Consider the following 57,113-nt stretch of genomic DNA (forward strand, 5'->3'; position numbering starts at 1 on the left):
AGCCCAACGCCGAGAGCGTGCACGCTCAGTTCGAGCGGATCATCGACGCCCTGGCCGGCAAGCTGCCGACCGTGGCCGAGCACCTCGAGACCGCCCGCGAGGACATCTTGGCGTTCACCGCCTTCCCCAAAGAGCTCTGGCGCCAGATCTGGTCCAACAACCCCAACGAACGCCTCAACCGCGAGATTCGCCGCCGCACCGACGTTGTCGGCATCTTCCCCAACCGCGAGGCCACCATCCGCCTGGTCGGCGCCGTCCTGGCCGAACAGCACGACGAATGGGCCGAACAACGCCGCTAGATCGGACTCGAGGCCCTGGCCCGATCACGAGACGTCCTAACCGCCGACACCGACCCCAAGGAGGACACCCACACCCTCATCGGCGCCCTCAGCGCCTGACCCGATCACAGGATCACCGACGTACACCACGCCCCGGGACTTGACCGGGTGTGCTCGAAAGACGACGTCTGGCGTCGAGTATCCGTGGCGATTTCGCGGCGAAGTTCGCCGGTGAGCCACGAAGCCGCAGGTGGACGAACGGCATACGGCGGTCTGTAAATCCATCGCGAAAGCTTCGAAGGTTCGAATCCTTCACCTGCCACCCAGTGCACAGGAGGGCCCCTGACCAGCGGAAATGCTGGCCAGGGGCCCTTTGCCTGCCCCCGACGATGTCCGGCTGCAACTGGCCGGTGCAGCTGCTGAGCTGCCCTGGCCGCCCCGACCCGGTTAGGGGCGGATGGGTGTCACCTTGACGTCGACCGCCTTGGCAGTCCCGCCCACCGCGTAGGCAGCGACACCCGTCGCCGAGGCGGGCGGGTAGATGAGGTCGGTGACCGATGCCTGACCGCCTTCGGCCAGCACCTCCACCGAGCTGCGGTCGAGGTATGCCGTGAAGGTCACCTCACCGTCGCGCACCGTCACGGGCGCCTCCTCGACGCTCGCGAAGAGGGGGTTGAACCCGACGTCGCCGCTGCGTGTCCGGTCGACGACCAGGGTGCCGTCGCGACGGACCCCGACCCTGGTGCCCACGGCGCCGTCGGCGCTGAGCCTCAGCACGACACCAGCCTCGGACGCCGAGCCCAGGGCGACGCGGACCTCGACCCGTGCCACGGTCGCGACGAGCCCGGTCGGCGTCACACCGGCCGCGACCGAACGCTCCTTGGCCTGCTGCTTGTCGCGGTTCACGGTCACCGCATCGACTCCGGGGACCGGTGTCTGGCGAAGGCGCGGTCCCGCCTCGGTCGTGACGAGGGACAGCCTGCGGGGCATCGTCATCTGGCCGCGCCACGGGTCGGTGGGCACGTCACCGGCGTACTGCCAGTTGTTCATCCAGCTGATGGTGGTGCGCTGGTTGTCGGGCAGCCCGTTGAAGGTCACGCCGGCGTAGTTGTCGCGGCCGTAGTCGACCCAGCTGGCCCGGTCGGTCCCGCTCTTGGCAGGCGCCGATGCGAGCATGAACTGGTCGGCGAGGATGTGGCCCCACCCACCGGAGTTGTGGTCGACGACCGTGATCTGCGCGGTCCTGCCCTGCAGGTTGCTGAGGTCCCACGCGGCCCAGTCGAGGGCTTCGCTGTCCGACCCCGTGCTGGACCGCACGACCTCGCCGCCGACGACGAGGTTGACGGTGGTCTGGGTGTCGCGCGGGCCGGCTGCCGTGTCGGAGACCCGGATGTCGTCCACCATGAGGTGTCCCCAGTCGCCGCCGCTGTGGTCGTCCCGGATCACGATCCGGGCCTGCTGGCCCACCGCTGCCCGGGCGTCGATGTGGCGCCAGTCCATCTCACCGGAGTTGTTGCCGGTCACCGACCCGACGACGCTCCCACCCGAGACGAGCTCGACGACGGTCGGGCCACTGGTCCCGAGCGGGTGCGTGCCGCCTGCGATGAGGAGGTTGACGTAGCCCTTGGTCACGGTGAACTCGGGCGACACGAAGGTGCCTACAGCAAGGTCGCATTTGTCGGGCACGACGCAGGTGTCGAGCACCTTGTCACCCTGGTGGTTGGGCAGGCTCGAGCTGGTCGCGCCGTAGCCGACGAAGTCTCCTGTGGCACTCCACCCGGCGGGCAGGTGTGTCGCGGGGTCGAGGTCCTCGAAGTTGGTGAAGACCTCGCCGCCCGGGTCGCCCTGGGTCGCGCCGGCGACGGCCTCGTGGTGGCCACCGCCGATGAGGAAGTTGAGGTACCTCTGGTTGATCGTGAACTGCGGGGAGGTCAGCTCGCCCTGCGCGCCGTCGAAGTCGATGAAGCTGTTGACGAGGTGCTGGCCCACGTAGCCGGTGACCTGCTGCTGGCCCGGCAGCGAACCGGATGCCGGCTCAGATCCGAAGGCGGTCCCGGTCGGGGTCCATCCGGCATACCCGTTCTCGAACCCCTGCAGGAGCGTTCCGGAGGGAGGCTCGTAGCTCGCGGGGCCGCCGGGTGTGAACGTCGTACCGTCGAAGTCACCGACGAAGTACTGGGTGCCGGAGCCGCCGGCGATCCCACCCGGGTTGAGGCTGACGGTCATCACCCACTTGACGTTCCCCGGGTCGCCGTCGACCGCCAGCGGGAACAGGTCGGGGCATTCCCAGGCGCCGCCGATGGCGTTGCGCGGGCCGAACTCGGAGAGCCGGGTCCAGTGCTTGAGGTCGGCGGAGCGCCAGATCAGGACCTTGTGCTCGTTGGCGATCACCGACACCATCCGCCACTCCTTGGCGGGCGCGTACCAGAAGACTTTGGGGTCGCGGAACTCGCGCGAGCCGATGTCGATGACCGGGTTGCCCGAGTACTTGGTCCACGTCTGACCGTCGTCGGTCGAGTACGCCAGCGACTGGGCCTGGATGCCGTCGCGCCCGCTGGCGGCCGTGTAGGCGCTGGTGTACATCGCCACGAGCGGGGGGTTGGTCAGCGTGCCGAAGCCCGAACTGTTGGTCTTGTCGATGACCACCGAGCCGGAGAACACTCCCTCGTTGGCATCGAACGGGATGGCGACCGGTTGCTCCTTCCAGTGGACGAGGTCGGTGCTGGTCGCGTGCCCCCAGGACATGTTGCCCCAGACACTGCCGAGCGGGTTGTGCTGGAAGAAGAGGTGGTAGACGCCCTTGTAGAAGACCAGCCCATTGGGGTCGTTGAGCCAGTTCTTCGCGGGGCTGAAGTGGTATGCCGGGCGGTGCTGCGGCGTGTCGGCCGCCGCGGGCACAATTCCGAGTGCCGCGACGAACGCGACGACCATCAGGACGACGGCAAGCGGGCGGCCCATAGGTGGACGAGTGCTGACGGACATGGACGAACCTCCGGTATGACAACGTTGTCATCGGCGAGTGTGACGGTGACCGTGGGGTAGGTCAAGAAGTGGGTGCCGCATCGTGGGACGCCTGCAGGGGCGTCCTGTGGTTTGCGTGTCCAGGCCCCTACCAGTTGACTCGCGCGCGCTGCACGCGGACGGCTACCGCGGCAAAGCCCGGATGACCATCGACTCGCCCCCGAAACGTCCTCATCGGCTTCACCGCTGTCGGGCCGGACGTCGCCGAGCTGCTGCACGCAGCCACGATCGCCATCACCGCAGAGGTCCCCTTGACCGCCTCTGGCACGCGGTACCCGCGAGCCATCCGGCTCATGGGCTGACGCGCCACCGCCCGGTCGCGTGGTCCAGCTCTGCCAGGCCGCGGGTCGCAAACTCGGCAAGCCATGCCTCCATGGGAAACCATCCCCACCTGTCATGAAAGATGTTGGCATTGCGCACGATCGCCCTCAGGTGGTGAACGGGCGGAACATCCGTGGGGTGGTGTTGGTGGTATGCCGCCGCGCCGCCGACCCAGAGCAGCTCGCCGTTGGCGGCGGTGAGCCGCTGACCGAAGTCGGTGTCCTCGGCGCCGTAGCCGACGTAGGCCTCGTCGAAGCCGCCCAAGGCCAGCCAGTCGTCAGCTGTCACCGCGAAGGACAACGACCAGAAGAGCCGTGTGTCCTCGGCGACGAGCACGGCAACGGGCCTCGGAACCGGGCGTGCGGGATGCGGCCGGGCGCGGTCGGCCAGGCCTGGAGCGCGGTACTCGGCCGGGTGGCCAACGGGTGGCAGGTAGCTCACCTCCCCGCAGGCGACCACCGGCCGCCTACTGACCGCCGTCGTCAGGACGTCGGCGTAGCGCGCGACGGTTGTCGTGTCGGGGATGCAGTCCACGTCGAGGAACACCAGCACGTCTGCGCCGGCCCGGATCGCCGCACCGGCTCCGGCGTTCCGGGCTTCGGCCAGAGGCAGGTCCGAACCGACCGGAGCGACCTCGAGCGCGACGACTTCAGGATGCTGCTCACGGGCGACTGCGGCGACCTCGGGGTCGCCCATCGCCACGACGACGTAGAGGTCGGCGGGCCGGGTCTGCTGACGCAGTCCCCACGCCTGGCCGCGCAGGTGCTCGTGCCGCCCGTGCGCGATCGTCACGACGGCAGTCTTCGCCGGTCTCACGAACGGTCGCCTGCGGCGAGTCCCACGCTCAGCAGGTGGGCGGCCGCGTCCTCTGCAGCGTGTCCCGTGGACCAGCGCTTCCAGCCGTCTCCGCCCCGTAGCAGCGCGAGCTCGAGCGTGGCCGGCCACTGCTCCCCGCTCGGCCAGACGTCGCGGCCGACCGCGATCCCCCAGTCATCGATCTGACGTGCCGTCGCCACTTGCTCGTCGAAGGGGCGCGGCTGTGCCACGACCACTGCCGGCCGACGTGCCGCGGCCACCTCGGCCACAGCGTTCTGCCCGGCATGGGTCACCACGACGTCGGCGCGCTGCAGGTCATCCCAGAGCTGCGTCGTCGACGGAACCCCCGGCGCCCGCTCGACCCACGTCCAGGAGGGTGTCGCGGCTCGGGCCGCATCGAGCTCGGCTTCGGTGGTGGTGCGGCCTCCGGCCCCCCAGAGAACGAGGACGGTGCCGCCTCCGTCTCGCGCCGGTGGGGCGGCGGTTGACGCAGCGGCGAGGTGGTCGAACCGGGAGATGCCGCCGACGAAGCATGCCTTGTCGGTCCATTCGCGCGGCCAGTCGTGGTCGTGAGCCCCCTGGGGCCAGGGCGCCAGGAGGGCATCGGCAGTGTCGTAGGCGAGCCGATGCGCTCGGTCGTGTCGCTGACCCGGCATGGCCACGACCACGGTTGGCACGCCGCAGAGCCGCGCGAGCAGGGCAACCTCCACCGAGACGTCGACCACGAGGGCCCGCGGCCGTTCGTGGGCTGCCCACGCAGTGATCTGCGCCGAGCGCTGGGCCAGGCCGTGGTGTCCGCGAGGCACCCAGTGCAGGGCACCATTCGCCGTCGGGTCGCAGTCACGGGCGAGCCGATGCGCGTCGGGGTCGTCGTCACGAGCCAGCTGGGTCCACCCCGAGTCCCATCCGGCCGGCGCGGGGGAGGAGCTCAGGCCCCAGACCGACTCGTCCATCGCGGCAGCGATGCTCTGCATCCGGGTGAGGTGTCCCGCGCCCTGGTGGTGCGCGTAGTACCCGATCATGCCGCCCTCCCCAGCCCCGTCGTGAGGTCAAGGTACTGAGCCAGGTAGGCGTCCACCATGACGTCGAGGGAGCAGTGCGACTCGGCGTGCTCGCGGCAACGCTGCCGATCCATGGCGCAGACCCGGTCGACCTCGGCGGCTGCGGCCAAGACATCACCGGGCGCCACGAGGGCACCGCAGTCCCCGGCCACGAACTCCGGCAGCCCGCCCCGGCGGAACCCCACGACCGGGGTGCCGCACGCGAGGGACTCGGCCGCGACGAGGCCGTAGGGCTCGTCCCACTCCGGCGTGACGACCATGGCGGCGCTCGACCCCACCAGGTCCCGCAGCGCGATCGCATCCAGGTGCCCCAGGTACTCAGCCCGAGGACCGAGAAGCGGCTCCACCTGCGAGCGGAAGTACTCGGCGTCGCCGACCGGTCCAGCGAGTCGAATCCTGCGGCCGCTCGCGGCAGCGATGCGGATCGCCTGGTGCGGCGCCTTCTCAGGGACCACCCGACCGACCCAGACGAGATCGGACCCACCGCGGCCTGGAGTCCACGCGGCAGTGTCCACGCCGTTGTGGAGGACGCCCGCGTTCGTCACGTGCTCCCACTGGTGCGCGGTATGGGCGCTGACCGCGACGAAGACGCTCCGCCTCTGGTCCATCAGGGCGATGGTCGGCTCGAGCCACGGCGTCGGGGGTGTGTGCAACGTCGTCAGCATCGGCGCACGGCAGGACTGCGCGAGGGCCAGCGGAAGGAAGTGGAGGCTGTTGTTGTGGATGACATCCACGTCGCGACGGTCCTTGAGCTCGAGCATGACCTGGAGGTAGGCGTGGTGCTCACGGAGCCAGGGCTCGGGCGGCATCGACGCGTCGCTCCGAGCCGCCTCACTGAGCTCAAGAGGAGCCACCGTCAACTCTCGAGCTCCCAGCGCCGGGTCGCTTCCAGACCCAGCGAACAGCGTCACGTCGACGTTGCGCTCGCGCAGTCCCCGGACGAGCGCCCAGGTGAGCGACTCGAGGCCGCCCGCGAAGGGCTGCCGCAGGGGGTGCCGTGCCGCAGCGAGGATCACGACGTGCATGCGAGCCTGCGTTCCAAGACCTCTGCGTACAGCTCCGTGTGGGAGCGGGCGAGGGACGTTCGTTCGGTATGCCGGTCGGCCAGGTCAGCGCGCGGGGCGACCTCCCCGGCCAACCAGCGGGTGTGTGCGGTGCGCACCGCCTCGACGAGGGACGAGGCGCGCTCGGGCCCGGTCGCGGCATACGTCAGGCATGGGCGCTGCTCGGCGTAGAAGCCGCAGTCCGGCGCCGCGACCCACGTGCCAAGGTCGTGGCACGCCTCGAGCCAGCCCGAGTGGGTGCCGAACTGGTAGGGCAGTACCGACACGTCGAGATCGTGGAGGTAGTTCCACAGCTCGTCGTCCGAAAAGAAGTCGTGCACCCGCAGCTCGATCAGGTGGTGGTTGGCCAGGTCGTTGAGGTGGTCGGCGAATTCGATGTCGTGGCGCGGGAATCCAGCCGTCATGACGTCGGTGTGCGCGTCAACGCGCAGCCGGGCACCCGGCATATCGGGAAGGGCGGCGGTGAGGGCGTCCACGAGCGGCAAAGGGTCCATGTTGGCGCGCAGGCTCTTCGCGTGCAGCCCGACAACGAACCCGTCGCGCTCGGGACGGGGCCGACCCAGCCACTCGTCAGGGACCACGTGCGGGTGGGGGAGGACGATCGCGTCCCGACCCCAACGAGTGCGGATCACCGAGGCAGCCCCGGGTGTGAGCGTGACGATGGCGTCGGCCGACGCCATCAGCACGTCGAGCTGGGAATCGTGCGTCGCTGCGGCGTCGTGGTGCGGGTTGCGCAGGTCGTGCACCGTCAGCACAAGGGGCTTGGCGTGCCGCCGCAGTGCTGCGGCGACGTCACGCAAGTGGTCGGGGGAGAGGGCGTCGAACCCGAAATGGATGTGCATGAGGTCGAAGTCGGCGGCGTGTTCGGCGATCCAGTCGGTCGTGAGCATCCGCGGCGGCCACCACGGCGAGTCCGGCGACGCGCCCGACGGGGGGTCGGGCAGGCGGACGACCGTGTCGCCTCCCGAGCCAGCGGAGGGCGAGAGGTGTCTGACGTAGACGTGGCCGGAAGGGATCGAGGCGACAACGATGCTCAAGGCTGACCTTTGACAGGGGCGTCGAGCGCGCCTGACGCAACCCGACTGGGGCAGCTGGCGCGTGGCTTGACCGGCTCTGGTTCAAGCCCAACATAGCCGTTGTGACCGACAAGAGCGAGCCTGCATCGTGAACTCGCAACCCGTTGACCTGCCCGTTTGTCCATGTGTCCATGTGTCCGGGGTCAGAGTCCCCTCAGGTGGCCCACGCAGTGCGCCCGCGCCCCGACGGTTCAGCGCCGCAGGTCGTAGAGCTGACCCATCAGTCCATCGGGATCCAGCCTGGTCAGCAGGGCGTCGCAGATCTGCTGCAGCTGCGTGACCTGAGCGGGGTTCAGCACGTCGAGGACGTGGCTGCGCACCGCTTCGACGTGCCCGGGTGCAGCAGCAACGACCTCGTCCCACCCGGCCGGCGTCAGCCGGGCGTTGGTGGCCCGCCCGTCCTCGGGGCAGGGGAAGCGCTCAATCAGGTCGCGCCCCTCGAGTCGGCGTACCACGTGCGACAGACGGGGCAGCGTCGCGTTGGTGCGCAGGGCGAGCGCTGTCATCCGCAGGGTGCGGTCCGGCGCCTCGGACAGCATGGCCAGGACGAAGTAGTCGTAGTGCGTGAGGTGGGCATCGCGGCGCAGCTGGGTGTCCAGTACTCCAGGGAGGAGCTCCACCACCGCGATCAGGCGCAGCCATGCCGCGCGTTCGCCTTCGTCCAGCCACCGTGTGTCCATGAGAGGAGCGTAGCGAATACTTGAAGGAACAACTAAATGGTGTAGGGTGTTACTTGAAGCATCAACCAATCACCCTCGACACAGGAGCTCCTCATGGCACACCTCTCCATCATCGGCACCGGCAACATGGGCCAGGCCATCGCGGCCGTGGCCGGGCGCGGCGGTCACACCGTCCAGCTGCTCGGTCAGGACGACGTAGCGACCCAGGTCACCGGCGACATCGTCGTCCTCGCCGTCCCGTACCCGGCCATCAGCGCTGTGCTCGCCCAGCGCGGCGAGAGCCTTGCCGGCAAGGTCGTCGTCGACATCACGAACCCGTTGAACTTCGAGACCTTCGACTCGCTCACGGTCCCGACAGGCAGCTCCGCGACCGCCGAGATCGCGGCCGCGCTCCCGCAGTCACGGGTCCTCAAGGCCTTCAACACCACGTTCGCCTCGACCCTGGCGAAGGGAACGGTCGGCGAGCTCACCACCACCGTCCTGATCGCCGGCGACGACGCGGACGCCAAGTCCGTCCTGGCTGGTGTCATCACCTCGGGCGGTCTCGAGGCCATCGACGCCGGGTCGCTGGCGCGGGCCCACGAGCTCGAGGCGATCGGCTTCCTCCAGATCACCCTCGCGGCCAACGAGAAGATCGCCTGGACCGGCGGCTTCGGCATCGTCGCGGCCTGACAGAGCCTCCCTGGAAGCGACACCCGACCAGACAGCTCAGAAAGAAGTCTCATGACCATCCAGGCTGTTCGCCTGAACCACGCGGTGCTGTTCGTCGCCGACCTCGAGCGCAGCATCGCCTTCTACGAGGCAGCGTTCGGAACCGAGATCGTGGCTCGCGAACCCCGCGCCAACGCAGCATTCCTGCGTATGCCGCGCTCTGGCAACCACCACGACCTGGGCCTGTTCGGTGTCGGCGCCCAGCCCCCCCGGGGCCGGGGAGCCATCGGCCTGTACCACCTCGCGTGGCAGGTCGACACGATCGACGACCTCGAGCAGGCCAGGGCGACGCTGTCCGATCTGGATGCCTACACGGGCGAGTCCAGCCACGGTGCGACCAAGAGCGTGTACGGCCAAGACCCCGACGGCAACGAGTTCGAGGTCATGTGGATGGTCCCGAAGCAGAGCTGGGGCGAGTTCGCCAACGCAGCCCCGGTCGACCGGCTCGACCTGGCCGCCGAGGTCGACCAGTGGCGCGGCGTTCGCACCGCAGCCGAACTCGTCCCCCTGGACGCACGATGACCGCCTTCGCGCCGCCAACCGTGGCTTTCCACGGCAGCACCGACCCGAACGCGCCGTTGGTCGTGCTGCTGCACGGACGGGGATCTCACGAGCGGGAGATCATCTCGCTCGCGCCCCACCTTCCCGAAGGTGTCACCTATGCGGCTGTCCGCGCGCCCATCGCCGAAGGTGGCGGGTTCGCGTGGTTCGCCAACCGTGGCATCGGCCGCCCTGTCGCAGCGTCCCTGAGCGAGACGATGGCCTGGTTCCGTGAGTGGCTCGAGGGCGTTGCACCGGCAGGTCGACCCGTCGTCGTGGTCGGCTTCAGCGGCGGTGCGGCCGTTGCTGGCGGGCTCGTCCTCTCGGACCCGGCAAGGTATGCCGGCGCGGCGATCCTGTACGGAACGTTGCCCTTCGACGCTGGTGCCCCCGTCACTCCCTCGCGGCTTGCTCACACCCCGGTGTTCGTTGCTCAGGGTGACGCCGACCAGGTCATCCCCCGTGAGCTGCTCGACCGCACGTGGACGTACTTGCTGACCGAGTCCGGTGCCCCGGTCGAGGCCCACCGCGACCCCGGTGGTCACGGGATCACTGCCGGGACTTTGCACCGGTTCGCCGGCTGGCTGCACGCCCGCCTGAACTTCCTTGCTGACAACCCGACCGTGACGGTCCTCGAGCAGGAGCCACGACGGCTCGCTGCACCTGGCCCCACCCCGGCAGCTGGCGGCTGATCACCACGCGTCGCTGTGGGCATCCACCCTGCCAGACAGCGCAAGAAGGGCCCTCGAGCAGCAACCGCTGACGAGGGCCCTTCGCCATTCACGCGTTGACGCCGAGGGAGAAGTTGAACCCCAGGCCGGCCCGGGCCAGGCCCATCTCCAGCAGGCCGGCGCCCTCGAGCCAGTGCGCCATGCTCAAGTCACCGGCGTCCCGGGGGCGATGTCCGAGGCTCTCGACGAACGCTGCGACGCGTGCCTTGGCGTGCGGGTCGTCGCCGGCCATGAAGACATCCACCGGGTCGCCCGCGCCCAGGACGTGGCTGAACAGGGTGTTGAACGCCTTGACGACATGCGTGCTTGCGGGGGCTGCCTCGGCAACCATCTGCGCGACCGAGGTGTCGTGGCCGACGGCCAGCCCGGTGGCGTCGGCGTTGAACGGGTTCGTGATGTCGACGACGATCTTGTCGGCAAGCGCCTCCCCGTACTCGCTGACAACCGGTACGGCTCCGGCGAACAGCACGGCGAGGATGACGATCTCCCCGGTCGGCGCGGCGCCCCACGTTCCTGTGGTGGCGCCGTCACCCAGCGCCCGGGCCAGCGCCCGGGCCTTGTCCGCATCCCGACCGATGACTTCGACGGTGTTGCCGCCCTTGAGGGCCAGGGCGCCGATGGCGCTGGCCATGTTTCCCGATCCGATGATGCTGATGCTGCTCATGATGTGCTCCTTCGTGGTGTCTGTCTCGGTTGGCCGTGAGGTCGAGGGGTGGTCGATCTGACCTCTAAGGTGAGGCACCCCTCCGGTCGTGAGGTTGAACCGGAGGAGTGCCTCAGGTATTCCGCGACGGCGTCGTGGACCGATTCCTGAGTGGTCTCGTCGCTGGCGTTGGTCCGGCCTTCCTGGGTCGGAACCGGAGGGGACCCTCAGCTCTCGAGGTAGATTGGCTACGTGACCATCGGCGAGGTTGAGCGGACGCGGGCGCCACTGCGCCGAGACGCCCAGGAGCGCCACGACAGGCTCCTCGCCGCGGCGCGGCGGGAGTTCGCCGCCCAAGGCGTGGCTGCCTCCTTGGAGAGGATCGCGCGCGACGCCGGTGTCGCCATCGGAACCCTGTACCGCCATTTCCCGACCCGCTTGGACCTGCTCATGGCGGCCCTCGAGCCTCGACTTCGGGAGTTCACCGACGGGTCCGAGAAGGCCATGGAGATCGACGACCCGTGGGAAGGGTTCGTCTCCTACCTGGAGAACCTGTTTCGCGTGCAGGCGGGAGACCGAGGATTCAACGACTTCCTCTCCCGCCGCTTCCCCGGCAGCCCTGAGACCGAGCGCATCCACGACCAGATGTGCCGACAGATCGAAGAGGTGCTCACCCGGGCGCAAGAAGCCGGCGAGGCACGCCCGGACATCACCCAGGCCGACATCGTCAACCTGATCTGGTCCAACGGCCGGATGATGGACGCCACCAGCACCACTGCGCCCACGGCATGGCGGCGTCCCCTCTACCTCATGCTCGACGCCTACCGGGCCGAGCGGGCACACCCGATCCCCGAGCCGCCAATGACCGACAAGCAGCTCTACGACGCCATGGTCCATCTCAGCACGGCGGGCTGAATGGAGACCGCTCGGGAGATCACACCAACAGGGCGTGCTGAAGGGTCTCGCTGAGCCGGGTCAGCTTGCTGCGCGATGGTCGGGCCGGTGCTGCCAACCGCAACCGCGTCCCGCGCGTCACAGAGGGTGGCGGGCAACCGCCCACCGCAACCGACCAGGGGGTCACTCCCATGACGAAGAAACTGATCCTCACCATGACGTCCGCTGCCGCACTGACGGTCGCCACGCTCGTCCTGGCGCCATCGTCGGCACAGGCCGCCACCCCCCGCTGCACCAACGCCAAGCTGGCGGCGAGCCTCGTCAACGTCCAGGGCGCCGCCGGCAGCCGGATCGGCGACCTGCGCCTGACGAACATCAGCCGGGGCCAGTGCTGGACGCGGGGCTACCCGGGTGTCTCGTATGTCGGCTTGGGCAACGGCACCCAGATCGGACGCGCGGCTACCTGGGACGCCGGCGCGGTCACGACGATCACCTTGGCACCCAGGCAGCACGCCGACGCGCCGATCCGCCTGGTCAACGTGCACAACTATGCCGCCTCCGTATGCCGTCCCACGCCAGTGGACGGACTGCGCGTCTACGTGCCCGGCTCCACGCTCGCGAAGTTCATCCCCTACCGGACGACGGGCTGCCGGTCCACGAGTATCACGACGCTCTTCGTCAAGCCGCTGGCCCGCTAGAGGCCCGCTGTACCGGCGCGATCGAAGGCTGCCGCGCCGGTGACCGGCCTGGCGACGTCTCCACGAGTCAGCCGTTGGCTGAGCGAGAGCCTCGCTTGGTGGCCGACTTGGTGGCTCGCTTGCCCGCGGCTTCGGCGGACTTGGCGGCCGCCTTGGTGGCCCGCTTCTTCGGTGGTTTGAGTGGCGGAAGGCCTGGGATGGGGAACTGCGGACGGTGCTCGTGCCCGCCCATCTGGTGGTGTGAGCCGACGATGATCTTGGGTGGGGCGAGCGGGAGCCGGTCGAGGTGGACCCACAGGGCGACAGAAGGGATGTCGCAGTCATCGACGACGAAGAGCAGGTACCACCCGGGTGGCGCGAGGTTGGGGTTGTCGGTGACCTCGACGGTGAGGCTGCAGGCGTCGCGGCACACGATGGGCAGGTCGACGAGGCGCTGGCTGGTGTCGGCGGAGTGGGTGGTGGCCATGGGGCGCACCAGATGGGCCCACTTCACGGTCATGGACGACGGGGTGCTCACCTCGACCGTGGTGCCATACCGCCACTCGGTCGGCGCGGAGTCCAGCACCGGCCGCGGTCCCCGGAACAGGTAGGGCGGGTGGTAGAGCTCGAGCCGCAGCTCGTCGTCGCCGCGGTCCGGGTTGGACCCAGCCGTGACCACGCGGCCGTCGGGGAGCAGCAGGGCGATGGAGTGGTAGAGCCGGGACACGGTCGCCTCGGCAACGGACCGCATGGTGTTGGTGGCCGGGTCGTAGATCTCGGCGAGTTGTACGGCGTCGGCCCTGGTCTCACCGTGCAGACCACCTCCGGTGACCAGGACGGTCCGGTCGGGAAGGATCACCGAGTTGCAGAGCCCACGCGCCTTGGCCAGGTCGGGGCCGGGGTGGAAGGCCGCCCCGCCCGGTCCGGAGGACAGGTCGATGATGTCGGTGCGCTTGGTGGACGAGGGGGCGCCGCCTCCGCCGATGACCATGACCCGCTGGGCCTGGGCGGGTGGCAGCAGGATGCTGCTGCCCTGGTCCCTCTTGGCCTTGTCGCGCAGCCCGGACACGGTCTGCTCGGCTCCCGTGAACGGGTTGATGGCGCGACCTTCGACGGTGGCGTTGCCCAGCTGACCGCCGGTGTAGAACAGGTGGCCGTCCTTCAGGAGCAGCAGGTGCGGGTAGAGCGGGAGGCTGGTGGTGTTCGGCAGCGGGCGCCACCCGATGGCAGGGTCGAAGACCTCGTTGGGCGCCTGGATGCCGGAGCTGACGACGGCTCGGCCGTCGCCCATGGTCACGAGGGTGGGGTACCAGCGGTGGGCGTCCATGTCGTCCACGCGGATCCATTGCCGCAGCTGCGGGTCGAACAGGTAGGTGGCCTGTGAGCCGACGAAGTCGTCGTACTTGTCCGTGCCGCCGGCCACGAGCACCTTGCCGTCGGAGAGCACGGTCTGACTGGAGCAGAACACGTCGAAGGGGCAGCCAGGGTCGTAGAAGGTGCCCTCCTGGTAGTCCCACACGACGCTCCTGACGAGGTGCGCGTTGAAGTTGGGGACGTTGTTGCCGGAGCCGGCAAAGAAGAGCACCTGTCCGGTGTGCATGAGGACGGCGTGGACCGCCAGGACGTGGGAGTCGACGGGCAGCAGCTCCCAGTAGCCGGTGTCGGCCAGGTCGCACACGTCGATCGGCCGCGCGTCCGGCATACCGGGCATGGTCATGACTGGCATGGCGGGCACTCCCGGCGTACCCGCGGTGGGCGTCACCGGACCGTGCAGAGGCAGGTGCATCGCGTCCGTGAGTGCGTCCCGGGCGAGGCCTGTCGTGCTGGCGCGGGCCGCGCTCCGTGCGGGATGCAGATGCCCCGGACCGGTCTGGTGTCCGTCGTCCGTGGCGTCGCCGGGGCCATGGTCGTCGGCTCCGTCGTCGCCGGCGCCGTGGCCGTGGCGGCCCCCGTGGGTGTGGTGCCCGCCGACGCGTTCGCACACCTCGCACGGCTCCGCCGCATCGTGGCCGCAGCAGCGTCCGGTGCCGTGGTCGTGTCCGCAGCACCGCCCGCCGGGCTTGCCCGGCGGGTGGGCATGGTCGTGCGGGCACTGCTTGGGGTCACAGTCGGTGCCGTCATGGGCGGTGACCCCGTGGTGGCGGGCCGGGTGGCCGGGGTGGTCATCGTCGTCCTCGGGTATGCCGCAGCACGGGTTGTGCGGCTTGGTGTGCGTGTGCGGGTGGTCGTGGTCGCCGGTGGCACAGTCGCCGCACCGGACCAGGTCGACCCAGTCGAGGTCGTTGCGCCCGTCGTCCAGTGGCAGCCTCAGGTCCGACGACCAAGCTGTCTTGGGATCGACCCAGACCCAGTCGCGGGCGCGAACCAGGCCGGCGAGGCCGGCCATCATGTGCTCCTCGAGGTGGCAATGGAACAGGAAGTCGCCCTTCACCCGCACCCGGCAGGCGTCGTCCGGGGGGTCGCACTGCAGGTCCTGGAGCTCGCACGGCAGGCGCAGGGCAGCAGGCACGATGGTGTCGGCGGTGAACCCCTCGGCCGGGCTCAGGCCGTGCACGTCGGCCGCGCCGGCCGGGGGTGCGGGGAGCGCCCACCGGGCTGAGTGCGGGTGGAAGTTGTGCCACACGGATCCGAGGTCGAGGTTGACGACGTGCCACCGCAACCGCTGCCCGCTGTGTGCCTCGATGGTGGGAGTGTTGCCGACGAACGCGCGACCGTTGAGGCAGTAGGTCAGCGCGCCACCGCCGGGAGCGAGCACGATGTGGTCGAAGTTCTGCGCCAGCGTCCAGATGACTTTCTTGCCCGGGCGGACGGACACGGCCTGCGGGACGAAGCTGTTGTCGTGGATGTCGACGGTGCGGTCCCCAGCAGGGGCTCCGGGGTCGACAGTGACCGTCCCGGACATCGTGGGCCCGTGGATCTTGCAGTGGTAGGCCACCACCCCGGCAGTCGTGAACGTGTGCTCGAAGGTCTGCATCGGCGTTGCCTTGTGCAGCACCGGGCTCTCGAAGGAGTCAGCTATGCTGGGCGCCTGCATGGCGTGCAGGAACATCGGGACGTCCAGCGCACGCGGCGCTGCGGGGTTGCGCACGACCAGGGCGCCGAACAACCCGCGGTTGACGTTGGCCTGCACCATGTGGGTGTGGTCGTGGAAGGCCCACACCCCGACGGTCTCCTCGGTGACGTCGAAGCTGTAGGTCCAGCTCTGCCCCGGGAGGATCTCGTCGCTGCGCAGGCCACGGCGAGTGCCGACCCCGAACGGCCACGCGCCGTCTGAGTCGATGCCGTACTTCACCCCGTGGACGTGCAGGCTGTGGCAGTCGTTGTCGGCGTTGAGCACGTGGATGTACAGCTGCTCGCCCGGTTCGGCATACAGGACAGCGCCGGGGACCCTGCGGTACCACGGCGGCTCGTTGACGTCGGCCTCGACGAGCTTGGCGGTGTTCGGCGTCGTGTAGTGGTCGTCGAGGTACTCCCGGTAGACGAGGGCGTTGACCGTGGTGGCGGCGATCTCGGTGGGCTGGACGCGGCCTGTCTCGTGACCCATGCCGTACATGGCGTCGCGCCCGTACCTTCGGCTGCCGGCCACCGGAGCCAGCGGGCTGTACCCGCCCAGGGGTTCGATCTTCAGAAAGATGTCCCGTCGACGCAGACCTTCGGACATGGCGCCCTCCTGTTCCATCGGCCGCCCACTGCGCAACAACGGCTGCGTTTAGGCGAAATTCACCCTATTGGCGCCGAGTTGCAGCTGGGATCCACCGTTTGCAGTAGATGACTGCGGACCCACGGGAATGGCGCCCGGGCCCCTTGTGGAGCGCCCGAAAGGGCCCTGACCAGCGCAAACGCGGTCGGGGCCCTTCGTCATCTCGGCGCGACAGGGGTAGGTTGAACCCGAAGTGCGGCGCCGTCGGTGTCCTCACCCCGAGCCATGGGAGCCATTGGTGCGAGTCGTCGTCATGGGCGCTGGAGGCTACGTCGGCAGCCGCTTGGTGCCCGCCCTCCTCGCGGCGGGTCACGAGGTCACCGCTACCTTCACCGACGCCACGACCGCGGGCCGCTTCTGGTGGGCAGGCCAGGCCGATGTCGTGGAGATGGACGTCCGCGAGCGGGCGTCGGTGCGTGCCGCCACGGACGGGGCCAGCGCCCTGTACTACCTCGTCCACGGGCTCGGCGGGGTGGACTTCGCGACGAGTGACCGGCAGGGCGCCTACAACGCGGCGCACGCCGCCGTCCGCGCCGGGGTGGAGCGCATCATCTACCTCGGCGGGCTCGTCCCTGACATCGCCGACACCGACCTGTCACCGCACCTGAGGTCGCGGCTCGAGGTCGAGGAGGTGCTCACCGACTCCGGGGTGCCGACGCTGGCGCTGCGTGCGGCGATGGTCATCGGCAGTGGCTCGACCTCGTTCGAGATCATGCGCCAGATGAGCGAGCGGATGCCGGTCCAGGTGCTGCCCACGTGGATGGACAGCCAGGTCGAGCCGGTGGCGGTCACCGACGTGATCACCGCTCTCGTCGGTGCGCTGACGGCACCCCTGCTCAGCCGCGCCTTCGACGTGGGCAGCGGGGAGCGGATGGCGTATGCAGCGTTGCTGCGGCTCTACGCGGACCGGGCCGGGCTTCGACGCGTCCAGGTGAGCGTGCCCGGACTGCCGACCGCCCTGGTGTCGAGGCTCGCGCCGATCCTCACGCAGGCCCCGGCAGCGACGGTCCAGACGCTGGTCGAGAGCCTGCGCCACGACATGATCTGTGGCCGCCAGGACTTCATGGTCCAGCTGATGCCACGACGGCACGTGCTCACGCCGGTGGCCGAGGCCCTGGACCGCGCCCTGGCGCTGCCGGACGAGACGGTGCCGGACTCACAGCGCGACGTCATCGGACCGCTGACGTCCGACGTGCCCTGGGCGGGGGGACAGGTCAGTCGCCGGAACGGGATGCCCGTGCACCGCGGCGACGGGTGGCGTGGCCTGCTGCTCGGCCCGGCTCCGGACCCGGGGGCACCTGCCGCGCTCTGACTCAGCCGCGTCGGGTCTTGAGCTGTCGTTCGAGGTTGCGTGCGAAGCCGACCCCCATCGCGGCGATGACTGCCTGCATCGATGCCTGCACGGCAGGCTTGGCGATCTTCGGGAAGGGCAGGTCGACGTCGACGCCCAGCTCGATGGCCAACCGGGTCCCCTCGCCGCTGTCGGTCAGCGCGTAGATGCCCTCGACGCCCGCGCGCTCGTCGCCCTTCGGCGCATGGGTGTAGACGATCCGCTCGTTGGGCGTGAACTCCATCCGCTCCGTGAAGGACAGCCCGATGCTCTTGCCCAGCACCTCGATGGGAGACAGCTTCCACAGCCAGGTGTCGCCGTGGTCCTCGATCGAGCGGACCATCGGTGTCAGCTTGGCCACCTGCTTCGCGTCGCTCAGCACCGCCCACACGGCGTCACGGGGGTAGGGCACGACCGCGGTGGACCGCTTGGAGGCTGAGAAGACCGACATACCCGCGAGTCTGGCTCATGGGCGTCGGGGCTGCCCCACAGGGATGTGGAGGCAGCACCGGCGGCACCGCGCCAGACTGGTGCCATGGTCGAGCGGAACTGGGCAGGCAACCACACCTACCGGGCGCAGCGGGTCGTCCGGCCGACCAGCACCGAGGAGCTGCAGGAGCTGGTCGCCGGTGCGGGCCGGGCCCGGGCCCTCGGCTCGCGACACTCGTTCACCGACCTGACCGACACCGACGGCCTGCTCGTGTCCCTCGCCGACCTCCCGTCCGAACCGCTCATCGACGAGTCGGCGCGCACGGTAACCGTCGGAGCCGGCCAGGACTACGGAACGGTGACCCCCGCGCTCGAGGAGCGTGGCTGGGCCTTGGCGAACCTCGCCTCCCTACCGCACATCAGCGTCGGCGGGGCGGTCGCAACCAGCACCCACGGGTCGGGCGACCGGCTCGGGTCCTTGGCCTCCGCAGTCGCCGCCATCGAGCTCGTGGGGCCGACCGGCGAGCTGCGCACGGTGGTGCGCGGTGATGCTGACTTCGAGGGCAGCGTGGTGGCGATGGGTGCGCTCGGCGTCGTCACCCGACTGACGCTGGACGTCGAACCCAGCTACCTGATGCGGCAGGACGTCTACACCGGAATGCCTTGGCACGTGGTCGAATCCGAGTTCGACGCGATCACCGGAGCGGCTGACAGCGTCAGCCTGTTCACCCGGCTCGACGACCGCGGTGTGCTCCAAGTCTGGTGCAAGAGCCGGTCGGCGGACGCGCCCGGGGACCTGTTCGGGTCACCACGCGCGAGCGGGCCGCTGCACATGCTGGACGGCGCCTCGGCCGACTCGGTCACCGACCAGAGCGGAGCGCCCGGACCCTGGCTCGAACGCCTCCCGCACTTCCGTCGTGAGTTCACCCCGAGCCGAGGGGAGGAGCTGCAGAGCGAGTACCTCGTCGAACGGTCCGTGGCGCTCGATGCCCTTGCGGCCCTGCGGTCCCTCGAGCCGCGGTTGCGCTCGGTCCTCCAGAGCGTCGAGATCCGCACCGTCTCTGGGGACAACCTCTGGCTCAGCAGCTCCTACCGGCGGCCGACGGTGGGCTTCCACTTCACCTGGCTCCTCGACGAGCCGGCCGTGTATGCAGTGCTGCCCGAGATCGAGGCCGCCCTCCTGCCGCTGGGCGCGCGACCGCACTGGGGCAAGTGCTTCGTGGCCACCGCCGAGGAGCTGGCGCCGTGGTACCCGCGGTGGGCGGACTTCCGGGCACTCCGGTCGAGTGTCGACCCGGACGGAAAGTTCGCAAATGCCTTCCTCGATCGAGTGCTGGGCTGAGCCGCTGCCGTGAGAGTCTGGCCATCGTGAGCGAACCAGCGTCGGCCGCCCCGCGCAGGGGACGTCCCGGCTACGACCAGGAGACGGTGCTGCGTCGCGCGATCGAGCTGTTCAACGAACAGGGCTACGACGGCACGAGCATGGGAGACCTGGCCCGCGAGCTCGGCTTCACCAAGTCCGCCATCTACCACCACGTCCCGAGCAAGACCCACCTGCTGTCCCTCGCCCTCGACGAGGCCCTCGACGGGCTGACCCAGGTCATCGAGGAGGCGAGCAGCGGCGCGCCCGGCCGCACGGCATACGAACGGCTCCGTCAGGCAGTGCACAGGAGCGTCGAGGTGCTGGTCGAGCACCAGCCGGCCGTCACCCTGCTCTTGCGGGTGCGTGGCAACAGCGAGGTGGAGCTCGCGGCGCTGCGCCGCAGACGCGAGATCGACGCGCGCCTCGCCGCGCTGGTCAAGGAGGCGATCGACGAGGGTTCGCTGCGCACCGACGTCGCGCCCGCGCTGGTGAGCCGGTTGCTGTTCGGCATGGTCAACTCACTGGTGGAGTGGCACCGCGCCGGCGGTGGGGTGGACGGGGTTCAGCTGTCCGAGGCGATCACGACGATCGCGTTCGACGGGCTGGCGATCAGGCCGCTTCACCAGTCGTAGAAGCCCCGTCCGCTCTTGCGCCCCAGCTCGCCCGCGGCCACCTTGTCGCGCAGCAGCTGCGGCGGCTCGAACCGTGGTCCCAGCTCGCGGGCCAGGTGCTCGGCGATGGCCAGCCGGACGTCGAGGCCGACGATGTCGGTGGTCTTGAGCGGTCCCACGGGGTGCCGATAGCCCAGGGTCATCGCCGTGTCGATGTCCTCCGCCGACGCCACGCCCTCCTGAACCATCCGCATCGCCTCGAGGGCGATCGCGACACCGAGCCGGCTGCTGGCAAAGCCGGGTGAGTCCTTGACCGTGATCGCGGTCTTGCCCAGCGCCGCCACCCAGCCACGCGCCTGCTCCACGAGCGGGTATGCCGTGTGCTCGCCGACCACGACCTCGACCAGGTCGCTGGCGGGGACCGGGTTGAAGAAGTGCAGGCCGATGAAGCGCTCGGGTGCGGTCAGGCCCGCAGCGATGGCGTCGATCGACAGCGAGCTGGTGTTGGTGGCGAGCACCGCGTCGGGCACGACCTGCTCGACCCGCTGGAAGACGGCCAGCTTGAGAGCGGCGTCCTCGGGCACGGCCTCGATGACCAGCTCGACCTGCGCGAGGTCGTTCGTGTCCGTGGTGGTGGTGAGCCGGGCGGCGGCTTCGTCGGCGGTGCCGCTCAGGGCGCCGCGCTCGGCCGCCTTGCCCAGGCTGCTGACGACGCGCTCGCGAGCTGCCAGTGCCGACTGGTCGTCGCCCTCCACGACCACGACCCGGCAGCCAGCCGCGAGGAAGGTGTGGGCGATGCCGGCGCCCATCCGGCCACCGCCGTAGACGCCGATGAGGGTGGGCAGGACGGCGGGCGAGTCGGGCATGGTGGCTCCGTTCGGGCGGGCGTGTGGAGAGGGGTCAGGGGCGTTCGAGGAGCAGGGCGCTGCCCTGGCCGACGCCGACGCACATGGTGGCCAGGCCTCGCTTGGCGTTCGCGCGTTCGAGCCGGCCGAGCAGCGTCACGACGATGCGGGTGCCGGAGCAGCCGAGCGGGTGGCCGAGGGCGATCGCTCCGCCGTCGGCGTTGACGAGCTCATAGTCGAGGCCGAGGTCGCGGATACACGCGATCGACTGCGAGGCGAACGCCTCGTTGAGCTCGACGGCATCGAGGTCGTCGACCGTCCACCCGGCCCGCGTCAGCGCCTTGCGCGTCGCGGGGACGGGCCCGATGCCCATGATCTCCGGAGCCACACCGGCGCTCGCGGCCGCGACGACGCGCGCCCGGGGCGTCAGGCCGTGCTCGGCGATGAACCGCTCACTGGCGACCACCACTGCGGCGGCACCGTCGTTGAGGGCACTGGAGTTGCCGGCCGTGACCAGCCCGTCGGGCCCGTGGATCGGGCGCAGCGCGGCCAACCGCTCGAGGCTGGTGTCGGCGCGTGGCCCCTCGTCGACCGCGAACTCACCGTCACGCAGCGGTACCGCGATCGTCTCAGCCTCGAAGCGGCCGTTCTTGATGGCGTCGAGCGCCCGCTCGTGCGATCGGAGGGCAAAGGCGTCGAGCTCGTCACGGGTCAGGTTCCATTGCTGCGCAACGCGTTCCGCCGTCTGCGGCATCGTCAGGGTGGTGTCGGCGTCGAAGCGCGGGTTCGCGAACCGCCAGCCGATCGAGGTGTCGAAGGTTGCCCCCGGCCGGGCGAACGCCTTGGTCGGCTTCTCGGTCACCCAGGGTGCGCGGGTCATCGACTCGACCCCGCCGGCGACGACGACGTCGGCATCACCGGCGGCGATCATCTGCCGCGCGGTGGCGATGGCCGTGAGGCCCGAGGCGCAGAGCCGGTTGACGGTGAACCCCGGCACCGACTGGGGGAGCCCGGCAAGCAGGACCGCCATCCGCGCGACGTTGCGGTTGTCCTCTCCTGCCTGGTTGGCCGCACCGAAGACGACCTCGTCGATCAGCTCGGGGTCGATACCGGAGCGCGCGACGGCCTCGCGGACCACGAGCGCCGCAAGGTCGTCGGGGCGCACCGAGGCCAGCCCACCGGCATACCGGCCGATCGGCGTGCGGACGCCGTCGACGATGAAGGCCTCGGTCACGGTGTGCTCCTTGGGGTGTCGCGGAGGTCAGGCGTCGAAGTCGACGGTCACGGCGTCGCTGACGGGATAGGACTGGCAGGTGAGGACGAAGCCTTCGGCGACCTCGGCCTTCTCGAGCGCGTAGTTGCGCCGCATGTCGACCTCACCGCCGCGGACCAGCGCCCGACAGGTGCCGCAGACACCGCCTTTGCAGGCGAACGGCAGGTCGGTGCGCGACGCCTGGGCCGCGTCGAGGATCGACTGCCCGCGCGGCATCGGGGTGGTCGAGCTCAGCCCGTCGAGCACCACGGTCACGTCACTGGTCTCTCCCTCGACGACGGCATCGGCACGGTGCAGCTCGGGCGGCGGCTCGTCGACGTAGAACAGCTCGAAGTGGACACGGTCCTCGGCCACACCCACCTCGGCCAGCACCTCACGGGCGGCGCCGATCATGGTGAACGGGCCGCAGAGCCAGACGTCGTCGACGTCGTCGATGGGCACCAGCACGGCGAGCAGGCGGCGCAGCCGGTCGGCGTCGATCCGGCCGGAGAAGAGCTCCACGTCGCGGGGTTCGCGCGACAGGACGTGGATGAGCTGGAGCCTTGCGCCGTAACGGTTCTTGAGGTCGGCGAGCTCCTCGGCGAACATCACCGAACCGGTGGTGCGGTTGCCGTAGATGAGGGTCACCTCGGCGTCGGGGTTGCTGAGCATGGTGCTGGCGATGGACAGCATCGGCGTGATGCCGGAGCCCGCCGCGATGCACAGGTGGCGCCCTCCCGTCGCGGGGTCGGCCCGGAAGCTGCCCGACGGCGTCTGCACCTCGATCTCGGTGCCCGCCTCCACCTCGTGGACCAGCCAGTGCGAGAAGAGCCCGTCGGGGATCTCGCGGACGCCGATCCGTGGCCGTTCGCCGACGGCCGCGCAGATCGAGTAGGTGCGGCGGTGCTCCTGACCGTCGATCGTGCGCCGCAGCGTCAACGACTGTCCCGCAGCGAAGTCGTAGGCCGCGGCGAGCTCGACCGGGACGTCGAAGCTCACCGCGACGGCGTCGTCCGTGAGCTGCTCGACCGAGTGGACGGTCAGCATGTGGAAGACGGGGGCGGTGCGCCCCGGTCGCTTGAGCAGCAGCGAACCCGTGGTGGCGGTCACGACCTAGATCTCCTTCACGTGCTCGAACGGCTCGAGACAGCTCGTGCAGCGGTAGAGCGCCTTGCAGGCGGTCGGCCCGAACTCGGAGGTCAGCTCGACGGCGCCGGATCCGCACTGCGGGCAGTGCAGCTCGCGCCGGGTCGGCATCAGCGAGAGGGCGACGGGGCCCGAGCGCACCGGAACCCTGCCGGGAGCCGACAGGCCGTGGTCGGTGAGCGCCTGTCGGCCGCGCGCGGTGATCCAGTCGCTCGACCAGGCGGGGGACAGCGACACCCGGATGGTGGCGTCGGCGAAGCCGGCCACGCCGAGCACCCGGACCAGGTCGTCACGCATGGTGGCCATCGCCGGGCAGCCGGTGTAGGTCGGCGTGATCGCCACCGTGACGGCGCCGGACCCGGACACCTCGACGGACCGCAGGATCCCGAGGTCGTCGAGGGTCAGCATCGGCATCTCGGGGTCGGTGACGCTGCGCGCTGCGGCCAGGGCGCGCTCGCGGATGCGCGTGGCGTCGTCGGTCGCAGTCGCAGTCGCAGTCGCAGTCGCAGTCGTCGTCGTCATGGTCACCACTGACCCATCGGGTGGGCGCGGGCGACGACCTGCATCTCCCCGACGATCCGGCTCAGCGCCTCGGTGTGCATGCCGTCGCGGCCCTGTCGGCCCTGGACGGCCGCCAACGGCGCCTTGGTCGGCTGGTCGACACCGCTGAGCGCGAACACCTGCGCGAGGACGACGGCGACGGCGTCGGCGACCGTGGCGGGGTCGACCCCGACGCCGGCGGCGGCGACTCGTGCCTCGACGGCGTGGGTCGCGAACATCTCGGCCTGCAGCGGCGAGACCTGCCCCAGGGCGGCGTCGATGCGGCGACGGGACTCCTCGGTTCCTCGCGCCAGGGTGAGGAACCAGCGCCCGGCGTAGTCGCGGTGGTAGGTCAGCTCCTTGATCCCCTTCGCCGCCACGGCGGACAACACGTGGTCGCGGCTGTCGACGAGCTGTTCGAAGATCGCGATCCGCGCGCTCGAGTGAAGCAGCAGCTTGACGATGGTCACGGCGAAGTCGCCGTTGTCCAGCTCGACGAGGCGCACATTGCGGAACTCGCCGGCGTCGCGGAAGAAGGCCAGGGCGTCCTCGGCCGGGACGGGCGATCCCTCGGGGAGAGCCGGCACGAGCGAGGGGTCGGCTGCCGCAGCACGGGCGAGCAGCAGCCGGGCCTGGCCAAGCAGGTCGAGTGCGATGTTGGACAGCGCGATGTCGTCCTCGAGGTCCGGCGCGCGGCTGCACCACTCCGAGAGCCGCTGCGACGCGATCAGTGCGTCGTCGGCGAGCATCAGGCAGTAGGTGCCCAGGTCCGCGGCGTCCACCCCCTCCGGCATGGTCGTGTCGACCCCGGCCAGCGGGTCCTCGAAGTCGGTCCCGAACGCCCAGTGCGACGGGTCGCCACCGAGCAGCCCGTCGTAGACCGACCCGTGTGCGTCGTTCGGGTCGGGCGCGGGGTGCGACGGCTGGTGGACGACGTCGTCGGCCACCGACTGGATGGCGTCGAGCTCGTCGGGCATTGCTGTCTCGTCAGGCATGGGTCAGCAGCTCACATGTGGGGGACGTTGTCGGGGATCTCGTAGAACGTCGGGTGCCGGTAGACCTTGTCGCCGCTGGGGGCGAACATCGGGTCCTTCTCGTCAGGGCTCGACGCCGCGATGTCCTTGGACTGCACCACCCAGATGCTGACGCCCTCGTTGCGGCGGGTGTAGACGTCGCGGGCGTGGCGCAGCGCCATGTCGTCGTCGGCGGCGTGCAGCGAACCGACGTGCACGTGGTTGAGCCCGCGCTTGCCGCGGACGAAGACCTCATAGAGGGGCCACTCGGCGCGGACCCGCTCCTCGGGGGATGTGGACTCAGTCATGCGGTACCTCCTCCGGCCACCTCGGAAGGTGCCGCCTCGAACGCTGCGCCCTCCAACGAGACCTGGTGCGCGGCATACGCGGTCGCTGCCTCACGCACCCACGCACCGTCCTCGTGGGCGGCGCGGCGGTGGGCGATGCGCTGGGTGTTGCACGGGCCGTTGCCCTTGACGACCTGCATGAACTCGTCCCAGTCGGGCTGGCCGAAGTCGTGCGCCTGTCGCTCTTCGTTCCAGCGCAGGTCGGGGTCGGGGAAGGTCACGCCGAGCGCCTCGGCCTGCGGCATGGACATGTCGACGAAGCGCTGGCGCAGGTCGTCGTTGGTGTTGCGCTTGATGCCCCACGCCATCGACTGGGCCGAGTTGGGCGACTCGTCGTCGGGCGGCCCGAACATCATCAGCGCCGGCCACCAGAACCGGTTGACCGACTCCTGCACCATGGCCCGCTGCTCGTCGGTCCCGCGCATCATCGTCATGAGCAGCTCGTAGCCCTGCCGCTGGTGGAAGGACTCCTCCTTGCAGATCCGGATCATCGCGCGGCCGTAGGGCCCGAACGACGTCCGGCACAGCGGCACCTGGTTGCAGATCGCAGCGCCGTCGACCAGCCAGCCGATCGTGCCGACGTCGGCGTACGACAGCGTCGGGTAGTTGAAGATCGAGGAGTACTTCTGGCGGCCCTCGATGAGCATCTCGGTGAGCTGGCCGCGGCTGACGCCGAGCGTCTCGCAGGCGGAGTAGAGGTAGAGCCCGTGGCCGGCCTCGTCCTGGACCTTGGCCAGCAGGATCGCCTTTCGGCGCAGCGAGGGGGCGCGACCGATCCAGTTGCCCTCGGGCTGCATGCCGATGATCTCGGAGTGCGCGTGCTGGGCGACCTGGCGGACCAGCGTCTTGCGGTAGCCGTCCGGCATCCAGTCGCGGGGCTCGATCCGGTCGTTGCGGCTGATCGTCGCCTCGAACTCGGCGAGCAGCTCCGCCTCGCCGTCGGTCCCGGTCGGCGCAGTGGTGGTGTCCGTCATGCAACCCTCCGCAGTGAGGCGATTAACTGACCGAGCGGTCTGTAATAGTGTCGCAGGCGCCGTCGGGTGTTGGCAAGCAAGCAGGTGGCAACCACGGTATGCCGCCCGGCTGGCAGTGCCTACGCGCGCGGCGAGGTGGGCATTACTCGCGAGTCACCCGTGATCGGTGGCAGGCTCGGGGCCGGTGCCCCGAGCCACCGCCTGAACCGCACCTCCGAACCACCCACGGCTCCGGCCACCTGACCGCTGTTCGTCGTCGCTGGGAGGCCCATCCGTGTTCTCGCGCATCGCCATCGTCAACCGCGGCGAGGCCGCCATGCGGCTCATCCACGCGGTGCGCGACCTCAACGCGCAGGCGGGTGCCGATGGACACCGCATCGAGACGGTCGCGCTGCACACCGAGGGCGAGAAGCGGGCCATGTTCGTCCGCGAGGCCGACCACGCCTTCAACCTTGGCCCGGCGGCCAACCGCCCCTACCTCGACTACGCGGTTCTCGAGAACGCCCTGACGGCCACCGGCTCCGACGCGGCCTGGGTGGGCTGGGGCTTCGTCGCCGAGGACCCGAACTTCGCCGAGGTGTGCGCCAAGATCGGTGTCACCTTCATCGGCCCCAGCCCTGAGGCCATGCGCAGGCTCGGCGACAAGATCGGGTCCAAGATCATCGCCGAGGAGGTGGGCGTCCCGGTGGCCCCGTGGAGTGGTGGCGGGGTCGACACCCTCGAGGACGCCAAGGCCGCAGCGGCCAGGATCGGCTACCCGCTCATGCTCAAGGCGACCGCGGGTGGTGGTGGTCGTGGCATCCGGATGGTGGCCTCCGATGCCGACCTCACCGATGCCTACGAGCGCACCCGTGACGAGGCGCAGCGCGCGTTCGGCTCCGGTGTGGTCTTCCTCGAACGCCTCGTCACCGGAGCCCGCCACGTCGAGGTCCAGGTCATCGCCGACGGGCAGGGCACCGCATGGGCCATCGGTGTCCGCGACTGCTCGATCCAGCGCCGCAACCAGAAGGTCATCGAGGAGTCCGCCTCACCGGTCCTCGAGCCCGACCAGGTGGCTGAGGTCAAGGCCAGTGCCGAGCGCCTCGCCGTCGCGGTCGGGTATGCCGGTGCCGGCACCGTCGAGTTCCTCTACCACCCGGGCGAGCGGTTCTTCGCGTTCCTCGAGGTCAACACCCGCCTGCAGGTCGAGCACCCCATCACCGAGGTCACCACCGACACCGACCTGGTCAAGCTGCAGATCCACGTGGCCGGAGGCGGCCGCCTCGAGGGGGAGCGTCCCCGGGAGGAGGGGCACGCCGTGGAGGCCCGGCTCAACGCCGAGGACCCGGACCGCGACTTCGCCCCGTCACCGGGCCGGATCGCCCTGCTCAACCTCCCCTCGGGCCCCGGCATCCGGGTGGACACCGGTGTGGGAGAAGGGGACTCGATCCCCGCGGACTTCGACTCGATGATCGCCAAGATCATCGCCGTCGGGCGGGACCGCGACGAGGCACTGGCTCGGCTGCGTCGCGCCATGGGCGAGACCACCGTCGTCATCGAGGGTGGCTCGACCAACAAGAGCTTCATCCTCGACCTGCTCGACCAGCCCGAGGTCATCGACGGCAGCGCCGACACCGGGTGGATCGACCGGGTGCGCGCCGAGGGTCGTCTGGTGTCGCACCGCCACTCCGGCGTCGCGCTGGTCGCGGCCGGTATCGAGGGCTACGAGGACGAGGAGGAGGTCGAGCGCACCCGGCTGCTCGAGACCTCCCGCGGTGGGCGGCCCCAGGTGCAGCACCGCACCGGCCGCGCCATCGACCTCAAGCTGCGCGGCACGGCATACAAGGTGACGGTCTGGCGGATCGGGCCGCACAAGTTCCGCGTGGCGATCGCCGCTGGCACGACGGAGCAGACCGTCGACGCCGACCTCGACCGCCTCGACGAGTACACCAGCCGGCTCACGATCTCGGGTCGCACCCACCGGCTCATCACCGCCACCCACGGCCCGGTCCAGCTCGTCGAGGTCGACGGTGTCACCCACCGGGTCAGCCGCGACGAGGGCGGCGTGCTGCGTTCGCCGGCGCCTGCGCTCGTGGTGGCCACACCCGTGGCCGTCGGCGCCGAGGTCGCGGCCGGGGCCCCGGTCCTCGTGCTCGAGTCGATGAAGATGGAGACGGTCCTGCCCGCGCCGTTCGCCGGTCGGGTCAAGGAGCTGCTGGTCTCGGCCGGCAGCCAGGTCGAGACGGGCACCCCGCTCGTCCGGCTCGAACCCGTCGGCGACGACGCCGCCGCGGCGGATGCCACTGCCGACGACGCGGCGGTCGACCTCGACCTGCCCGACGGCGCCACGACCGGTGCCGGCGCAGCGGCCTCGGCCGACCACGCCCGAGCCGCGCTCGCCGCCATGCTGCTCGGCTACGACCTCGACCAGCGCGACGAGGGCAGCACCCTCACCAGCTACCTCACCGCGCGGGACGAGCTGACCGCGCAGGGCGTCTCCCAGATCGGTGCCGAGATCGACGTGCTCGAGGTCTTCGCCGACTTCGCCGAGCTGAGCCGCAACCGGCCGGCCGGGGAGGAGGCCCACGTCGAGCACCGGGTGCACAGCCCGCGCGAGCACTTCCACACCTACCTGCAGAGCCTCGACCCCGACCGTGGCGCGCTCCCCGAGCAGTTCCGCACCAAGCTCTCCAGTGTCGTGCGGCACTACGGCATCGACAGCCTGGACCGCACGCCGGAGCTCGAGCAGGCGGTCTTCCGGGTCTTCCTGTCCCAGCAGCGCTCTGCCCCCGATGTGGCCCTCGCGACGTCGCTGCTCCAGCGCTGGATGGCCGAACCCTGCCCCGAGGCCCCCCTCGACGCTGCCGCCCGCGAGGTCCTCGACCGGCTCGTGGTCGCCACCCAGCTGCGCTTCCCCGTCGTGGGCGACCTCGCCCGCAGCGTCCGGTTCCGCTGGTTCGACCAGCCCCTCGTCGACGCCGACCGGGCCAGCATCCTCGGTGGCGTCAGCGACGAGCTGACCGCCCTGGAGGCGATGCCCGAGGGCGCCGAACGGGCCCGCCGGATCGACGCGCTCGCCGCCATCCCGGAGCAGATCGTGCAGTTCCTCGCCGAGCGGCTCGAGCGCGACGTCCCGCAGCGCGAACCCATGCTCGCCGTCCTCATCAAGCGGCACTACCGCGACCACGACCTCACCGGACTGCGCGAGCTCGCCGTCGGGGAACGGCCGTTCGCCGTCGCTGACTACACCCTCGACGGTCGCCCGACCCACCTGGTGACCAGTGTCGGCCGCGTCGACGAGCTCACTCCCGACGGCGAGCTCGAGGGCGCCGTGTCGGCCCAGCTGGACGAGGCTGCTCCCGGTGCCGAGGGCGTGGTCGACCTCTACCTGTCCTGGCCCGACGAGCCGGCTTCCCCCGAGGACGCCTCTGAGCGTCTCGGCCAGCTCCTCGCGGGTATGCCGTCCGCCCAGCGGGTGCGTCGCGTCGCCGTCGCGGTCTGTCCCGGCGCGGGCCGCGCCGTGGCCTACTTCACCTTCCGCCCGGATGGTGAGGGCGCCATGGTCGAGGACCGGCTGGTCCGTGGGGTCCACCCCATGGTCGGGCGCCGCCTGAACCTGTGGCGGCTGCGGGACTTCGAGGTGACCCGTCTCGAGGCCCCCGACGACGTCCTGCTCTACCTCTGCACCGCCCCCGGCAACGAAGCCGACCAGCGCCTCGTCGCGCTGGCCCAGGTGCGCCAGCTCGTCGTCGTCCGCGACGAGCAGGGCCAGGTGACTGCTCTGCCACATGCCGAGCGCGCCATCGCCAACTGCCTCGAGGCGATCCGCCGCGCGCGGTCGGCTCGCGGGGCTGCCGGCGCCCGGCTCGACATGAACCACGTGTGGGTGCACATCTGGCCGCCGGTCGAGGCCGACCTCAACCAGCTCACCGCCCTCCAGGCCAGGATCGCGCCGCTGACGGCCGGAGCCGGCATCGAGGAGGTCCTGGTGCAGGGCCGGATCGCGACGCCGGACGGTGCCAGCGCACCTCTCGCAGCGCGGTTCCACTACCAGCCCGGTTCGGGTGTCGTGACCTCCGTCGAGGAACCGCCGACCGAGCGGCTGAAGCCGCTGGACGACTACGCCCAGAAGGTCGTCCGAGCCCGGCGTCGTGGGGTGGTCTACCCCTACGAGCTGCAGGCGATGATCGCCGGACCCGGCGGCACGGCGACCGAGTACGACCTCGACGACACCGGCGTGCTGGTCCCGGTCGACCGCCCCTACGGTCTCAACAAGGCGGGGATCATCGCCGGCGTCATCACGACGCCCACCGAGCGCTATCCCGAGGGCATGACGCGGGTGCTGCTCTGCGGCGACCCGCTCAAGGCCCTCGGTGCCGTCTCCGAGGCCGAGTGTGCCCGGATCATCGCGGCGCTCGACCTCGCGGAACAGATGCAGGTCCCGGTGGAGTGGTTCGCGCTGTCGGCCGGCGCACGCATCTCGATGGACTCCGGCACCGAGAACATGGACTGGGTCGCCAAGGGGCTCAAGCGGATCATCGAGTTCACCCAGGCGGGCGGCGAGATCAACATCGTCGTCGCCGGGATCAACGTCGGTGCCCAGCCCTACTGGAACGCCGAAGCCACGATGCTGATGCACACCAAGGGCATCCTCGTGATGACTCCCGACAGCGCCATGGTGCTGACCGGCAAGCAGTCGCTCGACTTCTCCGGCGGAGTCTCGGCCGAGGACAACTTCGGCATCGGCGGCTACGACCGCGTGATGGGTCCGAACGGCCAGGCGCAGTACTGGGCGCCGGACCTCGCAGGGGCCTACGGCGTGCTGATGGCCCACTACGAGCACACCTATGTCCACCCCGGTGAGCCCGGCCCGCGCCGCGCGAAGTCCACCGACGACGTCGCCCGCGACGTCACGGCATACCCGCACGTCATGCCCGACTCGGGCTTCACGACGGTGGGCGACATCTTCTCCTCGACCACCAACCCCGACCGCAAGAAGGCGTTCGACATCCGGATCGTGATGGCGGCGGTGGCCGACCAGGACCACGCCACGCTGGAGCGCTGGGCCGGCATGGCCGACGCCGAGACGACCGTGGTGCAGGACGCGCACCTCGGCGGAATCCCCGTCTGCCTCATCGGCATCGAGTCCAAGAACGTCCCGCGACGCGGCTTCCCTCCCACCGACGGGCCGGACACCTACACGGCCGGCACGCTCTTCCCGCGGTCGTCGAAGAAGGCCGCCCGCGCGATCAACGCGGCGTCGGGCAACCGACCCCTCGTCGTGCTCGCCAACCTGTCCGGCTTCGACGGCTCCCCGGAGTCGATGCGCAGCCTGCAGCTCGAGTACGGCGCCGAGATCGGTCGTGCCATCGTCAACTTCGAGGGACCGATCGTGTTCTGCGTGGTCAGCAGGTACCACGGCGGGGCCTTCGTGGTCTTCTCCAAGGCACTCAACCCGAACATGACGGTGCTCGCGATCGAGGGCTCGTTCGCCTCCGTCCTGGGTGGCGCCCCCGCAGCGGCGGTGGTGTTCTCCCGAGACGTTGATGCCCGCACCGCTGCCGACCCGAGGGTCAAGGATGTCGAGGCGCGGCTGGGTGAGGCCACGGGCGCCCAACGCGCCGCACTCGCCACCGAGCTCGCCGACCTGCGCACAGCGGTGCGCAGCGAGAAGCTCGGAGAGGTGGCCTCGGAGTTCGACGCCGTGCACAGCATCCACCGCGCCGTCAGCGTCGGGTCCGTCGACGCCGTCATCGACCCGCACGAGCTCCGCCCACGGATCATCGCGGCCATCGAGGCGGGACTGGGGCTCTGAGCTCACTGCGCCCGCCCAGTTCGCCCAGCCGGCTCACCCCACCCGCGGGACTCCTGCTCGCGGCTGGGGGCGGGAGCCGGATGGGCATGGCCAAGGCGCTGGTCGACGACCCCGGCGGTGGCTCGTTCGTCGAGCGGGGGGTCAGGGTGCTTCGTGACGGTGGCTGCTCGCCCGTCGTCGTGGTGGTGGGCGCCGAAGCGGAGCGCGCCACGGCGTTGGCGAACGGTGCCGGTGCCGACCTCGTCGTCGAGGCGAGCGACTGGGCGAGCGGCCAGAGCGCATCGCTGCGCCGGGGCATCGAAGCCCTGCAGACCACTGGAGCCAACGTGGTCTGCGTCCTCCTCGTCGACCTCCCCGACGTGGGCGCCGACGTGGCCGCGGCTGTGCTCGGGGCCGCGGGTGACGGACCCGCCGCCCTGGGGCGGGCGGCATACCAGGGGGTGCCCGGTCACCCCGTCGTGATCGGTCGCGACCACTGGGCGGCGATCCGCGACGAGGCGACCGGTGACCGTGGCGCGCGCGACTACCTCGCGTCCCACCCGCACGCCAGCGTCGAGGTCGGTCACCTCGCGTCCGGCCGCGATGCCGACACCCCCGACGACCTGCGCACCCCCCACGACCGCTGAACGACCGGCCGGAGCCGTTCGACGAGAGCGCTGGACCCTTGCCCCTTCAATTACTCGGCCACATGAGTGATGCTGTGGACATGGAGCCACGCGAGGCCTTCGAGTCCGCGGGGGCACTGACGCAGGGGCTGGCCGACACGGGATACCTCGCCGACGACGCCCTCGCGACGGTTGCCTGGCTTGCCCTCCGGCTCCAGCGCCCCCTGCTGCTCGAGGGCGAACCCGGCACGGGCAAGACCGCTCTCGCGGAGGCCATCGCCGCGTCGCTGGAGCTGCCGCTGATCCGGCTCCAGTGCTACGAGGGGATCGACGCGACCCAGGCCCTCTACGACTGGGACTTCCCCCGCCAGATCCTGCACCTGCGCGCCGTCGAGGCCGTGGCAGGCGACGGACAGGACCTGGCCGCGGTCGAGGACCAGCTGTTCGACCAGCGGTTCCTTCTGGCCCGCCCGGTCCTGCGCGCGCTGCGTGAGTCGCCTGTGATCCTCCTCGTGGACGAGATCGACCGGGCCGACGACGAGTTCGAGGCGTTCCTGCTCGAGGTGCTCTCGACCTGGCAGGTGACCATTCCCGAGCTCGGGACCGTGACAGCCGCGACGCCGCCGATCGTCGTGCTCACGTCCAACCGGACCCGTGAGCTGCACGATGCGCTCAAGCGTCGATGTCTCTACCACTGGATCGACCACCCCAGCCTCGAGCGTGAGCTCCAGATCGTCCGACGTCGCGCCCCCGAGGTCTCCGAATCCCTTGCCGCGCAGGTGGTTTTGACCGTTCAGCGGCTACGCAACGAGCAGGACCTCATCAAGCCGCCGGGAGTCGCAGAGACGCTCGACTGGGCCAGGGCGTTGCACGAGCTGGGTGCCTCCGACCTCGACTTCGAGACGGCTTCGGCCAGCCTGGGAGTCGCCGTGAAGTACCGCGAGGACGCCGAGCGGGTCCGCGCCGCCCTTGACCGGATCCTGGCCCGATGACCGCGACGCCGGTGCATGCCGCTGACGAGATCCTCCTGGGTTTCGCCCGTGCCCTGCGCGCCGCCGGCGTCAACGTGACCGCCGATCGTGAGCGCACCTACCTCGACGCGGTCGAGGCCCTCGGCCTGGGCGACGAGCTCGGTGCCTACTGGGCGGGACGGGCCACGCTGTGCGCGTCACCGGCCGACCTCGAGCGCTACGACCAGGTGTATGCCGCGTGGTTCGGTCTCGAGCGCGCCGGTACCCGACGTCGTCGCGAGGCCACCCACACGGTTGCCCAGGCCTCCCTCGACGCGGGCCGCGGTCGTGGTGAGGACGCCGAGTCGCCGGAGGACGTGGTGCGGGCGCAGGCGAGCGCTGTCGAAGTGCTCCGCCATCGCGACGTCGCGTCGCTCAGCAGTGCCGAGCGGGCCCGCCTGACAGCCATGTTCGCGGCACTGCGGCCGCGCGCGCCCCGTCGCCCCGCCCACCGGCACGCCCCATCCCGGCGCGGTGACGTCGACGCCCGTCGGACCCTGAGGGAGCAGCTGCGCCGGATGGGGGAGCCCGGCCCGATCGCGTGGCGGCACAAGGGAACCCGTCCGCGCAGGGTGGTTCTCCTGGTCGACGTCTCCGGTTCGATGAGCGGCTACGCCGACGCCCTGCTGCGACTGGCCCACACCTACGCCGCCACCGGCCTGCCCGTCGAGGTCTTCACCCTCGGCACGCGGCTGACCCATGTCACCCGACCGCTGCGCCAACGCGACCCGGAGCGGGCGATCGTGGCCTGCGGCGCCGCCGTGCCCGACTGGTCGGGAGGCACCAGGCTGGCCGAAGGGGTGAAGGTGTTCCTCGACAGGTGGGGCCGTCGGGGCATGGCCCGAGGCGCGGTCGTCGTGGTGTTCAGTGACGGCTGGGAGCGGGACGAGCCCGAGGCCCTCGGTGAGCAGATGCGGCGGCTGCGCGCCCTCGCCCACCGGGTCGTCTGGGTCAACCCGCACCGCGGCAAGCCCGGCTACGAGCCGGTCCAGCAGGGGATCGTCGCGGCGCTCCCGCACGTTGACGACTTCGTGGCCGGACACTCGATGGCGGCCTTCGAGGAGCTCGTGGAGGTGGTCGGCCGTGCGTGAGGTGCTCCCGGAGCTGCTCCAGTGGTGGCGCGCCGGTGCCACCGTCGGTGTGGGCACCGTGGTCGCCACCTGGCGGTCCGCACCACGTCCGGCCGGGGCCGCGATGCTCGTGGGGCCCGGCGGCGAAGCCGTCGGCTCGGTCAGCGGCGGGTGCGTCGAGGGCGCGGTCTACGAGCTGGCGCAGGGTGTGGTCGCCGACGGTGCGCCGGTCCTGCAGCGCTACGGCGTCAGCGACGACGACGCGTATGCCGTCGGGCTCACCTGTGGGGGCATCCTCGACGTCTTCGTCGAACAGGTCAGTCGCCAGACCTTTCCCGAGCTCGGCGAGGTCGCCGAGGACATCGAGGCGGACCGACCCGTCGCGGTCGCCACGGTCATCGAACACCCCGACCCGGCCTGGCTAGGGCGACGGCTGGTGGTGCGGCCAGAGACCGATGCCGGCGGATCCACCGGGTCGCGGGGCTCGTCGCTGGGCTCGTCGCGGGCCGACGACGCGGTCACCGACGACGCCCGCGGACTGCTCGCCTCCGGGCGCACCGAGACGCTGACCTACGGCCCCGACGGCGAGCGCCGGGGTGAGGGCATGCGGGTCTTCATCTCCTCCTTCGCGCCTAAGCCGAGGATGCTCGTGTTCGGGGCGATCGACTTCGCGGCTGCGGTCGCGCACCAAGGGCACTTCCTCGGCTACCACGTAACCGTCTGCGATGCCCGGCCCGTCTTCGCCACCACCTCTCGTTTTCCCTCCGCCGACGAGGTCGTCGTGACGTGGCCGCACCGCTACCTCGAGTCAGAGCGCGACGCCGGGCGCATCGACGCCAGGACCGTCATCTGCGTGCTGACCCACGACCCGAAGTTCGACGTGCCCGTCCTCGAGATCGCGCTGCGGCTCCCCGAGGTCGGCTACATCGGTGCGATGGGTTCGCGCCGCACCCACGAGGACCGGATGGAGCGGCTGCGTGAGGCCGGCCTCACCGAGACCGAGCTGGACCGGCTCTCGAGCCCGGTCGGGCTGGACCTCGGGGCCCGCACTCCCGAGGAGACCGCGGTCAGCATCGCGGCCGAGATCATCGCCCTCCAGTGGGGTGGCCGGGGCGAACGCCTCGGCCGCCGGGACGGGCCGATCCACCACCACGCGCCGGGGCTGGTGGGCGCCACGACGGGCTCGGAGGAGGTGGCCGGAAACCACCCGGATTGACCGTTGCCACCATCCGGCACAGCGGGAAGTATCCGAGGTGCCGAGCCCGCCCAGCCAGCCAGCGTTCAGGCAAGCATTTCGTCACAGAGAGGTGAGCGAATGACCCGCATCAGCGTCACGGTAGATGGAGTCGACTACTCGGACGAGGTGGAGCCGCGAACGCTCCTCGTCCACTACCTGAGAGAGCAGCTGGGCAAGACAGGCACCGTGGTCGGGTGCGACACGAGCAACTGCGGAGCCTGCACCGTGCACCTCGACGGCCGCAGCGTGAAGTCCTGCAACGTGCTCGCCGTGCAGGCCGACGGTCACGACGTGACGACCATCGAGGGCCTGGCCACGAACGGCGAGCTGCACCCGATGCAGCAGGCCTTCCACGAGTGCCACGCCCTCCAGTGCGGCTACTGCACGCCGGGCATGATCATGCAGGCGATCGACGTGCTCAACGACAACCCGAACCCCAGCGAGCAGGAGATCCGGGTCGGGCTCGAGGGCAACCTGTGCCGCTGCACCGGCTACCACAACATCGTCAAGGCCGTGCAGCAAGCGGCAGGGGCCGGTGCCGCCACGGGGTCGTCAGCCGGCACGACGAGCGGTTCCACGTTGGGTGGTGAGCCGGTATGACCGTCACCGAGGAGCGCACCGGCACGCCGGAGATCGGGAACCGCCGCCTCCGCAAGGAGGACCAGCGCCTGATCACCGGTCGCACCCGCTGGACCGACAACATCATCCTGCCGGGCATGCTCCACGCCGCCATGGTCCGCAGCCCGCACGCCCACGCCATGGTCACCGGCATCGACACCGAGGCGGCTCGCAAGGCCCCGGGTGTGGTGGCCGTCGTCACCGGAGCGGACGTCAAGGACGGCCAGGGCGCCGTGGCCAACGCCTGGCCGATCACCGCCGACCAGAAGGCCCCTGCCCACCTGCCGATCGTGCTGGACCACGTTGCCTGCGCCGGGGAGATCGTCGCCGTGGTGGTGGCGCGCACCGCCGCGCAGGCCCGTGACGCGGCGGAGCTCGTGGATGTCGACTACGACGAGCTGCCCGCTGTCCTCGATGCCAAGGAGGCCGTCGACGACGCCGTTCTCGCCCATCCCGACCTCGGCACCAACAAGTCCGCCCTGTGGCGGCTCGACTCCGCCGACCAGGGCAGCGGGGGCGACGTCGACGAGGAGATCGACAAGGCTCGCGCCGAGGGCATCGTCATCGAGCGCGAGATCCGCCAGCAGCGACTGATCCCCTCCTTCATGGAGCCGCGTTCGACGGTGGTCGACCCGACCGGCGAGCAGATCACGGTGTGGACCTCCACGCAGGTCCCGCACATCCTGCGGTTCCTCATCGCGGCGACGACCGGGATCCCGGAGTCCAAGGTGAGGGTGATCGCGCCCGACGTCGGTGGCGGTTTCGGGGGCAAGCTGCAGACCACGGCCGAGGAGTTCGCGACGCTGGCCGTCGCCCGCCTGGTGGGCAAACCCGTCAAGTACACCGAGACGCGCTCGGAGTCCCTCGTCTCCGGTCACCACGGGCGCGACCAGTACCAGAAGCTCACCCTCGCGGCCACGAAGGACGGCACGGTGACGGCCCTGAAGGTCGACCTCATCGCCAACCTCGGGGCCTACGTCGGCCTCGTCGGTGGCGGTGTGCCCGTCCTCGGGGCCTGGATGTACAACGCGATCTACAAGTTCCGCGCCTACCGGTTCACCGTGCAGACCGTCCTCACCAACACCACCTGGGTGGACGCCTACCGCGGCGCAGGCCGTCCCGAGGCGACGTTCGCGATCGAGCGGCTGATGGACGACCTGGCGGCCGAGGTCGGTGTTGACCCGCTGCAGATCCGCGAGCAGAACTGGATCAGGAACGACGAGTTCCCGTTCACCTCGGTGGCGGGGATGACCTACGACTCGGGCAACTACGAGGTCGCGACTGCTCGTGCCGTGGAGCTCTTCGACTACGAAGGGCTGCGACGCGAACAGAGCGAGCGTCGTGAGCGCAAGGACCCCGTCCAGCTCGGCATCGGCGTCTCCACCTTCACCGAGATGTGCGGCCTGGCCCCCTCCCGCGTGCTCGGCGCCCTCAACTACGGTGCAGGCGGGTGGGAGCACGCGTCGGTCCGGATGCTCGCCACCGGCAAGGTGGAGGTCATCACGGGCACCTCCCCGCACGGCCAGGGTCACGAGACGGCCTGGAGCCAGATCGCGGCTGACCGGCTCGGGGTTCCCTTCGAGGACATCGAGGTGCTGCACGGCGACACGCAGATCGCGCCACGCGGACTCGACACCTATGGGTCCCGCTCCCTGGTCGTCGGCGGTGAGGCGGTCGTCCGTGCCGCCGACAAGGTCGTCGAGAAGGCCAAGGTCGTGGCGGCCCACCTGCTGGAGGCCAGTGCTGACGACCTGGAGTTCTCGAACGGCCGGTTCACCGTGCGCGGCACCGACAACGGCATCGGCATCACCGAGATCGCGACCGCCCAGTTCACCTCGCACAACCTCCCCGCTGGCTTCGAACCCGGTATCGACGCCGACGCCACCTTCGACCCGGACGACTTCTCGTTCCCCCACGGCACGCACCTGTGCGCGGTGGAGGTCGACACCGAGACCGGCCAGACCACGATGCGCAAGTACGTCTGTGTCGACGACGTCGGGCAGATCATCAACCCGTTGATCGTCGAGGGCCAGGTGCACGGAGGACTGCTCCAGGGCATCGCCCAGGCGTTGTGGGAGGAGGCCGTCTTCGACGACCAGGGGACCCTGGTCACGGGCTCGTTCGTGGACTACACGCTGCCCACCGCCGCCGACACGATCAGCTTCGTCACGGAGAACACCACGTCTCCCTCCACCACCAACACCCTTGGCACCAAGGGCGTTGGCGAGGCCGGCTCCATCGCCTCCACACCGGCCGTCGTCAATGCGGTCGTCGACGCACTGCGGCCACTGGGCGTCACCGACGTCCAGATGCCGTGCACGCCGAAACGGGTCTGGAAGGCCATCCAGTCCGCCGGGTCCGTGAGCGATGCCGCGACCATCGACTCGGCCCAGCCGCACTTCGACCCTGGTGCTCCCAACCAGGACGCCCCAGATACCGGCACCTCGACGAACGGAGCAGGCCAGTGATCCCCGCATCGTTCGACTACCTCGCCCCCACCTCGGTGGCCGACGCCCTGTCAGCGCTCGCCGAGGCCGGCGACGACGTCGAGGTGCTCGCCGGTGGACAGAGCCTCCTGCCCATCCTGCGGATGCGTCTGAACGCCCCTGACAAGGTCATCGACCTCGGCAGGATCAAGGAGCTCCAGGGAGTCAGCGAGGACGGCGACCACGTCGTCATCGGTGCGATGACCACGTATGCCGACGTGCTGGCGAGCGACCTCGTCCGCCAGCACGCGGGGCTGCTCACCGACGCGATCGCCGAGGTGGCCGACCCCCAGATCCGGCACCGCGGAACGGTTGGCGGGGCGCTCGTCCACGCCGACCCGGCCGGTGACGTGGGCGCTCCGGCGCTGGCGCTCGACACCGAGTTCGTCATCACCGGGAGTGGCGGCGAACGCACCGTGGCGGCCGGCGACTTCTTCCAGGACCTCTTCGAGACGGCCGTGGGGGAGGGCGAGCTCCTCACCGCCATCCGGATCCCGAAGCACACGGGCTGGGGGCACCGCTACGAGAAGTTCGTGCGGGTGTCGCACCAGTGGTCCATCGTCGCCGTCGCGGCGACGGTGCGCGTCGACGGCGGCACCATCGCCGAGGCGCGGATCGGGTTGACCAACATGGGATCGACCCCGCTGCGGGCGACCGCGGTCGAGCAGGCCCTGGTCGGGAAGGCCGCCACCGACGAAGCCGTGCGCGACGCGTGCGCGGCAGCCGCCGACGGCACCAACCCGCCATCGGACCTCAACGGCGACAGCGACTACCGCAAGCACCTCGCCACGGTGCTGACCCGACGAGCGGTCCTCGCCGCAGCAGGAGGCTGAGTCCGTGGAGCTGAGCCACACCTTCACCGTGCCGGCGACGGTCGACCAGACCTGGGCCACCTTCATGGACCTGCCCCTGGTCGGCGGGTGCTTCCCCGGCGCCACCGTCACCGAGGTGACCGAGGAAGGTTTTGCCGGCACGGTGAAGGTCAAGCTCGGCCCGATCGCGCTGCTCTACACCGGGACGGGTGCCTTCGTCGAGCGGGACGACGACGCCCACCGGGCGGTCATCGAGGCCAAGGGCAAGGACAAGCGGGGCAACGGCACGGCCGGCGCCACCGTGACGATCCAGCTGACCGACGCCGGCGACGGCTCGACGCGTGCCGACGTGCAGACCGACCTCGCCGTGACCGGCAAGCCCGCCCAGTTCGGGCGAGGCGTGATGCAGGACGTGTCGGACAAGCTGCTGGGCCAGTTCATCGCCTGCATCGAGGGCAAAGTCGGCGATGCGCTGCCGCAGGTCGCGGAAGACGGGGCAGCCGGCACCGCACCCGAGCCCACCCCCGAGGCCGCCGCAGAGCCGACGGCCGCTGCGGCGCACCCCGCCGCTGCGGCGGCAGCCTCAACCCCGGCACCAGCCACGCCAGCACCGGCCACGCCTGCAGCAGCCGCTGCCCCACCGGCCACGACGGCCAAGGTCGAGGACAAGGACGACGCACTCGACCTGGGCTCCACAGTGCTCCCGATCCTGCTCAAGTCCTACGGCAAGCAGGTCGTCATCGGTGTCGTGGTGGTCGTCGCCGTGGTCGTGATCTGGCGAGCGCTCAGCGGCTGAGACCAAACGGCCGCCTAGCCCACCAAACGGATGAGGACGGCATCATCCGCTCATGTGGACCTGCGGTGACCTACCCTGAAACTGGTCGGTCACATGGCAGGGTGGCCGCACCGCAGAGCCGCGGCCACACGGCATACCGCAAGCACAGGAGCGCGCCCAGATGAGCCAGCAGACCGTCGTCGTCCTCAACGGACCGAACCTCAACCTGCTCGGCGAGCGCGAGCCGGAGATCTACGGGTCGGACACCCTCGCCGAGATCGAGGCGCTCTGCCGCAAGGCCGCGAGCCTGGCCGGTCTGGAGATCGACTTCCGCCAGAGCAACCACGAGGGTGCGCTGATCGACGCCATCCACGAGGTGCGCAAGAGCGCCGTCGGCATCGTCATCAACGCCGGCGCCTACACGCACACCTCCATCGCGCTGCGCGACGCGCTCGCCGCCGTGAGCATCCCCGTCTTCGAGGTCCACCTCAGCAATGTGCACCAGCGCGAGGAGTTCCGGCACTACTCCTACCTGTCCGCCGTCTCCGACGGCGTCATCCTGGGCTGTGGCCCCAGCGGCTACGCCTACGCCATCGCGCGGATCTCCGAGCTGATCGACGACCGGCACTGACCCCCTGGCTCACGCACCTGTTGGAAGCGAAACTTCCGGGGATCCGGTAGTTCCACTTCCAACAGGTGGGGAGAGCCGTGCTGCAAGACTGCGGGCATGACACCGCAGTCGCCGCTCGACCCCATGGACCTCGCCGGCATCGACGACCTGCTGAGCGACGAGGAGAAGGCGATCCGCGGCACCGTCCGCGCCTTCCTGGACAAGCGGGTCGAGCCGCATGTCGCCGACTGGTTCGAGCGGGGTGAGATCGACGACGTCCGCGGCCTGACCAAGGAGCTGGGAGCGCTCGGGCTGCTCGGCATGCACCTCGAGGGCTACGGCTGCGCCGGCCTGAGCGCGGTCGACTACGGCCTGGCCTGCCTCGAGCTCGAGGCTACCGACTCCGGCGTCCGGAGCCTGGTGTCGGTGCAGGGCTCGCTGGCGATGTTCGCGATCCACCGCTGGGGCACCGAGGAGCACAAGCAGGAGTGGCTCCCGCGGATGGCGGCCGGCGAGGCGATCGGCTGTTTCGGCCTGACCGAGCCGGACCACGGCTCCGACCCCGCCTCGATGCGCACCCGGGCCCGCAGGGACGGCGACGACTGGGTGCTCGATGGCTCCAAGATGTGGATCACCAACGGCTCGATCGCCGACGTCGCGGTGGTCTGGGCCCAGGTCGACGAGGCCGGGGACGGCAAGAGCGTCATCCGGGGCTTCGTGGTGCCCACCGACACCCCCGGCTTCTCGGCCCCGGAGATCAAGCACAAGATGTCGCTGCGTGCCTCGGTGACCAGCGAGCTCGTCCTCGACGGGGTACGCCTGCCTGCTGACGCGGTCCTTCCCGACGTGACCGGGCTCAAGGGACCGTTGTCATGCCTCTCCGAGGCGCGCTACGGCATCGTCTGGGGGTCGCTGGGGGCCGCGCGCTCCAGCCTCGACACGGCCCGGCGCTACTCGATCGAGCGGCACCAGTTCGGTCGTCCGCTCGCAGGGTTCCAGCTGACCCAGCAGAAGCTCGCCGACATGGCCCTCGAGCTCGTCAAGGGGCAGCTGCTCGCCCTGCACCTGGGCCGCCGCAAGGACGCCGGCACGCTGCGTCCCGAGCAGGTCAGCCTCGGCAAGCTCAACAACATCCGCGAGGCCATCGACATCTGCCGCACCTCACGAACCATCTTGGGCGCCAACGGAATCAGCCTCGAGTACCCGATCATCCGGCACATGAACAACCTCGAGTCGGTGCTCACCTACGAAGGCACCGTGGAGATGCACACCCTCGTCATCGGGCAGGCCATGACTGGTGAGCAGGCCTTCCGCTAGGCCTGCCGCAGATCTCGCCACCACCCCCGTGAGAAGGTCGCCGCATGATCGAGATCCTGAACCCCACCGAGCTGGCCCGAGCACGGGACACGGGCGCCCTGGTCGCTGACATCCTGCAGAGCCTGAAGGCGCGCAGCACGGTCGGCACGAACCTGCTGGACATCGACCGGTGGGCCCAGACCATGATCGTCGAGGCCGGAGCGCAGTCCTGCTACGTCGACTACGAGCCGTCGTTCGGGCGCGGACCGTTCGGCCACTACATCTGCACGTCCGTCAACGACGCGGTGCTCCACGGGCTGCCGCACGACTACACCCTCGCCGACGGCGACCTGCTCTCCCTCGACCTCGCGGTGTCGAAGGCCGGTGTCGCCGCAGACTCCGCGATCAGCTTCATCGTCGGCGCGTCGAGGCCTCCGGAGAGCGTCGCGTTGATCAGCGCCACCGAACGCGCCCTGAGCGCAGCGATAGCCGCCGCGGGACCCGGGGCTCGCATCGGTGACATCTCGCACGCCATCGGCACGGTCCTCCTCGACGCGGGCTACCAGGTCAACACCCAGTTCGGAGGTCATGGCATCGGCTCGACGATGCACCAGGACCCGCACGTCTCGAACACGGGGCGGCCCGGCCGTGGCTACCAGCTGCGCCCCGGCCTGCTGCTCGCCCTCGAGCCGTGGGTGATGGCGGACACCGACGAGCTCGTCACCGACCCCGACGGGTGGACGCTCCGCAGCGCGACGGGCAGCCGGACCGCACACAGCGAGCACACCATCGCCATCACCGACGACGGAGCCGAGATCCTCACGGCTCCCGACCACGCCCAGAACTGACGCCCCAGCCACCCTCCGGCCGGTCGCCGCAGCCCTTCGGAACAGGTCGCCTCGGCCCTTCCGGATGGCCCGTTGCAGCCCCTCGTGGCAGGGCACGGAAACGCCGTCGCGCGGACCGGGCGACCCGGCATACCCTCGATTTTCGGTGGAGGCATTGGACCGTGTAGTCTCACCGTCGCACTTCCGCGCGGCTCTCGCGAGCCCCGGTGAGCGCGCCCCCTTAGCTCAGTCGGTAGAGCGTTTCCATGGTAAGGAAAAGGTCGTCGGTTCGATTCCGACAGGGGGCTCTGGGAACGGCGTCGCGAGGCGCAGGCCCCATGGCGGGGTAGCTCAGCTGGTTAGAGCGCACGACTCATAATCGTGAGGTCGCGGGATCGAGCCCCGCTCCCGCTACAACCGCGATTTCAGGAATCAGCCTGGACTCGCGTATTCTGATGCGTCGCCGCCTGATGTTGCCCGATGTCAGCGCGCGCCCCATCAGTTTCAGACCAAGTCAGTTCCGAGAGCAGGTTGCCCCGTGGCTAGCAAGAGCGCAGATGTCCGCCCCAAGATCACCTTGGCGTGCGTGGATTGCAAGGAGCGCAACTACATCACCAAGAAGAACCGTCGGAACAACCCCGACCGCCTGGAGATGAAGAAGTTCTGCCCTCGCGACAAGAAGCACACGGTGCACCGCGAGACCCGCTGACCCAGCACCTCGCGCACCACGACAGCCGCCTCGGACCCTCGTCCTCGGGCGGCTTTGTCGTGTCCCGGCAGGGCACCAATAGAGTGGTTGCCATGGCCGTCAACGCAGACTTCGCAGGGCGCAGCTACCCGCCCAGTGGCCCGTATGCCGTGGACGCGGCGACGCTTGCAGCGTTCGCCGCCGCGGTGGGCTCGCAGGATCCAGTGCACACCTCGAGCGAGGCCGCGCAGGCCGCCGGTTACCGCGACGTGATCGCGCCGCCGACCTTCGCCGTGACCATCGCCCAGCAGTGCGACGCGGTCTTCGTGCAGGACCCCGAGGCGGGCATCGACTACACCCGCGTGGTCCACGGCGAGCAGCGGTTCATCCACCACCGACCCATCACGGCCGGCGACTCGGTGGTCGGCACGCTGACCGTCGACTCGGTGCGCGAAGCGGGTGGGCACGCGATGGTCACGACCCGCACCGAGCTCGCGACCGAGGCCGGCGAGGCACTGTGCACCTCCACGTCAACCATCGTCATCAGGGGAGGGGAGTGACCGTGGCCGTACGCACCGTGGCCCAGACCACCGTCGGCGAGACCATCGGGCCGCTCACCCTGAGCGTCGCGCGCGAGACCCTGGTCGCCTACGCCGGCGCCTCCGGCGACCAGAACCCGATCCACCAGGACGAGGCCTTCGCCAAGTCGGTCGGCCTGCCCGATGTCATCGCCCACGGCATGTGGACGATGGGCGCGGTCGGGTCGGTCGTCGAGGAGTGGGCCGGTGACGGCGGCCGCGTCGTCGAGTTCGGCACCCGCTTCACCAAGCCCGTGGTCGTCCCGCAGGGCGGCGGCGAGGTCGAGGTCACCGGTGTCGTCAAGGCAGTCGATGAGGACGCCAAGCGCGCCACCGTCGAGCTCACCGCCACCAGCGAGGGCGCCAAGGTGCTCGGACGCTGCATCGCGGTCGTCCAGCTCGACTGACCGGGCCTTGATGCACGACGAGCACGACGTCCCCCTGGCGTCCCTGACGACGATGCGCGTGGGCGGCCCGGCCGCGCGGCTCGTGACCGGGCAGACCATCGACGAGGTCGTCGACGCCGTCCGCGAGGTCGACGACGCCGACGAGCCACTGCTCGTCCTCGGCGGCGGATCGAACCTGGTCATCGCCGACGCGGGGTTCGCGGGGAGCGTGGTGCGCCTCGCGACTGATGGCGTGACCGTCGAGTCCGCAGACCTGTGCGGCGGGGTGATGGTGCGGGTAGCGGCCGGCGTGGTCTGGGACGACTTCGTCGCGCAGGCCGTCCGCGAAGGCTGGTCGGGGGTCGAGGCACTGTCCGGCATCCCGGGGTCCACCGGCGCCACCCCGGTCCAGAACGTCGGCGCCTACGGCCAGGAGGTTGCCCAGACCATCGCCTCGGTCCGGGTCTACGACCGCGCCCAGCAGCAGGTGCGCACCCTCGCGTCGGTCGACTGCGACTTCACCTACCGTCACTCGGTCTTCAAGGCCACCTCGCGCTACGTCGTGCTCGACGTCCTGTTCCAGCTCATCCCCAGTGAGCTCAGCCAACCGGTCAGGTATGCCGACCTGGCCGGTCAGCTGGGCGTCGACACGGGGGAGCGGGTGCCGCTGGGCGAAGCCCGCGAGGCGGTCCTGGCACAACGACGGCTGCGTGGCATGGTCCTCGACGAGTCCGACCACGACACGTGGTCGTGCGGGTCGTTCTTCACCAACCCGATCCTGTCCGCACACCGGTTCGGGACCCTGGAGTCGCGAGCCGCGACGAGGCTCGGCCCCGACGCGTCGGCCCCACCCCGGTTCACCGACACCGACGGCAACGTCAAGACCTCGGCGGCCTGGCTGATCGACAAGGCGGGCTTCGCCAAGGGTTACGCACTGCCGGGCAGCGGCGCGGCCCTGTCGACCAAGCACACGCTGGCCATCACCAACCGCGGCGAGGCCACGGCATACGACGTCGCAGCGCTTGCCCGGCACCTCCAGCAGGGGGTCCACGACGTGTTCGGCGTGACCCTGGTCAACGAGCCGGTGTTCGTAGGGCACGACCTGTAGTTCGTCGTTCAGTCGGTTGGGGCTGCCAGCCAGGTGTCGATGTCCGCGAGGGCCGCGTCGCGCACGTCCTTGGGGGCACACGAGGCCATGACCGAGCCGCGGGCCAGCGCGGCCAGCTCGTCATCGGTGAAGCCCAGGGCGGTGCGGGCCAGCTCGTACTGGTCGGCCAGCCGGGAACCGAACAGCAGCGGGTCGTCGGCACCCAAGGCCACCGGTATGCCGTGCTCCACGATCGTGCGCAACGGCACCTCGGCAGCGCCGCCGTAGACCCCGAGGGCGATGTTGCTGCGGGGACACACCTCCAGGGCGACTCCCGACTCGGCGACGAGCTCGAGCACCCGCGGGTCCTCCACGCTCCGGACCCCGTGGCCGAGGCGGTCCGGGCGGATCGCCTCGAGGGTCTCCTCGACGGCAGTGGGGCCGAGCAGCTCCCCGGCATGCGGAACCAGGGCCAGGCCGGCCCTCCGGGCGATGGCGAAGGCGGGTGCGAAGTCGGAGGTCTGGCCGCGGCGTTCGTCGTTGCTGAGCCCGAACCCGACCACGGTGCCCGCGCCCTCTCCGGCGTGCTGGGCGGCAAGTCGGGCCAGCGTCCGGGCGTCGAGTGGGTGGCGGATCCGGCTGGCCGCCACCACCACCGCGACCTGCGTCGCCCCCTCGCGAGAGGCTGCGGCCGCCTCGTCGAGGACGATCTCGAGGGCGGGTGAGATGCCACCGACGAACGGCGCGTACGACGTCGGGTCGACCTGGATCTCCAGCCAGCGCGACCCCTCCGCAGCGTCGTCCACGGCGGCCTCGCGGACGATCCGGCGCAGGTCTGACTCGTTGCGGACGCAAGCCCGGGCAGCGTCATACAGCCGCTGGAAACGGAACCAGCCGCGCTCGTCGCGCCCGCTCAGGGTGGGCGGGTAGCCGGTGGTCAGCGCATCGGGGAGTCGCAACCCGTGCTGGTGTGCGAGGTCGCGCACCGTCGCCACGCGCATCGAACCGGTGAAGTGCAGGTGCAGGTGCGCCTTGGGGAGGGTGGTCACCGGGCGCATGTCGAGCAGTCTGGCAGCCCTAGTCCTCCACGATGTGCATGGCTGCCTCTTCCGGGCTCAGGACGTCACCGCTGGCGTCAGACTCGTCGCCCACGAGCTCGCTGTCCACGTCGGGGCCCTCGCCCTCGTCAGGGTCGGTCAGCTGCCCGACGCCCGCCGCGCCGACCTCCTCGTCGCCGAGGTAGTCGTCGTCCGCCTCGATGGAGTCGGGGTCCGTACCGCCCACGCGGGGTTCGTCATCGAGACCGCCCTCATTGTCGGGGGCGCCGTAGGCAGAGTCAGGGTCGGGCACCTCCTGCCGGATCCGCTGCTCGATGGTCTCCTCCTGGCCCTGCTCGGTGGCCGTCGTGCCCCACTCGGTGGCGCGCGGCTGCAGGTCAGGTGGTGACGACGGTTCGTTGTCGCCCTCGCTGGAGTCCAGCAGCTCGTCCTGACCGCTGCCGGCGTCCACGCCGTCGTCCAGGCTGACACTGCCCAGGTCGTCCTCGAAGCTTTCCGTGCCCGGCTGATCGCTCATGCCCCCACCCTGCGTGACGAAGGACCCTGCCGCAAGGGCGGCCCGCACCGGGTGCCGTCTTCCGGACGCCGGCCTCAGCGGACGACGGCCGGTGACCACGCCTTCGCGATGAGCATCCGAGGGGCGCCGGTGCCGTCGGCGGGCACCACCCAGACGTTGGTCTCGGCGGCGTGGCTGCCCACACCCGGCAGCCCGTAGAGGATCTGGTCCTTGTCGAGCCACTCGACCTGGTCGTCGACGCTGTGCTCCTCGGTGAGTGACACCTCCTTGCCGGTGGCCAGGTCCAGCACGGCCAGGCGCCAGTCGCCCGGGCCGCGGGTGCCCAGCTTCTTGTAGGCGACCTTGGTCCCGTCCGGCGACAAGGAGGGGCACTCCGCATCCGAGCGGATGGTCTGCACCGTCCGGGTCGACAACCGGCCGCTGGCCAGCCAGGTCTTGCTGTCGAACTTGACCGTGACGTAGAAGGCATCGTCGTCGCTGGCAAACGTCACGCCCCAGTAGTTGCGGTCGGCGGGCTTGATTGCCTTGCCCTGGTGGACGAGGCGGAAGGTCTCCAGGTCGAAGCTGCGGTCGGTACCGATCTCGGAGACGACCGTGCGCGTCGAGAAGTTGGCGGCTGCATAGGAGTCACCCGACACGAAGCTCGTCGTGGCCGCCAGCTTCGCGTCGTCGGACAGCCGTGCCCGGCTGGGTACGCCGGTCAGGGGCAGGTCCTCGGTGGGCCCGTCGGCGTCCACGAACGTCGTGGCCGTGTAGGTTGTCACGACGCCGGGGTCGGAGGCCACGCAGAGGGTGCGCGTGCGGGCGACGAAGACGCGGTCGCACGAGGTCGGCGTCAGGGCTCGCGGACCGCTCGGGTCGGCCAGTGAGACCATCGCCACCCGCCCGTAGTCCGGCCCGATCGCCGTGTTGCGGAAGACGATTCGTGGCGCGCCAGCGATCTTGGCCACCGACACCGTGTCCTGTGGCGACGCCGTGCGGACCGCCTCCTGCTGCTTGGCCCGCGACAGCACCAGGTAGGCGGTGGTCCCCCCGACGAGGACGACGGCGATGGCGATGAGGGCGATGACGCGCTGGCGGACCGTGCCCGGACCGGCCGTCGCGGGTTCAGGTGTCGGGGCGGGAGCGGTCCTGCGCCGCTTGCTCATGCGGTCACGCTCATGTGGTCACGCTCATGCGGTCAGCAACCTCATGCGGGCACCAGCTCGTGCGCGGACCGGTCGACATGGCGCAGCAACCACCACGCCACGGCCACGCCCACTACCAGCGCGCCGGCCACGACATACACGGCGGTGGAGCGACCCAGCCCCGTCCAGAGGGCCCCGAAGAGCAGGGACGAGGCGAGCCTGGCCAGCGCCACCACCGTCTGGGCCGTCGCGATCCCGCTGGCCCGCATCGGCGCCGGCACCAGGGTGGAGGCGAGCGCCGCCAGCACCCCGTCGGTGCACGCGTAGAACCCGCCGAGCAGGAGCAGGCACGCGATGGTGAGGCCCAACCCCCCGGACGGCAGGGCTGCGCAGAGGTAGGCGCCGACGAGCAGCAGGTGGCCCCCCACGAGCACCTTGGCCCGGCCGAGCCGGTCGGACAGCCGTCCGAAGGGGACCGCGAGGGTCAGGTACGCGACGTTGGTGCCCACGAACAGCAAGGGGAACCACTTGCCGGCGAAGTCGTCGCGCTGCTGCAGCGACAGGTAGAGGAAGCCGTCACTGATGGTGAGCACCCCGAGCACGGCCGAGGCCGCGACGACGCGGCCGAAGCGTGGCTCGGCCAGGCTGCGCCAGGACGGGGCCACGGGTGGGGCAGCCGTCCGACGCGCGGCGCGCCTCGGTCGCAGGTCGGGGACGAGCAGCCCGAGGAGGGCCAGCCCGAGCAGCGCAGCGGCCAGCGAGGCGATGAACACCGCGCGGTAGTTCCCGGGGATCCACCACAGTATCGAGAACGCCATGAGCGGCCCGATCGCGGCGCCCGTCGTGTCCAGGGCCCGGTGCACGCCGAAGGCCCGCCCCAGCGAGTGCTCAGGGGTCGACGCGGCGATGATGGCGTCGCGTGGTGCCGTCCGCAGCCCCTTGCCGAGCCGGTCCACCGTGATCACAGCGGTGACGGCTGCCAGCCCCTGCGCGGGGATGAGCAGCGCCTTGGTGACAGCGGACAGGCCATAGCCCAGGAAGGCGACCCACTTCGGCCGGTCTGCCCGGTCGGACAGCCAGCCACCCAGGATCCGCACCAGCGCGCTGACACCCTGGTAGAGCCCGTCGACGAAGCCGTAGGCGAGTGGGGACAGGCCGAGCACGGCAGTCAGGTAGAGCGGCAGCACCGCCGAGAGGGACTCCGACGAGATGTCCGTGAGCAGGCTGACGAAGCCGAGCAGGATGACGGTCGACCCCACGCGGCGCCCGGTCGTGGGCGCGGCAGAGGGGGTCTCGGTGCCAGCCGCGTCCCGCGGCCGGTCGCTGAGATACACGCGCGCCCCCTCGGCGCCGGAGTCGGCCCGGCCAGTGCCGCCAATTCTAGGTATGCCGTGTCGGCGTCGTCGGAGCTTTTCCCCGATTCACAGGCGGCGTCCAGCGTCCGAGACGCGCCCCAAGCAGCGGAGCACGCGGCATACCAGCGAGCTGTCGCCGGTCAGGCCTGGCCGCGCACCTGCTCGACGGCGGCGAGCAGGACGCAGGTGGCCACGGCCTCCATCGCCTCGCTGACCTGGTCCAGCGGGGGGAACGTGGGCGCGAGGCGGATGGTGCGGTCACGCGGGTCATCACCGTGGGGGAACGAGGCACCGGCAGGGGTGAGGGCGATGCCGGCGTCCTTGGCGAGTGCCACGACTCGTGAGGCGGTGCCGTCGAGGACGTCGAGGCTGACGAAGTAGCCGCCGGTCGGCCGGGTCCAGGTCGCGACACCGAGACCCCCGAGCCGCTCGGTCAGGATGCGCTCCACCTCGGCGAACTTCGGGGCGATGATCTCGCGGTGCTTGACCATGTGGTCGCGCACACCCTGGGGGGAGCCGAAGAACTGCGAGTGGCGCAGCTGGTTGACCTTGTCGGGACCGATGGCGCCCTTGCCGAGGTGGCCGGTGTACCACTTCACCGTCTCGACCGACCCGGCCAGGAAGGCGACCCCGGCGCCCGCGAGCGTGATCTTCGACGTGGACGCGAACATGATCGGCCGGTGCGGGTGTCCCGAGGCTGCCGCCAAGGTGAGGATGTCGGCGCTCTTGGCCTCCTCCTCGGTGAGGTGGTGGAACGCGTAGGCGTTGTCCCAGAAGATCTTGAAGTCGGGGGCGGCCGTCGGCATCGAGGCCAGCCGGGCGGCGATCTCCTGCGACACCACCGAGCCCGACGGGTTGGCGTAGGTCGGCACCAGCCACATGCCCTTGATGGTCGGGTCGCTGGCGACCAGCTGGGCCACGGCCTCGACGTCCGGGCCGTCGTCATGCATCGGCACGGTCACCATCTCGATGCCGAACCAGTCCAGCAGGGTGAAGTGCCGGTCGTATCCGGGCACCGGGCAGATGAAGGTGACCTTCTCCTCCTGGCTCCACGGGCGCTCGCTGTCCACGCCGCCGTGCAGCCACAGGTCGACCAGCACGTCGCGCATCATGACCAGGCTGGAGTTGCCGCCCGCCACGACCTGCTCGGGCTCGACCCACAGCAGCTCGGCGAACATCTCGCGCAGCTCCCTGATGCCCTCGAGCCCGCCGTAGTTGCGGGTGTCGACCCCGGCGGCGTCCTTGACACCCTTGGGCAGGCTCAGCAGGTCGTCGGCCAGGTCGAGCTGAGCCGCCGCAGGCTTGCCGCGCGTGAGGTCGAGGGACAGGCCGCGAGCCTTCAGCGCGGCATACGCCTGCTGCTGCTCCTGGGCGAAGGCCTCGAGCTCCTCGGCGGAGCGCTGGGCGAGGGGAGTGGTGGTGGCGGTCTGCTCGGTCACCCGCCCATGCTCCCAGAGCCCCGGTATGCCGCGTAGTCGCCGTCCGAGCGCCGGTCACCCGCGCGTGGTGGCCAAGGAGGCCCCGGCGGCGAGTTCGCGTTCGGCGGCGCGCCTCACGTATGCTTTCTGCTCGGTTGACATTGGCCAGGCTTCCGGCATGCCCGCGGGCAGGTCAGGTCAACCTCCCGGAACCCACCGCCCCCGCGATGAGTTCCGTAGGGCAGTGGCTCAATTGGTAGAGCTCCGGTCTCCAAAACCGGCGGTTGGGGGTTCGAGTCCCTCCTGCCCTGCGTAGCACGACCTGTGACCGGACCCGGTCACGGCAGACATGAGTGAAAGCAGAGGCACCGTGACGGACGTGAGCGCGGACACCCGCGGCTCTGGTCGCACCGGCCGCAAGAGTGACAAGGGCGGCAACCCGATCTCGCGGTTCTTCCGCTCGATCTCTCTGTTCGTCAGCCAGATCCTCGACGAGCTGCGCAAGGTCGTCCGACCGACGCGGTCCGAACTGGTCAACTACACGATCGTCGTGATCGTGTTCGTGACCTTCGTGATGGCGCTCGTCGCGACCGTGGACTTCGGCTTCACCAAGCTCGTGCTGTGGGTCTTCGGCGGCAAGTGACCGCCGCCCCTGCCGCAGTAATCCTGCAGTCACCCCGGGGTCACCCGGCGAATACCAGAAGGAAGTAGGTCATCAGCGTGTCCGACCAGTGGACCACCGACAACGCCGAGCCCGAGACGGAGTCGATCTCCGTCGATGGTGTCTCTGCCGACCTCGAGACCGGCGAAGCGGGCGAGGCGCCCCAGACCGAGACCACTGACGACGCCCCCGTGACCACCGACGCCGAGATCGACGCCGCCCACGAGGACGACGCCGAGGTCGAGGCAGCCGCCGAGCACACCGACGCGATCGCCGAGCCGGAGACCGAGGCCCAGGTCGACGCCGACCTCCAGGCCGGGATCGAGCGCGACGAGACCGACGAGGCGCAGACCGAGGCCCACGCGCCGCAGGTGTCTACCCTCGCCTTCTCCGACGACGTCGCCTCTGACGACGCCACCCAGGACGACGCCACCGAGGACGACGCGGCTGAGGGCGACGTCACCGAGGGCGACGCCCCCGCGGGCGACCCGGTCCAGGAGTTCAAGGACGCCCTCGCCGCCAAGTTCGGCGACTGGTACGTCGTGCACTCCTACGCCGGCTACGAGAACCGCGTGAAGGCGAACCTCGAGAACCGCACCACCTCCCTGAACATGGAGGACTTCATCTTCGAGGCCGAAGTGCCCATGGAAGAGGTCACCGAGATCAAGAACGGCCAGAAGAAGCTGGTCCGCCGCGTCCGGATGCCCGGATACGTGCTGGTTCGGATGGACCTCACCGACGAGTCGTGGGGCGCCGTGCGCCACACGCCGGGCGTCACCGGCTTCGTCGGCAACGCCCACCAGCCGGTGCCGCTGAGCCTCGACGAGGTCTTCACCATGCTGGCCCCGGCCGACCTGGAGAGCCCCGCGACGGCCGGCTCCGCCGGTGGCGGTTCGGGCAAGGCCAAGGAGGTCGCGGTCGTCGACTTCGAGGTCGGCGAGTCCGTCACCGTCATGGAAGGGCCGTTCGAGACCCTTCCCGCCACGATTTCCGAGATCAACCCCGACACCCAGAAGCTCAAGGTGCTCGTCTCGATCTTCGGCCGGGAGACCCCGGTCGAGCTGTCGTTCAACCAGGTCGCCAAGATCTGATCGCACGGCAGCACCTGTTCCCGGCATCCCGGGAGCATGCAACCGGGTCATCGCCCACGGCGTAGGCCCACACCAACAGAAGGAACACAGCAATGCCTCCCAAGAGCAAGAAGATCTCCGGCTTCATCAAGCTGCAGATCCAGGCCGGTGCGGCCACGCCCGCCCCGCCCGTCGGCCCGGCCCTCGGCCAGCACGGCGTCAACATCATGGAGTTCGTCAAGGCCTACAACGCTGCGACCGAGTCCCAGCGCGGCAACGTCATCCCGGTGGAGATCACGGTCTACGAAGACCGTTCCTTCACCTTCATCACCAAGACGCCGCCGGCCGCCGAGCTGATCAAGAAGGCCGCCGGGGTGCCCAAGGGCTCCGGTGAGCCGCACAAGACCAAGGTTGCCAAGCTGTCGGCCGACCAGGTCCGCGCCATCGCCGAGCAGAAGATGGAAGACCTGAACGCCAACGACATCAACCAGGCGATGAAGATCATCGCCGGCACCGCCCGCAGCATGGGCATCGACACCACCCTTTAAGGGCAACCAACCCGGTATGCCGCCCACGCGGCATACCGGGGAACGTGGCAGGACCGCGCTGGTCCGAACTGACCACAACTCCACCGAAACACCCAGCACAGGAGCAGAAATGAAGCGCAGCAAGGCTTACCGCGAGGCGGCCGACAAGATTGACGTCGCCAAGAGCTACGCCCCCCTCGAGGCCGTCCGCCTCGCCAAGGCGTCCGCCAAGGCCAAGTACGACGAGACGGTCGAGGTCGCGATGCGACTCGGCGTCGACCCCCGCAAGGCCGACCAGATGGTCCGTGGCACCGTCAACCTCCCGCACGGCACGGGCAAGACCGCCCGCGTCCTCGTCTTCGCCAACGGCGACAAGGCCGAGGCTGCCCGTGAGGCCGGCGCCGACTTCGTCGGTTCCGACGAGCTGCTCGAGAAGGTGGCCGGCGGCTGGCTCGACTTCGACTCGGTCGTCGCGACGCCGGACATGATGGGCAAGGTCGGTCGTCTCGGAAAGGTCCTGGGCCCGCGTGGTCTGATGCCCAACCCGAAGACCGGCACCGTCACCATGGACACCGCCAAGGCCGTGACCGACATCAAGGGCGGCAAGATCGAGTTCCGCGTCGACAAGCACGCGAACCTCCACTTCATCATCGGCAAGGCCTCCTTCCCGGAGACCTCGCTGGTCGAGAACTACGCCACCGCGCTCGACGAGATCCTGCGTCTCAAGCCGTCCTCCTCCAAGGGCCGCTACATCGAGAAGGCGACCCTGTCGACGTCGATGGGCCCCGGCATCCCGCTGGACCACACCCGCACGCGCAACCTGCTGGCCGAGGACGAGGGCAACGCCTGAGTCCCGCAGCACAGCACGAGAGCCCGTCACCCTCAGGGGTGGCGGGCTCTCCTGCTCCTGTTGGCCGGAGCTGGGCGTTGACTCACCGCTGCGTCGAGAGGCCACGACATGCTGGCGACGGACATCTCGTCCCAGCGTGTCGTGGCCACTCGACGGCCTGGGGGAGCCCGATTTGGTCGTGGGACGCGCCGCCCCTACGCTGGACCCTGACCAAAGACCGCTCGGTTGTCACGTGCCACCGCAATAGGCAGCACGTGACCGAAGGTTCCACTTCGGTGGGCGTCCAGCGCAGGCCACGATTCACCCGCAGTACCGGCTCCCAGAGCCTGTCCCGCGTGCGAGCCCCGTGCCCTGTGCATGGGGCTCTTTCCATGTGGCCTCCACCTCCGGCCGGTCGAACACACGGAAGGGAGGCCCCATGGCCAAAGCTGACAAGGCTGCCGCCATCGCCGAGCTGTCGGACAAGTTCCGCACCTCCGGCGCGGCCGTGCTGACCGAGTACCGCGGACTGACGGTGAAGCAGATCACCGACCTTCGCAACTCGCTGCGCGGAAACGCCACCTTCGCCGTCGTGAAGAACACGCTCACCGAGCTTGCTGCCAAGGACGCCGGCGTTACGGCGTTCGACGGCCAGCTCGTCGGACCGTCCGCCATCGCATTCGTCGATGGTGACCCGGTCGAGGCCGCCAAGGGCCTGCGTGACTTCGCCAAGGCGAACCCCCTCCTCGTGATCAAGGCCGGCGTCCTCGACGGCAAGGCCCTGACTCCCGCGGAGATCACGAAGCTTGCGGACCTCGAGTCCCGCGAGGTTCTCCTGTCCAAGCTGGCCGGTGCCCTTCAGGCCTCGCTCAGCCAGGCCGTCTACCTCTTCGCCGCACCGCTGTCGCAGACCGCTCGGGTCGTCGACGCGCTGCGTGCCAAGGTCGAGGCCGAGGGGCCGGTGGCTGACGCCGCCGCTCCCGCTGCCGAGGCCCCGGCCGAAGCCGAGGACACCACCGCCGAGGCTCCCGCAGCCGAGGCAACCGCTGAGGCCCCCGCGGCCGAGGCAACCGCAGACGTCGCCGAGGGTGGCGACGAGAGCTGACCCCGCTGCGGGTCGCCGACCGGTGACCTCACGCTGAGCCAGCTCACACACCAAAACGCCACTCACGGCATACGAATCACCACGAAAGGACGCCCATCATGGCGAAGCTCTCCACCGACGAGCTCCTTGAGGCCTTCAAGGAAATGACCCTCATCGAGCTCTCTGAGTTCGTGAAGCAGTTCGAGGACACCTTCAACGTCACCGCTGCTGCCCCCGTGGCCGTTGCTGCGGCCGGCGCCCCGGCCGGCGGCGACGCTGCTGCTGCCGAGGAGCAGGACGAGTTCGACGTCGTCCTCGAGGCTGCTGGCGACAAGAAGATCCAGGTCATCAAGGAGGTCCGCGCGCTGACCTCCCTCGGCCTGAAGGAAGCCAAGGACCTCGTGGACGGCGCCCCCAAGCCCGTTCTCGAGAAGGTCGACAAGGCTGCCGCGGACAAGGCCAAGGAGGCCCTCGAGGCCGCCGGCGCCACCGTCACGCTCAAGTGATCTGAGCTTCCGCAAGGAAGCGACGCACTGCGCAGAGCGGGTCCGACTAACTGGTCGGGCCCGCTTTCGCGTGCCCGGAACTTCCGGTATGCCGCGTGGCTCCGGCCCACGGGGCCTACCCTCCCGTAACTTGGCGCTCTCGGCCTCGTTGAGCCATGCGTACCGGGGCCTGCCATGAACGGCGGGCGTGGACATTCACGACGAGGTGAGCTGTGGGCGTTGAGATCAGGGTCGAAGGTCTGACCAAGCGATTCGGATCGCAGGTGATCTGGAACGACGTCTCGCTGACCCTTCCCGCTGGCGAGATCTCGGTGATGCTCGGGCCGTCGGGTACCGGCAAGTCGGTCTTCCTCAAGACCCTCGTCGGCCTGCTCAAGCCCGACGCGGGAGCGATCTGGATCCAGGACCGCGACCTGACCCAGATGCGCGAGCGTGACCTGTACGAGGTGCGCAAGCTGTTCGGGGTGCTGTTCCAGGACGGCGCCCTGTTCGGCTCGATGAACCTCTACGACAACGTCGCCTTCCCGCTGCGCGAGCACACCAAGAAGTCCGAGTCGGACATCCGCAAGATCGTGCTGGAGAAGATGGACCTCGTCGGCCTGACCGGCGCCGAGTCCAAGCTGCCCGGTGAGATCTCCGGCGGGATGCGCAAGCGCGCCGGTCTGGCCCGCGCGCTCGTGCTCGACCCCGAGATCCTGCTGATCGACGAGCCGGACTCCGGTCTCGACCCGGTCCGCACGTCCTACATCAACCAGCTCTTCATCGACCTGAATGCGCAGATCGACGCGACGTTCCTCATCGTCACGCACGACATCAACTCGACGCGGACGGTGCCCGACAACATCGGGCTGCTCTACCACCGGCACCTCGCCATGTTCGGGCCGCGCGAGATGCTGCTCAGCTCCGAGGAGCCGGTCGTCCGGCAGTTCCTGAACGCCCAGACCATCGGTCCGATCGGCATGTCCGAGGAGAAGGACGCGGACGAGCTCGCCTCCGAGGAGGGCCAGGAGCTGCCGCCC

The 57,113-nt window shown here is 70.1% G+C and carries 52 protein-coding genes, 3 tRNA genes and 1 pseudogene (1 of these 56 running past the window's edge); 35 read left to right on the forward strand and 21 right to left on the reverse strand.

Annotated elements, in window-relative coordinates; translation table 11 throughout:
* Window positions 1-296, forward strand: a pseudogene (locus EAH86_RS18150) (transposase); the annotation flags it as partial.
* A gap of 429 nt (window positions 297-725) precedes the next feature.
* On the opposite strand, the gene EAH86_RS18155 reads toward EAH86_RS18150, so the two are convergent.
* From EAH86_RS18155 to EAH86_RS18185, 6 genes are all read right to left on the reverse strand, one after another.
* A complete protein-coding gene (locus tag EAH86_RS18155) occupies window positions 726-3,260 on the reverse strand; it encodes a glycoside hydrolase family 32 protein (protein WP_170212823.1) in 2,535 nt (844 codons plus the stop codon).
* Window positions 3,261-3,590: 330 nt separating this feature from the next.
* A complete protein-coding gene (locus EAH86_RS18165) occupies window positions 3,591-4,412 on the reverse strand; it encodes a glycosyltransferase family 2 protein (RefSeq protein WP_241668451.1) in 822 nt (273 codons plus the stop codon).
* A 20-nt stretch (window positions 4,413-4,432) separates the two neighbouring features.
* A complete protein-coding gene (locus EAH86_RS18170; protein ID WP_140743411.1) occupies window positions 4,433-5,458 on the reverse strand; it encodes a glycosyltransferase in 1,026 nt (341 codons plus the stop codon).
* Window positions 5,455-6,522 carry a glycosyltransferase family 4 protein gene (locus tag EAH86_RS18175; RefSeq protein ID WP_140743413.1) on the reverse strand — a complete coding sequence of 356 codons (1,068 nt, stop codon included), beginning with the start codon at window positions 6,520-6,522 and terminating at the stop codon, window positions 5,455-5,457. Before EAH86_RS18175 ends, EAH86_RS18170 begins: the two co-directional genes overlap by 4 nt.
* Entirely contained in the window at window positions 6,510-7,598 is a 1,089-nt protein-coding gene (locus EAH86_RS18180; RefSeq protein ID WP_140743415.1) for a glycosyltransferase, read from the reverse strand. The genes EAH86_RS18175 and EAH86_RS18180 overlap by 13 nt, the downstream gene beginning before the upstream one ends.
* 230 nt (window positions 7,599-7,828) lie before the next feature.
* Window positions 7,829-8,317 (reverse strand): MarR family winged helix-turn-helix transcriptional regulator, encoded by a 489-nt coding sequence (locus EAH86_RS18185; protein WP_140743417.1) that lies wholly within the window; start codon window positions 8,315-8,317, stop codon window positions 7,829-7,831.
* 93 nt (window positions 8,318-8,410) lie between these two features.
* Between EAH86_RS18185 and EAH86_RS18190 the strand changes: the two genes are divergently transcribed.
* From EAH86_RS18190 to EAH86_RS18200, 3 genes are read left to right on the forward strand one after another with little or no spacing between them, the layout of a single operon-like run.
* The gene (locus EAH86_RS18190; protein ID WP_140743419.1) at window positions 8,411-8,989 is read left to right on the forward strand and encodes an NADPH-dependent F420 reductase; all 579 of its coding nucleotides are present in this window, start codon (window positions 8,411-8,413) and stop codon (window positions 8,987-8,989) included.
* Between the two features lie 51 nt (window positions 8,990-9,040).
* The gene (locus EAH86_RS18195) at window positions 9,041-9,550 is read left to right on the forward strand and encodes a VOC family protein (protein WP_194150794.1); all 510 of its coding nucleotides are present in this window, start codon (window positions 9,041-9,043) and stop codon (window positions 9,548-9,550) included.
* Window positions 9,547-10,260, forward strand: coding sequence for an alpha/beta hydrolase (locus tag EAH86_RS18200; protein ID WP_140743421.1), 714 nt, complete (start codon window positions 9,547-9,549; stop codon window positions 10,258-10,260). The genes EAH86_RS18195 and EAH86_RS18200 overlap by 4 nt, the downstream gene beginning before the upstream one ends.
* A gap of 88 nt (window positions 10,261-10,348) precedes the next feature.
* On the opposite strand, the gene EAH86_RS18205 is transcribed toward EAH86_RS18200, so the two are convergent.
* Entirely contained in the window at window positions 10,349-10,963 is a 615-nt protein-coding gene (locus EAH86_RS18205; protein WP_140743423.1) for an NADPH-dependent F420 reductase, read from the reverse strand.
* 231 nt (window positions 10,964-11,194) lie between these two features.
* Here EAH86_RS18205 and EAH86_RS18210 point away from each other — a divergent pair, with 231 nt between their 5' ends.
* A complete protein-coding gene (locus EAH86_RS18210) occupies window positions 11,195-11,857 on the forward strand; it encodes a TetR/AcrR family transcriptional regulator (protein ID WP_140743425.1) in 663 nt (220 codons plus the stop codon).
* Between the two features lie 170 nt (window positions 11,858-12,027).
* Window positions 12,028-12,534 carry a DUF4232 domain-containing protein gene (locus EAH86_RS18215; protein ID WP_140743427.1) on the forward strand — a complete coding sequence of 169 codons (507 nt, stop codon included), beginning with the start codon at window positions 12,028-12,030 and terminating at the stop codon, window positions 12,532-12,534.
* Window positions 12,535-12,601: 67 nt separating this feature from the next.
* On the opposite strand, the gene EAH86_RS18220 is transcribed toward EAH86_RS18215, so the two are convergent.
* A complete protein-coding gene (locus EAH86_RS18220) occupies window positions 12,602-16,174 on the reverse strand; it encodes a galactose oxidase-like domain-containing protein (RefSeq protein ID WP_161988701.1) in 3,573 nt (1,190 codons plus the stop codon).
* Between the two features lie 277 nt (window positions 16,175-16,451).
* Between EAH86_RS18220 and EAH86_RS18225 the strand changes: the two genes are divergently transcribed.
* Window positions 16,452-17,525: an NAD(P)H-binding protein gene (locus EAH86_RS18225; protein WP_140743431.1), complete on the forward strand. Its 1,074-nt coding sequence runs from the start codon at window positions 16,452-16,454 to the stop codon at window positions 17,523-17,525.
* Between the two features lies 1 nt (window position 17,526).
* Here the strand turns inward: EAH86_RS18225 and EAH86_RS18230 are convergent, their stop codons facing one another.
* On the reverse strand, window positions 17,527-17,994 hold the full coding sequence (locus EAH86_RS18230) for an SRPBCC family protein (protein WP_140743433.1): 468 nt from the start codon (window positions 17,992-17,994) through the stop codon (window positions 17,527-17,529).
* Between the two features lie 84 nt (window positions 17,995-18,078).
* Between EAH86_RS18230 and EAH86_RS18235 the strand changes: the two genes are divergently transcribed.
* Together EAH86_RS18235 and EAH86_RS18240 are read left to right on the forward strand one after the other, a co-directional pair.
* Window positions 18,079-19,314 (forward strand): D-arabinono-1,4-lactone oxidase, encoded by a 1,236-nt coding sequence (locus EAH86_RS18235; RefSeq protein WP_140743435.1) that lies wholly within the window; start codon window positions 18,079-18,081, stop codon window positions 19,312-19,314.
* A gap of 26 nt (window positions 19,315-19,340) precedes the next feature.
* Window positions 19,341-19,967, forward strand: a complete 627-nt coding sequence (locus tag EAH86_RS18240) for a TetR/AcrR family transcriptional regulator (RefSeq protein ID WP_206665888.1) — start codon at window positions 19,341-19,343, stop codon at window positions 19,965-19,967.
* Here EAH86_RS18240 and EAH86_RS18245 read toward each other — a convergent pair.
* Genes EAH86_RS18245 through paaA form a run of 7 tightly spaced genes read right to left on the reverse strand, consistent with a single transcriptional unit; the run spans window position 19,955 to window position 26,063 of the window.
* Window positions 19,955-20,812, reverse strand: coding sequence for a 3-hydroxyacyl-CoA dehydrogenase family protein (locus EAH86_RS18245; RefSeq protein ID WP_140743437.1), 858 nt, complete (start codon window positions 20,810-20,812; stop codon window positions 19,955-19,957). The two genes, EAH86_RS18240 and EAH86_RS18245, sit on opposite strands and share 13 nt — an antisense overlap.
* 34 nt (window positions 20,813-20,846) lie before the next feature.
* Window positions 20,847-22,025, reverse strand: a complete 1,179-nt coding sequence (locus EAH86_RS18250; RefSeq protein WP_140743439.1) for a thiolase family protein — start codon at window positions 22,023-22,025, stop codon at window positions 20,847-20,849.
* 27 nt (window positions 22,026-22,052) lie between these two features.
* Complete coding sequence (gene paaE, locus EAH86_RS18255) at window positions 22,053-23,153, reverse strand: 1,2-phenylacetyl-CoA epoxidase subunit PaaE (RefSeq protein WP_241668452.1); 1,101 nt, start codon at window positions 23,151-23,153, stop codon at window positions 22,053-22,055.
* A gap of 3 nt (window positions 23,154-23,156) precedes the next feature.
* The gene (gene paaD, locus EAH86_RS18260) at window positions 23,157-23,711 is read right to left on the reverse strand and encodes a 1,2-phenylacetyl-CoA epoxidase subunit PaaD (RefSeq protein WP_140743441.1); all 555 of its coding nucleotides are present in this window, start codon (window positions 23,709-23,711) and stop codon (window positions 23,157-23,159) included.
* Window positions 23,712-23,713: 2 nt separating this feature from the next.
* Window positions 23,714-24,724: a 1,2-phenylacetyl-CoA epoxidase subunit PaaC gene (gene paaC, locus EAH86_RS18265; protein ID WP_206665889.1), complete on the reverse strand. Its 1,011-nt coding sequence runs from the start codon at window positions 24,722-24,724 to the stop codon at window positions 23,714-23,716.
* 11 nt (window positions 24,725-24,735) lie between these two features.
* Window positions 24,736-25,050, reverse strand: coding sequence for a 1,2-phenylacetyl-CoA epoxidase subunit PaaB (gene paaB, locus EAH86_RS18270; protein ID WP_140743443.1), 315 nt, complete (start codon window positions 25,048-25,050; stop codon window positions 24,736-24,738).
* Window positions 25,047-26,063, reverse strand: coding sequence for a 1,2-phenylacetyl-CoA epoxidase subunit PaaA (gene paaA / locus EAH86_RS18275; RefSeq protein WP_140743445.1), 1,017 nt, complete (start codon window positions 26,061-26,063; stop codon window positions 25,047-25,049). Before paaA ends, paaB begins: the two co-directional genes overlap by 4 nt.
* A 274-nt stretch (window positions 26,064-26,337) precedes the next feature.
* On the opposite strand from paaA, the gene EAH86_RS18280 reads away from it, so the two are divergent.
* The 18 genes from EAH86_RS18280 (at window position 26,338) to EAH86_RS18365 (ending at window position 45,963) form a co-directional block, all read left to right on the forward strand.
* Window positions 26,338-31,857: a carboxyl transferase domain-containing protein gene (locus EAH86_RS18280; RefSeq protein ID WP_140743447.1), complete on the forward strand. Its 5,520-nt coding sequence runs from the start codon at window positions 26,338-26,340 to the stop codon at window positions 31,855-31,857.
* Window positions 31,858-31,910: 53 nt separating this feature from the next.
* Complete coding sequence (locus tag EAH86_RS18285) at window positions 31,911-32,483, forward strand: nucleotidyltransferase family protein (protein WP_277752352.1); 573 nt, start codon at window positions 31,911-31,913, stop codon at window positions 32,481-32,483.
* Between the two features lie 80 nt (window positions 32,484-32,563).
* Window positions 32,564-33,454, forward strand: coding sequence for an AAA family ATPase (locus tag EAH86_RS18290; protein ID WP_140743451.1), 891 nt, complete (start codon window positions 32,564-32,566; stop codon window positions 33,452-33,454).
* Window positions 33,451-34,563: a vWA domain-containing protein gene (locus EAH86_RS18295; RefSeq protein WP_140743453.1), complete on the forward strand. Its 1,113-nt coding sequence runs from the start codon at window positions 33,451-33,453 to the stop codon at window positions 34,561-34,563. Before EAH86_RS18290 ends, EAH86_RS18295 begins: the two co-directional genes overlap by 4 nt.
* Window positions 34,556-35,758, forward strand: coding sequence for an XdhC family protein (locus EAH86_RS18300; RefSeq protein WP_140743455.1), 1,203 nt, complete (start codon window positions 34,556-34,558; stop codon window positions 35,756-35,758). The genes EAH86_RS18295 and EAH86_RS18300 overlap by 8 nt, the downstream gene beginning before the upstream one ends.
* 99 nt (window positions 35,759-35,857) lie before the next feature.
* A complete protein-coding gene (locus EAH86_RS18305; protein WP_140743457.1) occupies window positions 35,858-36,379 on the forward strand; it encodes a (2Fe-2S)-binding protein in 522 nt (173 codons plus the stop codon).
* Window positions 36,376-38,865 carry a xanthine dehydrogenase family protein molybdopterin-binding subunit gene (locus EAH86_RS18310; protein WP_140743458.1) on the forward strand — a complete coding sequence of 830 codons (2,490 nt, stop codon included), beginning with the start codon at window positions 36,376-36,378 and terminating at the stop codon, window positions 38,863-38,865. The genes EAH86_RS18305 and EAH86_RS18310 overlap by 4 nt, the downstream gene beginning before the upstream one ends.
* Entirely contained in the window at window positions 38,862-39,716 is an 855-nt protein-coding gene (locus EAH86_RS18315; RefSeq protein WP_140743460.1) for an FAD binding domain-containing protein, read from the forward strand. The genes EAH86_RS18310 and EAH86_RS18315 overlap by 4 nt, the downstream gene beginning before the upstream one ends.
* Before the next feature lie 4 nt (window positions 39,717-39,720).
* The gene (locus EAH86_RS18320; protein WP_140743462.1) at window positions 39,721-40,491 is read left to right on the forward strand and encodes an SRPBCC family protein; all 771 of its coding nucleotides are present in this window, start codon (window positions 39,721-39,723) and stop codon (window positions 40,489-40,491) included.
* A gap of 160 nt (window positions 40,492-40,651) precedes the next feature.
* Window positions 40,652-41,101: a type II 3-dehydroquinate dehydratase gene (gene aroQ / locus EAH86_RS18325; protein ID WP_140743464.1), complete on the forward strand. Its 450-nt coding sequence runs from the start codon at window positions 40,652-40,654 to the stop codon at window positions 41,099-41,101.
* 96 nt (window positions 41,102-41,197) lie between these two features.
* Window positions 41,198-42,397, forward strand: a complete 1,200-nt coding sequence (locus EAH86_RS18330; protein ID WP_140743466.1) for an acyl-CoA dehydrogenase family protein — start codon at window positions 41,198-41,200, stop codon at window positions 42,395-42,397.
* Between the two features lie 44 nt (window positions 42,398-42,441).
* Window positions 42,442-43,224, forward strand: a complete 783-nt coding sequence (gene map, locus EAH86_RS18335) for a type I methionyl aminopeptidase (protein WP_140743468.1) — start codon at window positions 42,442-42,444, stop codon at window positions 43,222-43,224.
* A 214-nt stretch (window positions 43,225-43,438) separates the two neighbouring features.
* Window positions 43,439-43,511, forward strand: a tRNA-Thr gene (locus EAH86_RS18340).
* Window positions 43,512-43,543: 32 nt separating this feature from the next.
* A tRNA-Met gene (locus tag EAH86_RS18345) sits at window positions 43,544-43,617 on the forward strand.
* Window positions 43,618-43,741: 124 nt separating this feature from the next.
* Window positions 43,742-43,912, forward strand: a complete 171-nt coding sequence (gene rpmG, locus EAH86_RS18350; protein ID WP_056915500.1) for a 50S ribosomal protein L33 — start codon at window positions 43,742-43,744, stop codon at window positions 43,910-43,912.
* Window positions 43,913-44,004: 92 nt separating this feature from the next.
* Entirely contained in the window at window positions 44,005-44,451 is a 447-nt protein-coding gene (locus EAH86_RS18355) for an FAS1-like dehydratase domain-containing protein (RefSeq protein WP_140743470.1), read from the forward strand.
* Window positions 44,448-44,876, forward strand: a complete 429-nt coding sequence (locus EAH86_RS18360) for a MaoC family dehydratase (protein ID WP_140743472.1) — start codon at window positions 44,448-44,450, stop codon at window positions 44,874-44,876. The genes EAH86_RS18355 and EAH86_RS18360 overlap by 4 nt, the downstream gene beginning before the upstream one ends.
* A 10-nt stretch (window positions 44,877-44,886) precedes the next feature.
* The gene (locus EAH86_RS18365; RefSeq protein WP_140743474.1) at window positions 44,887-45,963 is read left to right on the forward strand and encodes a UDP-N-acetylmuramate dehydrogenase; all 1,077 of its coding nucleotides are present in this window, start codon (window positions 44,887-44,889) and stop codon (window positions 45,961-45,963) included.
* Between the two features lie 8 nt (window positions 45,964-45,971).
* Here the strand turns inward: EAH86_RS18365 and EAH86_RS18370 are convergent, their stop codons facing one another.
* From EAH86_RS18370 to EAH86_RS18390, 5 genes are all read right to left on the reverse strand, one after another.
* On the reverse strand, window positions 45,972-47,000 hold the full coding sequence (locus EAH86_RS18370) for an adenosine deaminase (RefSeq protein ID WP_140743476.1): 1,029 nt from the start codon (window positions 46,998-47,000) through the stop codon (window positions 45,972-45,974).
* Window positions 47,001-47,019: 19 nt separating this feature from the next.
* Window positions 47,020-47,517 carry a DUF5709 domain-containing protein gene (locus EAH86_RS20495; protein WP_241668454.1) on the reverse strand — a complete coding sequence of 166 codons (498 nt, stop codon included), beginning with the start codon at window positions 47,515-47,517 and terminating at the stop codon, window positions 47,020-47,022.
* 74 nt (window positions 47,518-47,591) lie between these two features.
* Window positions 47,592-48,665: a hypothetical protein gene (locus EAH86_RS18380; RefSeq protein ID WP_140743478.1), complete on the reverse strand. Its 1,074-nt coding sequence runs from the start codon at window positions 48,663-48,665 to the stop codon at window positions 47,592-47,594.
* A gap of 41 nt (window positions 48,666-48,706) precedes the next feature.
* Window positions 48,707-49,978, reverse strand: coding sequence for an MFS transporter (locus tag EAH86_RS18385; protein ID WP_140743480.1), 1,272 nt, complete (start codon window positions 49,976-49,978; stop codon window positions 48,707-48,709).
* 161 nt (window positions 49,979-50,139) lie between these two features.
* Window positions 50,140-51,438, reverse strand: a complete 1,299-nt coding sequence (locus tag EAH86_RS18390; protein ID WP_140743482.1) for an aminotransferase class I/II-fold pyridoxal phosphate-dependent enzyme — start codon at window positions 51,436-51,438, stop codon at window positions 50,140-50,142.
* Window positions 51,439-51,655: 217 nt separating this feature from the next.
* Between EAH86_RS18390 and EAH86_RS18395 the strand changes: the two genes are divergently transcribed.
* The 8 genes from EAH86_RS18395 to EAH86_RS18430 all read left to right on the forward strand — a co-directional run.
* Window positions 51,656-51,728, forward strand: a tRNA-Trp gene (locus EAH86_RS18395).
* Window positions 51,729-51,787: 59 nt separating this feature from the next.
* Entirely contained in the window at window positions 51,788-52,060 is a 273-nt protein-coding gene (gene secE / locus EAH86_RS18400) for a preprotein translocase subunit SecE (protein WP_241668455.1), read from the forward strand.
* A gap of 77 nt (window positions 52,061-52,137) precedes the next feature.
* The gene (gene nusG, locus EAH86_RS18405; RefSeq protein WP_425325238.1) at window positions 52,138-53,169 is read left to right on the forward strand and encodes a transcription termination/antitermination protein NusG; all 1,032 of its coding nucleotides are present in this window, start codon (window positions 52,138-52,140) and stop codon (window positions 53,167-53,169) included.
* Between the two features lie 92 nt (window positions 53,170-53,261).
* Window positions 53,262-53,696 carry a 50S ribosomal protein L11 gene (gene rplK / locus EAH86_RS18410; protein ID WP_140743486.1) on the forward strand — a complete coding sequence of 145 codons (435 nt, stop codon included), beginning with the start codon at window positions 53,262-53,264 and terminating at the stop codon, window positions 53,694-53,696.
* Window positions 53,697-53,805: 109 nt separating this feature from the next.
* On the forward strand, window positions 53,806-54,525 hold the full coding sequence (gene rplA, locus EAH86_RS18415) for a 50S ribosomal protein L1 (RefSeq protein ID WP_140743488.1): 720 nt from the start codon (window positions 53,806-53,808) through the stop codon (window positions 54,523-54,525).
* Window positions 54,526-54,943: 418 nt separating this feature from the next.
* Window positions 54,944-55,609, forward strand: coding sequence for a 50S ribosomal protein L10 (gene rplJ, locus EAH86_RS18420; RefSeq protein ID WP_140743490.1), 666 nt, complete (start codon window positions 54,944-54,946; stop codon window positions 55,607-55,609).
* A 98-nt stretch (window positions 55,610-55,707) separates the two neighbouring features.
* Complete coding sequence (rplL, locus tag EAH86_RS18425) at window positions 55,708-56,094, forward strand: 50S ribosomal protein L7/L12 (protein ID WP_140743492.1); 387 nt, start codon at window positions 55,708-55,710, stop codon at window positions 56,092-56,094.
* A gap of 263 nt (window positions 56,095-56,357) precedes the next feature.
* Window positions 56,358-57,113: the 5' portion of an ABC transporter ATP-binding protein gene (locus EAH86_RS18430; RefSeq protein WP_277752350.1), read on the forward strand. 189 nt of this gene lie beyond the right edge of the window; only the first 756 of its 945 coding nucleotides appear in the window; the start codon lies at window positions 56,358-56,360; its stop codon lies off the right edge, out of view.

Source organism: Pedococcus bigeumensis (assembly GCF_006438965.1).
Taxonomy (GTDB): domain Bacteria; phylum Actinomycetota; class Actinomycetes; order Actinomycetales; family Dermatophilaceae; genus Pedococcus; species Pedococcus bigeumensis_A.

Excerpts from the sequence above, each read along its gene's own strand:
- EAH86_RS18155 (WP_170212823.1), bottom strand. The coding sequence starts at position 3,260 with ATGTCCGTCAGCACTCGTCCACCTATGGGCCGCCCGCTTGCCGTCGTC.
- EAH86_RS18170 (WP_140743411.1), bottom strand. The coding sequence starts at position 5,458 with ATGATCGGGTACTACGCGCACCACCAGGGCGCGGGACACCTCACCCGG.
- EAH86_RS18175 (WP_140743413.1), bottom strand. The coding sequence starts at position 6,522 with ATGCACGTCGTGATCCTCGCTGCGGCACGGCACCCCCTGCGGCAGCCC.
- EAH86_RS18185 (WP_140743417.1), bottom strand. The coding sequence starts at position 8,317 with ATGGACACACGGTGGCTGGACGAAGGCGAACGCGCGGCATGGCTGCGC.
- EAH86_RS18190 (WP_140743419.1), top strand. The coding sequence starts at position 8,411 with ATGGCACACCTCTCCATCATCGGCACCGGCAACATGGGCCAGGCCATC.
- EAH86_RS18195 (WP_194150794.1), top strand. The coding sequence starts at position 9,041 with ATGACCATCCAGGCTGTTCGCCTGAACCACGCGGTGCTGTTCGTCGCC.
- EAH86_RS18200 (WP_140743421.1), top strand. The coding sequence starts at position 9,547 with ATGACCGCCTTCGCGCCGCCAACCGTGGCTTTCCACGGCAGCACCGAC.
- EAH86_RS18205 (WP_140743423.1), bottom strand. The coding sequence starts at position 10,963 with ATGAGCAGCATCAGCATCATCGGATCGGGAAACATGGCCAGCGCCATC.
- EAH86_RS18215 (WP_140743427.1), top strand. The coding sequence starts at position 12,028 with ATGACGAAGAAACTGATCCTCACCATGACGTCCGCTGCCGCACTGACG.
- EAH86_RS18220 (WP_161988701.1), bottom strand. The coding sequence starts at position 16,174 with ATGTCCGAAGGTCTGCGTCGACGGGACATCTTTCTGAAGATCGAACCC.
- EAH86_RS18230 (WP_140743433.1), bottom strand. The coding sequence starts at position 17,994 with ATGTCGGTCTTCTCAGCCTCCAAGCGGTCCACCGCGGTCGTGCCCTAC.
- EAH86_RS18235 (WP_140743435.1), top strand. The coding sequence starts at position 18,079 with ATGGTCGAGCGGAACTGGGCAGGCAACCACACCTACCGGGCGCAGCGG.
- EAH86_RS18245 (WP_140743437.1), bottom strand. The coding sequence starts at position 20,812 with ATGCCCGACTCGCCCGCCGTCCTGCCCACCCTCATCGGCGTCTACGGC.
- paaD (WP_140743441.1), bottom strand. The coding sequence starts at position 23,711 with ATGACGACGACGACTGCGACTGCGACTGCGACTGCGACTGCGACCGAC.
- paaC (WP_206665889.1), bottom strand. The coding sequence starts at position 24,724 with ATGCCTGACGAGACAGCAATGCCCGACGAGCTCGACGCCATCCAGTCG.
- paaB (WP_140743443.1), bottom strand. The coding sequence starts at position 25,050 with ATGACTGAGTCCACATCCCCCGAGGAGCGGGTCCGCGCCGAGTGGCCC.
- paaA (WP_140743445.1), bottom strand. The coding sequence starts at position 26,063 with ATGACGGACACCACCACTGCGCCGACCGGGACCGACGGCGAGGCGGAG.
- EAH86_RS18290 (WP_140743451.1), top strand. The coding sequence starts at position 32,564 with ATGGAGCCACGCGAGGCCTTCGAGTCCGCGGGGGCACTGACGCAGGGG.
- EAH86_RS18295 (WP_140743453.1), top strand. The coding sequence starts at position 33,451 with ATGACCGCGACGCCGGTGCATGCCGCTGACGAGATCCTCCTGGGTTTC.
- EAH86_RS18305 (WP_140743457.1), top strand. The coding sequence starts at position 35,858 with ATGACCCGCATCAGCGTCACGGTAGATGGAGTCGACTACTCGGACGAG.
- EAH86_RS18310 (WP_140743458.1), top strand. The coding sequence starts at position 36,376 with ATGACCGTCACCGAGGAGCGCACCGGCACGCCGGAGATCGGGAACCGC.
- aroQ (WP_140743464.1), top strand. The coding sequence starts at position 40,652 with ATGAGCCAGCAGACCGTCGTCGTCCTCAACGGACCGAACCTCAACCTG.
- EAH86_RS18330 (WP_140743466.1), top strand. The coding sequence starts at position 41,198 with ATGACACCGCAGTCGCCGCTCGACCCCATGGACCTCGCCGGCATCGAC.
- map (WP_140743468.1), top strand. The coding sequence starts at position 42,442 with ATGATCGAGATCCTGAACCCCACCGAGCTGGCCCGAGCACGGGACACG.
- EAH86_RS18355 (WP_140743470.1), top strand. The coding sequence starts at position 44,005 with ATGGCCGTCAACGCAGACTTCGCAGGGCGCAGCTACCCGCCCAGTGGC.
- EAH86_RS18365 (WP_140743474.1), top strand. The coding sequence starts at position 44,887 with ATGCACGACGAGCACGACGTCCCCCTGGCGTCCCTGACGACGATGCGC.
- EAH86_RS18370 (WP_140743476.1), bottom strand. The coding sequence starts at position 47,000 with ATGCGCCCGGTGACCACCCTCCCCAAGGCGCACCTGCACCTGCACTTC.
- EAH86_RS20495 (WP_241668454.1), bottom strand. The coding sequence starts at position 47,517 with ATGAGCGATCAGCCGGGCACGGAAAGCTTCGAGGACGACCTGGGCAGT.
- EAH86_RS18380 (WP_140743478.1), bottom strand. The coding sequence starts at position 48,665 with ATGAGCAAGCGGCGCAGGACCGCTCCCGCCCCGACACCTGAACCCGCG.
- rplK (WP_140743486.1), top strand. The coding sequence starts at position 53,262 with ATGCCTCCCAAGAGCAAGAAGATCTCCGGCTTCATCAAGCTGCAGATC.
- rplA (WP_140743488.1), top strand. The coding sequence starts at position 53,806 with ATGAAGCGCAGCAAGGCTTACCGCGAGGCGGCCGACAAGATTGACGTC.
- rplJ (WP_140743490.1), top strand. The coding sequence starts at position 54,944 with ATGGCCAAAGCTGACAAGGCTGCCGCCATCGCCGAGCTGTCGGACAAG.
- rplL (WP_140743492.1), top strand. The coding sequence starts at position 55,708 with ATGGCGAAGCTCTCCACCGACGAGCTCCTTGAGGCCTTCAAGGAAATG.